54 protein-coding genes and 2 riboswitches (1 of these 56 cut by a window edge) are annotated in these 55,678 nt (G+C 71.5%); of the genes, 21 read left to right on the forward strand and 33 right to left on the reverse strand.

Features of this window, described 5'->3' with window-relative positions:
- Positions 1-136 precede the first annotated feature (136 nt).
- The 3 genes from ABZX90_RS37870 to ABZX90_RS37880 form a co-directional block, all read right to left on the reverse strand.
- Entirely contained in the window at positions 137-535 is a 399-nt protein-coding gene (locus ABZX90_RS37870) for a DUF3040 domain-containing protein (protein ID WP_351131771.1), read from the reverse strand.
- Between the two features lie 275 nt (positions 536-810).
- Positions 811-1,581: a methyltransferase gene (locus tag ABZX90_RS37875; protein WP_351131770.1), complete on the reverse strand. Its 771-nt coding sequence runs from the start codon at positions 1,579-1,581 to the stop codon at positions 811-813.
- 290 nt (positions 1,582-1,871) lie between these two features.
- Complete coding sequence (locus tag ABZX90_RS37880) at positions 1,872-2,438, reverse strand: SAV_6107 family HEPN domain-containing protein (RefSeq protein WP_351131768.1); 567 nt, start codon at positions 2,436-2,438, stop codon at positions 1,872-1,874.
- Positions 2,439-2,600: 162 nt separating this feature from the next.
- Here ABZX90_RS37880 and ABZX90_RS37885 point away from each other — a divergent pair, with 162 nt between their 5' ends.
- The 5 genes from ABZX90_RS37885 (at position 2,601) to ABZX90_RS37905 (ending at position 8,920) form a co-directional block, all read left to right on the forward strand.
- The gene (locus ABZX90_RS37885; RefSeq protein WP_355212788.1) at positions 2,601-3,503 is read left to right on the forward strand and encodes an ATP-binding cassette domain-containing protein; all 903 of its coding nucleotides are present in this window, start codon (positions 2,601-2,603) and stop codon (positions 3,501-3,503) included.
- Positions 3,490-5,574: a YhgE/Pip domain-containing protein gene (locus ABZX90_RS37890; protein WP_355212790.1), complete on the forward strand. Its 2,085-nt coding sequence runs from the start codon at positions 3,490-3,492 to the stop codon at positions 5,572-5,574. Before ABZX90_RS37885 ends, ABZX90_RS37890 begins: the two co-directional genes overlap by 14 nt.
- 35 nt (positions 5,575-5,609) lie before the next feature.
- Positions 5,610-6,239 (forward strand): TetR/AcrR family transcriptional regulator, encoded by a 630-nt coding sequence (locus ABZX90_RS37895; protein WP_355212792.1) that lies wholly within the window; start codon positions 5,610-5,612, stop codon positions 6,237-6,239.
- Between the two features lie 408 nt (positions 6,240-6,647).
- The gene (locus tag ABZX90_RS37900; protein ID WP_355212794.1) at positions 6,648-7,286 is read left to right on the forward strand and encodes a DUF4126 domain-containing protein; all 639 of its coding nucleotides are present in this window, start codon (positions 6,648-6,650) and stop codon (positions 7,284-7,286) included.
- Positions 7,287-7,396: 110 nt separating this feature from the next.
- Complete coding sequence (locus ABZX90_RS37905) at positions 7,397-8,920, forward strand: NAD(P)/FAD-dependent oxidoreductase (RefSeq protein WP_355212796.1); 1,524 nt, start codon at positions 7,397-7,399, stop codon at positions 8,918-8,920.
- An 82-nt stretch (positions 8,921-9,002) separates the two neighbouring features.
- Here the strand turns inward: ABZX90_RS37905 and ABZX90_RS37910 are convergent, their stop codons facing one another.
- From ABZX90_RS37910 to ABZX90_RS37935, 6 genes are all read right to left on the reverse strand, one after another.
- Positions 9,003-10,004, reverse strand: coding sequence for a hypothetical protein (locus ABZX90_RS37910; RefSeq protein ID WP_351131760.1), 1,002 nt, complete (start codon positions 10,002-10,004; stop codon positions 9,003-9,005).
- Between the two features lie 56 nt (positions 10,005-10,060).
- Positions 10,061-10,984, reverse strand: a complete 924-nt coding sequence (gene metF, locus ABZX90_RS37915) for a methylenetetrahydrofolate reductase [NAD(P)H] (RefSeq protein ID WP_351131759.1) — start codon at positions 10,982-10,984, stop codon at positions 10,061-10,063.
- Between the two features lie 159 nt (positions 10,985-11,143).
- Positions 11,144-11,803, reverse strand: coding sequence for a thiamine phosphate synthase (gene thiE / locus ABZX90_RS37920; protein WP_355212799.1), 660 nt, complete (start codon positions 11,801-11,803; stop codon positions 11,144-11,146).
- Between the two features lie 91 nt (positions 11,804-11,894).
- Entirely contained in the window at positions 11,895-12,266 is a 372-nt protein-coding gene (locus ABZX90_RS37925; protein ID WP_261706908.1) for an Rv2175c family DNA-binding protein, read from the reverse strand.
- A 64-nt stretch (positions 12,267-12,330) separates the two neighbouring features.
- Positions 12,331-13,569, reverse strand: coding sequence for an FAD-dependent oxidoreductase (locus ABZX90_RS37930; protein ID WP_351131756.1), 1,239 nt, complete (start codon positions 13,567-13,569; stop codon positions 12,331-12,333).
- A gap of 32 nt (positions 13,570-13,601) precedes the next feature.
- The gene (locus ABZX90_RS37935; RefSeq protein WP_351131754.1) at positions 13,602-13,979 is read right to left on the reverse strand and encodes a hypothetical protein; all 378 of its coding nucleotides are present in this window, start codon (positions 13,977-13,979) and stop codon (positions 13,602-13,604) included.
- 52 nt (positions 13,980-14,031) lie between these two features.
- Positions 14,032-14,145, forward strand: a riboswitch (TPP riboswitch).
- Between ABZX90_RS37935 and thiO the strand changes: the two genes are divergently transcribed.
- The 6 genes from thiO (at position 14,143) to ABZX90_RS37965 (ending at position 20,273) form a co-directional block, all read left to right on the forward strand.
- Positions 14,143-15,309: a glycine oxidase ThiO gene (thiO, locus tag ABZX90_RS37940; protein WP_351131752.1), complete on the forward strand. Its 1,167-nt coding sequence runs from the start codon at positions 14,143-14,145 to the stop codon at positions 15,307-15,309. It overlaps the preceding riboswitch by 3 nt.
- Positions 15,306-15,506: a sulfur carrier protein ThiS gene (gene thiS / locus ABZX90_RS37945; RefSeq protein ID WP_351131751.1), complete on the forward strand. Its 201-nt coding sequence runs from the start codon at positions 15,306-15,308 to the stop codon at positions 15,504-15,506. Before thiO ends, thiS begins: the two co-directional genes overlap by 4 nt.
- Positions 15,507-15,509: 3 nt before the next feature.
- Positions 15,510-16,304 carry a thiazole synthase gene (locus ABZX90_RS37950; protein WP_351131749.1) on the forward strand — a complete coding sequence of 265 codons (795 nt, stop codon included), beginning with the start codon at positions 15,510-15,512 and terminating at the stop codon, positions 16,302-16,304.
- A gap of 365 nt (positions 16,305-16,669) precedes the next feature.
- Positions 16,670-18,613, forward strand: a complete 1,944-nt coding sequence (gene pknB / locus ABZX90_RS37955; RefSeq protein ID WP_355212803.1) for a Stk1 family PASTA domain-containing Ser/Thr kinase — start codon at positions 16,670-16,672, stop codon at positions 18,611-18,613.
- A gap of 131 nt (positions 18,614-18,744) precedes the next feature.
- Complete coding sequence (locus ABZX90_RS37960) at positions 18,745-19,620, forward strand: deoxyribonuclease IV (RefSeq protein ID WP_355212805.1); 876 nt, start codon at positions 18,745-18,747, stop codon at positions 19,618-19,620.
- Between the two features lie 230 nt (positions 19,621-19,850).
- Positions 19,851-20,273 carry a DUF4396 domain-containing protein gene (locus ABZX90_RS37965; protein WP_355212844.1) on the forward strand — a complete coding sequence of 141 codons (423 nt, stop codon included), beginning with the start codon at positions 19,851-19,853 and terminating at the stop codon, positions 20,271-20,273.
- Positions 20,274-20,298: 25 nt separating this feature from the next.
- Here ABZX90_RS37965 and ABZX90_RS37970 read toward each other — a convergent pair whose 3' ends face one another.
- Positions 20,299-20,931 carry a sulfite oxidase-like oxidoreductase gene (locus ABZX90_RS37970; RefSeq protein ID WP_351131746.1) on the reverse strand — a complete coding sequence of 211 codons (633 nt, stop codon included), beginning with the start codon at positions 20,929-20,931 and terminating at the stop codon, positions 20,299-20,301.
- A 155-nt stretch (positions 20,932-21,086) separates the two neighbouring features.
- Here ABZX90_RS37970 and bfr point away from each other — a divergent pair, with 155 nt between their 5' ends.
- Positions 21,087-21,566 (forward strand): bacterioferritin, encoded by a 480-nt coding sequence (bfr, locus tag ABZX90_RS37975; protein ID WP_328555995.1) that lies wholly within the window; start codon positions 21,087-21,089, stop codon positions 21,564-21,566.
- Here bfr and ABZX90_RS37980 read toward each other — a convergent pair.
- From ABZX90_RS37980 to ABZX90_RS37990, 3 genes are all read right to left on the reverse strand, one after another.
- Entirely contained in the window at positions 21,563-21,850 is a 288-nt protein-coding gene (locus tag ABZX90_RS37980) for a (2Fe-2S)-binding protein (RefSeq protein WP_351131743.1), read from the reverse strand. The genes bfr and ABZX90_RS37980 overlap by 4 nt on opposite strands.
- A gap of 160 nt (positions 21,851-22,010) precedes the next feature.
- Positions 22,011-23,363, reverse strand: a complete 1,353-nt coding sequence (locus ABZX90_RS37985; protein WP_351131742.1) for a class II 3-deoxy-7-phosphoheptulonate synthase — start codon at positions 23,361-23,363, stop codon at positions 22,011-22,013.
- Positions 23,364-23,493: 130 nt separating this feature from the next.
- The gene (locus tag ABZX90_RS37990) at positions 23,494-24,711 is read right to left on the reverse strand and encodes a glycoside hydrolase domain-containing protein (protein WP_355212808.1); all 1,218 of its coding nucleotides are present in this window, start codon (positions 24,709-24,711) and stop codon (positions 23,494-23,496) included.
- A 133-nt stretch (positions 24,712-24,844) separates the two neighbouring features.
- Here ABZX90_RS37990 and ABZX90_RS37995 point away from each other — a divergent pair, with 133 nt between their 5' ends.
- Positions 24,845-24,901: a trp operon leader peptide gene (locus tag ABZX90_RS37995; RefSeq protein ID WP_101392327.1), complete on the forward strand. Its 57-nt coding sequence runs from the start codon at positions 24,845-24,847 to the stop codon at positions 24,899-24,901.
- A 109-nt stretch (positions 24,902-25,010) separates the two neighbouring features.
- Positions 25,011-26,912: an anthranilate synthase family protein gene (locus ABZX90_RS38000; protein WP_355212810.1), complete on the forward strand. Its 1,902-nt coding sequence runs from the start codon at positions 25,011-25,013 to the stop codon at positions 26,910-26,912.
- Here ABZX90_RS38000 and ABZX90_RS38005 read toward each other — a convergent pair.
- The 5 genes from ABZX90_RS38005 to ABZX90_RS38025 all read right to left on the reverse strand — a co-directional run bounded on the left by ABZX90_RS38005 (position 26,864) and on the right by ABZX90_RS38025 (position 31,918).
- The gene (locus tag ABZX90_RS38005; protein WP_351131737.1) at positions 26,864-27,859 is read right to left on the reverse strand and encodes a 2-hydroxyacid dehydrogenase; all 996 of its coding nucleotides are present in this window, start codon (positions 27,857-27,859) and stop codon (positions 26,864-26,866) included. The genes ABZX90_RS38000 and ABZX90_RS38005 overlap by 49 nt on opposite strands.
- Positions 27,860-27,929: 70 nt before the next feature.
- Positions 27,930-28,958, reverse strand: a complete 1,029-nt coding sequence (locus ABZX90_RS38010) for a 6-phosphofructokinase (protein WP_351131777.1) — start codon at positions 28,956-28,958, stop codon at positions 27,930-27,932.
- Positions 28,959-29,100: 142 nt separating this feature from the next.
- Positions 29,101-29,805: a response regulator transcription factor gene (locus ABZX90_RS38015; RefSeq protein WP_351131735.1), complete on the reverse strand. Its 705-nt coding sequence runs from the start codon at positions 29,803-29,805 to the stop codon at positions 29,101-29,103.
- Between the two features lie 19 nt (positions 29,806-29,824).
- A complete protein-coding gene (locus ABZX90_RS38020; protein WP_355212812.1) occupies positions 29,825-31,048 on the reverse strand; it encodes a DUF5931 domain-containing protein in 1,224 nt (407 codons plus the stop codon).
- 39 nt (positions 31,049-31,087) lie between these two features.
- A complete protein-coding gene (locus tag ABZX90_RS38025) occupies positions 31,088-31,918 on the reverse strand; it encodes a lysophospholipid acyltransferase family protein (protein WP_355212814.1) in 831 nt (276 codons plus the stop codon).
- 158 nt (positions 31,919-32,076) lie between these two features.
- Here ABZX90_RS38025 and ABZX90_RS38030 point away from each other — a divergent pair, with 158 nt between their 5' ends.
- Together ABZX90_RS38030 and ABZX90_RS38035 are read left to right on the forward strand one after the other, a co-directional pair.
- Positions 32,077-32,886, forward strand: a complete 810-nt coding sequence (locus ABZX90_RS38030) for an alpha/beta fold hydrolase (protein ID WP_351131731.1) — start codon at positions 32,077-32,079, stop codon at positions 32,884-32,886.
- Between the two features lie 169 nt (positions 32,887-33,055).
- Positions 33,056-33,679, forward strand: coding sequence for a hypothetical protein (locus ABZX90_RS38035; protein WP_355212847.1), 624 nt, complete (start codon positions 33,056-33,058; stop codon positions 33,677-33,679).
- A gap of 46 nt (positions 33,680-33,725) precedes the next feature.
- Here the strand turns inward: ABZX90_RS38035 and ABZX90_RS38040 are convergent, their stop codons facing one another.
- From ABZX90_RS38040 to ABZX90_RS38065, 6 genes are all read right to left on the reverse strand, one after another.
- Positions 33,726-34,490: an endonuclease/exonuclease/phosphatase family protein gene (locus ABZX90_RS38040; protein WP_355212816.1), complete on the reverse strand. Its 765-nt coding sequence runs from the start codon at positions 34,488-34,490 to the stop codon at positions 33,726-33,728.
- 198 nt (positions 34,491-34,688) lie between these two features.
- The gene (locus ABZX90_RS38045) at positions 34,689-35,642 is read right to left on the reverse strand and encodes an ROK family glucokinase (protein ID WP_351131727.1); all 954 of its coding nucleotides are present in this window, start codon (positions 35,640-35,642) and stop codon (positions 34,689-34,691) included.
- Between the two features lie 54 nt (positions 35,643-35,696).
- Positions 35,697-36,182, reverse strand: a complete 486-nt coding sequence (locus ABZX90_RS38050; protein ID WP_351131725.1) for a DUF5304 domain-containing protein — start codon at positions 36,180-36,182, stop codon at positions 35,697-35,699.
- A 92-nt stretch (positions 36,183-36,274) separates the two neighbouring features.
- On the reverse strand, positions 36,275-37,444 hold the full coding sequence (locus ABZX90_RS38055; RefSeq protein ID WP_351131724.1) for an ArsA-related P-loop ATPase: 1,170 nt from the start codon (positions 37,442-37,444) through the stop codon (positions 36,275-36,277).
- Between the two features lie 247 nt (positions 37,445-37,691).
- The gene (locus tag ABZX90_RS38060; RefSeq protein ID WP_351131723.1) at positions 37,692-38,132 is read right to left on the reverse strand and encodes an SRPBCC family protein; all 441 of its coding nucleotides are present in this window, start codon (positions 38,130-38,132) and stop codon (positions 37,692-37,694) included.
- Positions 38,133-38,256: 124 nt separating this feature from the next.
- Entirely contained in the window at positions 38,257-39,012 is a 756-nt protein-coding gene (locus tag ABZX90_RS38065) for a metallophosphoesterase (protein ID WP_351131774.1), read from the reverse strand.
- A gap of 338 nt (positions 39,013-39,350) precedes the next feature.
- Here ABZX90_RS38065 and ABZX90_RS38070 point away from each other — a divergent pair, with 338 nt between their 5' ends.
- Positions 39,351-41,147, forward strand: a complete 1,797-nt coding sequence (locus ABZX90_RS38070; RefSeq protein ID WP_351131721.1) for an AMP-dependent synthetase/ligase — start codon at positions 39,351-39,353, stop codon at positions 41,145-41,147.
- Positions 41,148-41,469: 322 nt separating this feature from the next.
- Here the strand turns inward: ABZX90_RS38070 and ABZX90_RS38075 are convergent, their stop codons facing one another.
- Complete coding sequence (locus ABZX90_RS38075; protein ID WP_355212820.1) at positions 41,470-42,612, reverse strand: glycosyltransferase family 4 protein; 1,143 nt, start codon at positions 42,610-42,612, stop codon at positions 41,470-41,472.
- Positions 42,613-42,754: 142 nt separating this feature from the next.
- Between ABZX90_RS38075 and ABZX90_RS38080 the strand changes: the two genes are divergently transcribed.
- A complete protein-coding gene (locus tag ABZX90_RS38080) occupies positions 42,755-43,996 on the forward strand; it encodes a glycosyltransferase family 87 protein (protein ID WP_351131718.1) in 1,242 nt (413 codons plus the stop codon).
- Here the strand turns inward: ABZX90_RS38080 and ABZX90_RS38085 are convergent.
- A complete protein-coding gene (locus ABZX90_RS38085) occupies positions 43,957-45,276 on the reverse strand; it encodes an MATE family efflux transporter (protein WP_351131717.1) in 1,320 nt (439 codons plus the stop codon). The genes ABZX90_RS38080 and ABZX90_RS38085 overlap by 40 nt on opposite strands.
- A gap of 174 nt (positions 45,277-45,450) precedes the next feature.
- On the opposite strand from ABZX90_RS38085, the gene ABZX90_RS38090 reads away from it, so the two are divergent.
- Positions 45,451-45,975 carry a PadR family transcriptional regulator gene (locus ABZX90_RS38090; RefSeq protein ID WP_355212822.1) on the forward strand — a complete coding sequence of 175 codons (525 nt, stop codon included), beginning with the start codon at positions 45,451-45,453 and terminating at the stop codon, positions 45,973-45,975.
- Between the two features lie 13 nt (positions 45,976-45,988).
- Here ABZX90_RS38090 and ABZX90_RS38095 read toward each other — a convergent pair whose 3' ends face one another.
- The 5 genes from ABZX90_RS38095 to ABZX90_RS38115 form a co-directional block, all read right to left on the reverse strand.
- On the reverse strand, positions 45,989-47,212 hold the full coding sequence (locus ABZX90_RS38095) for a hypothetical protein (RefSeq protein WP_355212824.1): 1,224 nt from the start codon (positions 47,210-47,212) through the stop codon (positions 45,989-45,991).
- A gap of 64 nt (positions 47,213-47,276) precedes the next feature.
- Complete coding sequence (locus ABZX90_RS38100) at positions 47,277-48,299, reverse strand: NlpC/P60 family protein (protein ID WP_355212826.1); 1,023 nt, start codon at positions 48,297-48,299, stop codon at positions 47,277-47,279.
- 239 nt (positions 48,300-48,538) lie between these two features.
- The gene (locus ABZX90_RS38105) at positions 48,539-49,573 is read right to left on the reverse strand and encodes an NlpC/P60 family protein (RefSeq protein ID WP_355212828.1); all 1,035 of its coding nucleotides are present in this window, start codon (positions 49,571-49,573) and stop codon (positions 48,539-48,541) included.
- A 469-nt stretch (positions 49,574-50,042) separates the two neighbouring features.
- On the reverse strand, positions 50,043-51,392 hold the full coding sequence (locus ABZX90_RS38110) for an NYN domain-containing protein (RefSeq protein ID WP_351131708.1): 1,350 nt from the start codon (positions 51,390-51,392) through the stop codon (positions 50,043-50,045).
- A gap of 34 nt (positions 51,393-51,426) precedes the next feature.
- The gene (locus tag ABZX90_RS38115) at positions 51,427-51,666 is read right to left on the reverse strand and encodes a hypothetical protein (protein WP_261706939.1); all 240 of its coding nucleotides are present in this window, start codon (positions 51,664-51,666) and stop codon (positions 51,427-51,429) included.
- 153 nt (positions 51,667-51,819) lie between these two features.
- Here ABZX90_RS38115 and ABZX90_RS38120 point away from each other — a divergent pair, with 153 nt between their 5' ends.
- Positions 51,820-52,575 (forward strand): rhomboid family intramembrane serine protease, encoded by a 756-nt coding sequence (locus ABZX90_RS38120; protein ID WP_351131706.1) that lies wholly within the window; start codon positions 51,820-51,822, stop codon positions 52,573-52,575.
- Between the two features lie 42 nt (positions 52,576-52,617).
- Positions 52,618-52,899 (forward strand): Lrp/AsnC ligand binding domain-containing protein, encoded by a 282-nt coding sequence (locus ABZX90_RS38125; protein ID WP_351131704.1) that lies wholly within the window; start codon positions 52,618-52,620, stop codon positions 52,897-52,899.
- A 39-nt stretch (positions 52,900-52,938) separates the two neighbouring features.
- On the opposite strand, the gene ABZX90_RS38130 is transcribed toward ABZX90_RS38125, so the two are convergent.
- Together ABZX90_RS38130 and trpD are read right to left on the reverse strand one after the other, a co-directional pair.
- Complete coding sequence (locus ABZX90_RS38130) at positions 52,939-54,297, reverse strand: aminotransferase class V-fold PLP-dependent enzyme (RefSeq protein ID WP_355212831.1); 1,359 nt, start codon at positions 54,295-54,297, stop codon at positions 52,939-52,941.
- Between the two features lie 189 nt (positions 54,298-54,486).
- Positions 54,487-54,603: riboswitch (SAM riboswitch) on the reverse strand.
- A gap of 85 nt (positions 54,604-54,688) precedes the next feature.
- On the reverse strand, positions 54,689-55,678 hold the 3' portion of the coding sequence (gene trpD / locus ABZX90_RS38135; RefSeq protein WP_355212833.1) for an anthranilate phosphoribosyltransferase. The gene runs 75 nt beyond the window's last position; only the last 990 of its 1,065 coding nucleotides appear in the window; its start codon lies off the right edge, out of view — the gene reads right to left on this strand; the stop codon is at positions 54,689-54,691.

Below are 55,678 nucleotides of genomic sequence, written 5' to 3' on the forward strand. Positions count from 1 at the left end.
ACGCCCGCACGCCGTACGGAGGTGCCCCCACGCCGACACCCAACCGCCTGCCTGCTGCCCGCCTGCCTGCCTGCCTGCCGTACGACGATCTCCGCGCCCCCTCACGCGTATGTCTGTGGCTGCGACGCCGCAGGGCTCAGTTGCCGCCCTGTTCGTCGCGGCGACGTTGCCAGCGCTGTTCGATGCGGTCCATTACGGAGCGGCGTTGCCGGCCCTGACGGCGAGCGGCCGGTGAGCCCGAGGCGGCCGGCTGTTCACCCGGCTTGGGAGCTTTGCGCCAACCGGTGACGGCGAGCACCGCACAGCCCAGCATGACCAGGAAGCCCACCACGCTCAGCCAGATCTGAACTGCGACCATTCCAGCCATGAGGAGCGCGATACCCACCAGGAAGCCCGCGACCGCCTGGTAAACCCGTCGTCGGGTGTACGTACGCAGCCCGCTTCCCTCAAGCGCTGTCGCGAACTTGGGATCTTCGGCGTACAGCGCTCGCTCCATCTGCTCGAGCATTCGCTGCTCGTGCTCCGAGAGCGGCACGGAGTCCTCCTCATCGTGCAGTCGCCGGGGCGACCGGGGGTCCCCTTCAGGATAGGCAGGGAATCGCCCCCGTGAAACCCGCCCCTCTACGCCAATTCGCCAACCGGAAGCCGTCATGGCGACCCGATGTACTGAGGCGTGCATTCCCCAGCGAACGGTCCGTCATGCCGGACGGTCTCCCCCGATCATACGGCGCCGAGCACTCGATCGGGTGGTCTGTGGCGTACTCCATCTGCTGCCGAGCCCCTGATCAGCGGCGCACCACGGGAGGCCGCTCAGCCCTCACCGGCCCCGCGGGCCTCACCGAGCACATGGAGCTGTGTGGCCACCGAGTGGAACGCGGCGAGTTCGGCGGCCGCCGCCTCCAGCTTCAGCAGGGCTTCCAGGGCGCCCGGCTCGGTGTCCACCAGGACCCCCGGCACCAGATCCGCGAAGACCCGTACGCCGTGCACGGCACCGACGTGCAGGCCGGCGCCCGCGACCAGGGAGGTGAGCTGCTCGGCGGTGAACCGGTGCGGAACAGGATCACCCTCGCCCCAGCGTCCGTCCGGGTCATCGAGTGCGTGCCGGGCCTCCTTGAAGTGCCCGGCGAGGGCGCGGGCCAGCACGGCTCCGCCGAGGCCGGCGGCGAGGAGGCTGAGCACGCCCTCGGGCCGCAGCGCGTCCACCACGTTGCGGACCCCCTCGGCCGGGTCGTCGACGTACTCCAGGACGCCATGGCAGAGCACGGCGTCGTAGCCGCCGCGCTCGACCACGTCGAAGAGGCCGTGCGCGTCGCCCTGGACACCCTGCACACGGTCGGCGACCCCGGCCTCGGCGGCGCGGCGCTCCAGCGCGAACAGCGCGTTCGGGCTGGGGTCGACGACGGTGACACGGTGGCCGAGCCGGGCGACGGGCACGGCGAAGTTACCGCTGCCGCCACCCGTGTCCAGTACGTCGAGCGACTCCCGCCCGGCGACCTTGACCCGGCGGTCCAGGGCGTCCTTGAGGACCTCCCAGACCACGGCGGTACGGAGAGAAGCGCGGGGGCGCATCGGGTCCGACACGGCAGTTGACTCCTCGGCGCGGCACCGCCTCTTCGTACGGCGGAGCGATCTTCGGGCCTCCCGGCGGGAGGCTGCAGGCGACTCCACCCTATTGCCTCCGCCGCCGTGGACGACCCTCCGTCTCACGTGTGCCGGATCGCACGATGAACGGCCGCCGGACGGGCGCCGGGCCGTCGGCGCCCCACGCTCCGCCCGAGGTCCTCGCACCGGGCGAACCGCGGTCCTCGCACGGTCCGCCCGTGGCCCTCAAGTCGGCCCGTCCGTCACCCCGCTCCTCACCCCCGCGCCGGTCAACCGGCGTCCGGAACCTCCCTGTCCACCCGGTCACCGTCCCGGTCACGGTCCCCGTCCTGACGGGGCTGGGGCAGCACGGGTTGCAGCAGCAGCATCCGCTCGACGAGACGCAGGAACATGGCGACGTCGCGTATCAGGTCGTCGGCGTCGCGCGTGGTGGCCGCTCCCTGGATGCCCGCCTCCGCGCGGGCACGGCGGGTGGCCCCGGAGGCGAACAGCGCGCTCCACTCGGTCAGTTCGGGCGCGATCTCCGGGAGCACTTCCCAGGCGCTGCGGATCCGCGCCCTGCGTCGGGGCGTGGGCTCCGGGCGGCCTCGCGCGGCGAGGACGGCGGCGGCGGTGCGCAGCGCGGCCAAGTGGGCCGTCGCGTAGCGGTCGTTGGACGTTTCCAGGGCCGTCGCCTCGTCGAGTCCGGCGCGGGCCTGGGAGAGCAGGTCGAGGGCGGCGGGTGGCGCCGTGGCCCGGCGGAGCACGGGATGCACATCGCCCGCCGGGCCGTTCAGTGAGGGGGCAGGGCCGGGGGCGCGGCGCCGACGGGCGGCGGCTGCGGAAGAGCTGGCCATGACGAACCTCCTGTCGTCGTGTGACGGCACTGTGGCCGTATGTGCCCATCGTGCGGTATGCCACTGACAATCCGTTCTGACCTGGGCTTTTGCTTCGATCGAAAGTTCGGGATAGTTTTTGCACTGACCAGTCAGTTCAAAAGTAGTTCCATGTTTCAGGGGATGGGGGAAGCTGTGGACGGTCCGAACGGACTGGGCGTCACGGCCGAGGACTTCGGCCTCAGGGGGCCCCGCGGCTGGGCGTTCCGGGGGGTTCGTCTCGACGCGGAGCCGGGATCGCTCGTCGCGATCGAGGGGCCGTCCGGGTCCGGCCGCACGTGCCTGCTGCTCGCACTCACGGGCCGGATGAAGGCCACCGAGGGGACGGCGGCCGTGGGTTCGTCGAGACTGCCGAAGCAGATGGCCGCGGTGCGCCGGACGAGCGCGCTCGCACATGTTCCCGGGGTCACGGACCTCGACCCCGCCCTGACCGTCGGGGAGCACCTGCGGGAGCGCGCTCTGTTGCAGCGGCGGTTCGGCGGTTCGCTGCGGGGCCTGCTGCGGCCGCGCGCCGAGCGGGTGAGCGAGACCGCGCTGCGGATCGACGCCGCGCTGGCCGCCGCCGGACTCGACCCGGCGACGCTGCCCAAGGAGTCGAGGACCGCCGTACGCGATCTGGAGCGGCTCGAAGCGCTGCGGCTGTCCCTCGCGCTGGCCCTGATCGGGCGCCCGCGGCTGCTCGGTGTCGATGACACGGACCTCAAGCTCTCGGACGCCGAACGGTCCGAGGTCTGGGCCCTGCTGACGTCGCTGGCCGAGTCGGGCACCACGGTGCTGGCGGTGTGCAGCGAGGCCCCCGAGGGCGCCGTCGTCGTGTCCACCGCACCGGGCGGCACGTCGAGGACCGCCGACACCACTACCGCCGCTGCCACCGCCGACACCACCACTGCCGCTGCCACCGCCGAGGCCGACACCTCGGCTGCCATCACCCCGACTGCCGACGCCGGCGCCGCAGCCGACAGCGACAGCGACAGCGACAGCGACAGCGGGACCAACGACAAGGAGACGGCCGATGCGCTCGCCTGAATTGGCCGTTCTTGAACTCCGCCGCTTCGGCCGGGGCAAGCTTCCGCGTGCCGCGCTGGCCGCGCTCCTGCTGCTGCCCCTGCTGTACGGCGCCCTCTACCTGTGGTCGTTCTGGGACCCGTACGACCGTCTCGACCGCATCCCTGTGGCGCTGGTGAACGACGACAGGGGGGCGACGGCCGGCGGCAAGAAGGTCACGGTCGGCGACAACATCACCGAGGGGCTGCGCGACAGCGACACCTTCGAGTGGCACGAGGTGAGCTCCGCCGAGGCCCGCCGGGGTGTGGAGGACGGCACGTACTACCTGTCGCTGACCATGCCGGGCGACTTCAGCAAGCGGATCGCGTCCAGTTCCGGGGCGTCGCCCGAGACGAGCGCGCTCCAGGTGCGGACCAACGACGCGAACAACTACATCGTCGGGCAGATCTCCCGCACGGTGTTCAGCGAGGTGCGGACGGCCGCGTCCACGAAGGCCTCGCGTTCGTTCCTCGACAAGATCTTCATCTCGTTCTCGGACATCCACGGGGCGACCGTGCAGGCCGCCGAGGGCGCCGACAAACTCAACGGCGGCATCGGCCAGGCGAAGAAGGGCTCCAAGGACCTCGCGGACGGCCTCAAGGAGGCCAAGAAGGGCAGCGGAACGCTCTCCGGGGGCCTGAGGAAACTCAACACGGGCGCGGATGACCTGGAGGACGGATCGCGCCGGGTCGCGGACGGCACCCGGGCGCTGGCCGACAAGGTCAACGGGGTCGCGGACAAGGTCGGCCCCTTCCTGAAGGACAACGAGAAGTCGATCGGTGACACGGCCCGGCTGGTCGCCGACTCGGCCGCTGGGATCCGCCACAACCTCGACACCCTGGTGGAGACGGCCCCGGCCGCGGCCAAGGGCGCGCGCACCGCGTCCGACGCGCTGGACACCGTCCACCGCGCGCGGTGCGAGACGCTCCCGATCCCTGACGCGGCGTGTCCCGAGCTGAAGAAGGCCAAGGAGGCGGCGGCGGACGTCGTCAAGGTCGCCGACGACGTGAACACGCTGATCGACGACCAGGACGGCGACCTCGACAAGCTGGACAAGAACCTGGCGACGCTGGAGAAGCAGGCACAGGCCCTCGCCGACCGCTCGCCGCATCTCTCCGAGGACCTCGACGACTCCGTCTCCAAGATCAACGAGTTGAACGAGGGCGCCTCCGCGGTCGCCAAGGGGGCGAAGCGGCTGCACTCCGGTCTCGGCACCGCCAAGTCCGGCGCGTCGGACCTCGACACGGGCGTCGGACAGTTGAAGACGGGCGCGAGCGACCTCGACGGCGGCCTGTACAAGCTCGTCGGCGGCTCCGGGAAGCTGGCCGGCGGACTCCACGACGGCGCCGACCAGATCCCCGACTACGACAAGCCCGACCGCGACCAGCGCACCCAGGTCATGGCCGACCCGGTGCAACTGGCCTCCAGGGACCTGCACAAGGCGCCCAACTACGGCACGGGATTCGCCCCGTACTTCATCCCGCTGTCCCTCTGGGTCGGCTCGATGGTGGCGTACATGCTGATCCAGCCGCTGAACCGACGCGCGCTCGCGGCGGGCGCCTCGGCCTGGCGCATCGCGCTGGCGGGCTGGCTGCCGGTCGCCGCCGTCGGCGTGCTCCAGACGGCGGCACTGATGGCGGTGCTCCACTGGGCGATCGGCCTCCAGATGGTGCGGGCGGCCGGAACCGTGGGCTTCCTGTTCCTGGTGACGGCCTGCTTCGCGGCGATCGTGCAGTGGCTGAACGCGCGCTTCGGAGCGGCGGGCCGGATCCTCGTCCTGGCCTTCCTGATGCTCCAGCTCACCTCGGCGGGCGGCACCTACCCCGTCCAGACCAGTCCGGGCTTCTTCAACGCGATCCACCCGTTCCTGCCGATGAGCTACGTCGTCGAGGCCCTCCGGAGGCTCATCTCCGGCGGCGGCCTCGACCCGGTCCGGACGGCGTGCGTCGTACTGACGGCCTTCACCGTGGGCGCCCTCGCGCTCACCGCCCTGTCGGCGCGCCGCAAGCAGGTGTGGACCTTCGACCGGCTGCACCCGGAGCTGAGCCTGTGACAACGCGCGCGGGCGCTCCTGTGACAATCGGGGCCATGGACAGCAGCAGCACCACGGCGGGCGGCGGCACCCGCCGCGAGGCGACCCGGCAGAAGCTCTACGAGGCGGCCGTCACCCTGATCGCCGAACAGGGCTTCTCCGCCACCACAGTGGACGAGATCGCCGAGCGGGCCGGGGTCGCGAAAGGCACGGTCTACTACAACTTCGCGAGCAAGTCGGTCCTCTTCGAGGAACTGCTGCGGCACGGCGTGGGCCTCCTCACCGCCTCGCTGCGGGAGGCGGCGGAGAAGACCGCCCGCGACGGTGGCAGCAAGGTCGACGCGCTGGACGCGATGATCCGGGCCGGGCTCTTCTTCATCAACCGCTATCCGGCCTTCACCCAGCTCTACGTGGCGGAGCTCTGGCGTACCAACCGGGCCTGGCAGTCCACCCTGATGGTGGTGCGGCAGCAGGCGGTGGCGGTCGTCGAGGACGTTCTGCGCGACGCGGTGGCGGGCGGCGAGCTCAGCGACGAGATCGACATCCCGCTGACGGCGGCGGCGCTGGTCGGGATGGTCCTGGTGGCCGCCCTGGACTGGCAGGCCTTCCAGCCGGAGCGCTCCCTGGACGACGTCCACGCGGCGCTGTCCCGGCTCCTCCAGGGGCGTGTGAGCGGCCACGGCTGAGCCGCGCGTCCTCGGAGCGCGTCGCGCCCCGAGGACGCGCTCCGCATACGAAAGCGCCGGTTCGGACGGCCGCGTCCCCCGCGGGCCGTTCGAACCGGCGCTTCGTCGTGCTCCCCCGTGCGTTCCCCCCGTACCCCCGTTGGGCCCCCGTTCGGTCGTCCCCCGGGTTCCCCCGTGTCTCACTCCCGCCGAGCGGGTCGGCGGAAGGAGCGGCCAAGGGCGCGAGTTCCGTTCCGCCGCCCCGTGTCGGCGGTACCGGAGCCGCGCCCCTTTCCGTGTCTCCACTCTCCCGTTCGCGCAGGTCGGGCCCATCCGTGCGCCTACTCATCTCACCCTGTAGGTACGGATACTCAGGCATACGCACTCATGCCCAGGACGCCCTCTTGCCGACTGGTTACGATCGCGTCCGTGTCCGTACTCCCCCTGGTCTTCACCAGCGGCTGGGCCAGCGGTATCAACGCGTACGCGGTGGTGCTGCTCCTCGGCGTCTTCGGAGCGACCGGGCTGAGCGACGACGTCCCGGAGTCCCTGCAACGCCCTGAGATCCTGGTCACAGTCGGCGTTCTCTTCCTCTGCGAGGCGGTCGCCGACAAGATCCCGTACGTGGATTCGGTGTGGGACTCCGTGCACACCGTGATCCGGCCGGTGGCGGGTGCGTGGGTCGGGGCGCTGCTCGCCGGACAGAGCGGCTCGGTCTCGGATCTGACGGCGGGCCTGATCGGCGGTTCGACGGCGCTGGCGAGCCACACGGTCAAGGCCGGGACGCGGATGGCGATCAACACCTCGCCGGAACCGTTCAGCAACTTCGTGATGAGCACCGCCGAGGATCTCGGGGTCGCCGGCCTCCTCACCTTCGCCATGTTCCATCCCGAGGCCGCGGCGATGATCGCCGGTGTCCTGCTGTTCACCGGGCTCGCGGTGCTCTACTTCCTCGTCTCACGGATCAGACGGTTCCTGGTCCGCCGCGCGCAGCGCCGGGGGGAGAGACGGATGGCCGCACGGGTGGAGCAGCCGCCCGTGCGGGAGTCGCGGGCGAACCACGACTGACCGCCGGGGCGGACCGGGCGCCGGCCGGCCTCGGTGCCGGGGGCGGGCCAGGACCGTCCCGCCCGGCCTCCGGGGCGGGACTGTCGGTGGCGGCCGATAAAGTCGCCGGCATGGGACGGATTGCGGTGATCGGCGCCGGGATGGGCGCGATGGCGGCCGCCGCCCGGCTGGCCGTCGCGGGCCACCGGGTGGTGGTGTACGAGCGGACGGAGACGTACGGCGGTGCGGTGCGCCGCTTCGAGCGCGACGGCTTCGCCTTCGACACGGGCCCGGGGCTGCTGCCGCTGCCCGCCGTCTACCGCGACCTGTTCGTCAAGACGGGGAAGCAGCCCCTGGAGGAGTGCGTCGAGCTGGTGCAGGTCGACCCGTCGACCGACCATGTCTTCGCCGACGGCACGCGGGTGTCCCTGCCGAACGCCTCGCGCGCGGGCGTGCTCACCGCGCTGGACGAAGCGCTCGGCGCGGACGCGGGCGCGCGGTGGGGCGACTTCCTGGTGCGGGCCCGCGAGGCGTGGGACCGCTCCCGCAGACCGCTCCTGGAAGAGCCGCTGTGGCCCAACTGGCCGGTGCTGGCGGAGCGCGAGCCCTACCCGTCGGTGACGCACAAGAAGCTGCTGCGCACCCGCCGGGCCGGCACCCTCGCCGAGATCGGCGCCTGGGAGCTGCGCGACGCACGCCTGACGGCCCTCTTGGAGAGCCACGCCCTGGTGTACGGGCTCGACCCGCGCGACACCCCGGCGAGCGCCGCCGTGCTGCCGTACATGGAGCACGCCTTCGGCACCTGGTACGTGCGCGGCGGCATCCGGGAGCTGGCGCGCGCGGTGTACGAGCGATGTGTGGCCCGCAGGGTCGAGTTCCGTTTCGCCACCTCCGTCGAGCGGATCGTCGAGAAGGACGGCCGGGTCGTCGGCGTGGAGTTCTCCGAGGCCGGCTCCCAGCCTTCCGGTCCCGGGGGAACCACGTTCGCGGAGGCGGACTTCGTGGTCGCGGGCGTGGCGCCCGGAGTCCTTCAGAGTCTCGTCCCCGGGGCGGTGATCCGGGGCGATGACGAGGTCCCGCCGCAGCCCGGGGCGTCCAGCCGGCTGACGGTGCTGCTCGCACTGCGTGGCAGGCGGCCCGACGGGGTGGCCCATCGGACGGTGATCCACACGGCCGACCGCGAGGGCGAGTTGGACCGGCTCTTCGGCGAGCGCCGCGGGCTGCCCGTGGCGCCCAGCGTCGTGGTGTCACGACCCGACGACCCCGCGCTCGTACCGGACGCGGAGCATGAGGCGGTCACTCTGACGGTCACGGTGCCGTCGGGCGCGCAGGTGTCCGAGGCGGACGTTGAGCGGGTCCTCGACGCCGCCGGGCGTGCCCTGCCCGGTCTCCGCGACCGGCTCCTGTGGCACGAGGTCCGTACGCCGGCCGACATCGCGGAGGCGACCGGTGTCGAGGGGGGAGCGGTCCCCGCCCCGGCGCTCGCCGCGGCGGACGGGCGGCTGCTGCACCCGTCGAACGGCACGCGTATGCCCGGGCTCTTCGCGGCCGGGGGCTGGGCGCACCCGGGCGGCGGCCTGCCGCACGCGGGCATGTCGGGCGCGCTGGTGGCCGGGCTGATCGTGGAAGGGCAGGGCTTCCAGGGCTCGCAGTGAACGGACCGGGCGGGCAGGAGCGGCAGGGCCTGGGACCGGGCGGGCAGCGGTGCGGGGAGTCCCTCAGCCGCTGTCCGGCCGGTCAGTAGCGGTACTGCTCGTCGAACCCGGCGTTGTTGTTGCCGTTGCCCTGGTACGGGTACTGCTGCTGCTCGGGCGGGAGTTCGCCGCCGTACTGCTCGTCGGTGCGCTGCTGCGGCACCCAGACGCCGCCGGCCGGGGTCTCGCCGCCGTACGTGCCGGTGCCGTACTGGTCCTGGCCGTAGTTCTGCTGTTGCTGCGTGTACTGCTGCTGGTCGCCACCGTTGTAGGTGGTGTCGTACGAGGCGCCCGTGTACGTCTGCTGGCCGATGTACGGGTCGGAGTAGGCGGCGTACTGCTGCTGGCTGTTGTCGTAGCCGTACTGCTGCTGGTCGTAGCCCGTGTAGCCGTCGTACGCGTAGGCCTGCTGGTCCTGGGAGGCCGTCGCGTACGCCTGCTGGTCCTGGGACTGGGCCGCGCCCGCGTAGGACTGGTCGTTGGCGGCGGCGTAGGCGGCGGCGTTGTAGACGCCGTAGGAGCCGGTGTCCTCGGGCAGGGGCTGCGGTTCGTACACCGCGGTGGACGCGGCGGCGGGCTCGGCCGATTCCGGGGGCATGAAGCGGTCGGACTGCGCGGGTGTAAAGACGTCGTCATCGGCGGCGTACTGGTCGTCGCGCCGGTAGGCCGCCTCATCGCCCGCTTCGAGGTCGGAGCCCTCGAGCGACGGGTCGTCGTTCTCCGGGTTCTCGGAGTTCTCGGGGTTCTCCGGCTCCCCGCGGCGGCGCTTGCTGGGCTTGGCCGGCGCGGAGCGGCCGTTGATGGCCCAGCCCTGCGCGAAGCCCTGGCGGAACGACAGCGTCACATAGGTCTGGCCGACCGTGAAGGCGGCCGCGCCCAGGCCGATGACCACGACCGAGTGCATCAGGACGCCGAGAACCACACCGAGGAAGCCGACGAAGGCGAGCAGCCGGAACCGCAGGCGCGCCTTGTACTGCAGCAGCACCTCGCCGAGCAGCCACAGCGCGACGATGCCGAAGGCAAGATAGAGGACCGTCAAGCCCATGTACGCCCCTCTCCCAGTGGCCGCTACGCAGTGTGTCGTACGCGGGTGCGACCGGTCTAGGCCTGCTGCGGGTGGTGCAGGCCCAGATTCTCGTAGATTTCCAGCGTCGCCGTTGAGTTGTTCAGCGTGATGAAGTGCAGTCCGGGGACTCCCTCGGCCAGCAGCCTCGCACAGAACTCCGTCGCGAACTCGATCCCAATGGAGCGTACAGCCGCCGGATCGTCTTTGACTGTGAGGATCCGCTCTTTCAGGACGTCCGGGAACGAAGCATTCGAGAGTTTGGGCAGCCGTTCCAACATCTTCACACTCGTCACCGGCATGACTTCGGGGATGACAGGCGTCGCGCAGCCCGCCCCGTCGACGCGGTCGCGCAGGCGCAGGTAGGACTCCGGCTGGAAGAACATCTGTGTGATCGCGTAGTCGGCGCCGGCGCGGCACTTGTCGACGAAGTGGGAGACGTCCAGGTCCCATGTGGTGGACCGCGGGTGCATCTCCGGGAAGGCGGCGACCCCGACGCAGAAATCTCCGGATTCCTTGATGAGGCGCACGAGTTCGGCCGCGTAGGTCAGACCCTTGGGGTGCGGGACCCACTCGCCCATGGGGTCGCCGGGCGGGTCGCCGCGCACGGCCAGCATGTTGCGGATGCCCGCGTCGGCGTACTGCCCGATGATGTTGCGCAGTTCCGCGATGGAGTGGTTGACCGCGGTGAGGTGCGCGACCGGGGTGAGGGTCGTGTCGAGGACGATCTGCTCGGTCTCCTTGACCGTGCCGGCCCGGGTGGAGCCGCCGGCCCCGTAGGTCACGGAGACGAAGTCGGGCGCGACGGCCTCGACCCTCCGCAGGGCGTTCCACAGGTTCCGCTCGCCCTTGGGGGTCTTCGGCGCCGAGAACTCGAACGAGTAGGTCTTTTTGCCGGTCGCGAGCATGTCTCGCACGGTGCGTGCGCGATCAGTCCTGGTGGAAGCAGATCCGAGGGCCATACTCGCAGGTTAGCCAGAGGGCGTCGGTCCCCCAACCGAACCGCTGAGATTTGTCCGATCTGTCGATTTCTTGTCCACCCCTCGGACACCCTCGGACACCTCGGACACCTCGGACAGCCTCGGCCGGATCGGCGCTCTCCGCGCGGGCTGCCGGCGCGGCTACGCCTCGCGCAGCCTCTTCGCGAACTCCGCCGCCGCCGCGCCCGGGTCGTCCGCCTCGGTGATCGCCCGTACGACGACGACCCGGCGGGCGCCCGCTTCGAGCACCTCGTCGAGGCGGCCGAGGTCGATGCCGCCGATCGCGAACCAGGGGCGGTCGGTGCCGAGAGCGGCCGTGCCGCGGACCAGGTCGAGGCCGGGTGCGTGACGGCCGGGTTTGGTGGGGGTGGGCCAGCAGGGGCCGGTGCAGAAGTAGTCCACGCCCTTCTGGACCGCGGCGGCCGCGGCCTCGGACCCGGCGTGCGTGGAGCGGCCGATGAGGACCTCGTCGCCGAGGATCGCGCGGGCCGCGGGAACCGGGAGGTCCCCCTGGCCCAGATGCAGGACGTCGGCGCGGACGGCGTGGGCCACGTCCGCCCGGTCGTTGACCGCGAGGAGCTTTCCGTGGCGGGCGCAGGCGTCCGCGAAGACCTGGAGGTGTTCCAGTTCCTCCCCCGCCTCCATGCCCTTGTCGCGCAGCTGCACGATGTCGACGCCGCCCGCCAGGACCGCGTCGAGGAACTCGGCGAGGTCGCCCTGACGCCTGCGGGCGTCCGTGCACAGGTAGACGCGGGCGTCGGCGAGCCGGCCGCGCGCGGTGGTGGCGGCGTTCTCGGGCATGCGTGGGTCCCCCCGTTGTCGGTGCGCGGGGAGCGCGGCGGCCGGGATGGTCCCGCCGCCGCGCTCCCCGTGCCGGACGGTCGCGTTCAGGTCAGACGGCGAGCGCCTGGGCGCGGCGCTTCACCTCCGTGCCGCGATTCTCGCTCAAAGCCTGCGCGGGGGTGCCGGGCAGGCTCGGGTCGGGGGTGAAGAGCCACTCGAGGGCCTCTTCGTCGGAGAAGCCGTCGTCCCTCAGGAGCGTCAAAGTGCCGGCCAGGCCCTTGACGACCTTCTGTTCGTCCGCGTCGATGAAATCGGCGGGGACGTGCAGCGCGCGGTTCTCACCACGGCGTACGGCGATCAGCTGGCCGTCCTTGACCAGCTGCCGGACGCGCGTCACCTCGACGCCGAACTGTTCGGCGATGTCGGGGAGGGTGAGCCAGGCGGGGACGAGAGCATCGATCTTTGCGTCAATCTCGGTCACGGGACAAGCCTGCCATCCCGGACCGACAGTCGGAAGCCAAGGGCGTCCGACCTGGGGTGACGGATCAGGCCGTGGCGCCCTTCAGGGGCCTCGACGGGTCCGCGAGCAGTTCCGGATCCATGCGTGCGCCCGCCTCGATGAGCCGACGGCCCTGGGCGAGATCCCTCGGGCGGCCCACCGCCAGGAGGGCGACCAGCCGTGTCTCGCGGAGCCAGCACACCGACCAGGCGGCGCTGGAGGAGTCCCCGCGCCACACCAGGGTGTCGGCGGGCGCGTGGTGGCCGACGTACTGCACGAAGCGGCCGAACTGCTCGGACCAGAAGTACGGCACGGGGTCGTAGGCGGCGGGCGCCTCTCCGACGATGTTCAGGGCGACCGTGCGCGGGCCCTGGAGGGCGTTGTCCCAGTGATGGACGAGGAGGCGGTCCTCGTAGCGTCCCGACGGGAAGGAGGCGCAGTCGCCGACCGCGTAGACGTCCGGCAGGGAGGTGCGCAGGTGGTTGTCGGCGACGATCTCGCGGTGGGCGCCGAGCTCGATGCCGGAGCCGGCGATCCAGCCGGTCGCGGGCCGCGCCCCGATCCCGACCACGACGGCGTCCGCGGGCACCCGCGAGCCGTCGTCCAGGATCACCGCGCCGGGCTCGATGCGCTCCACGCGCGCGTTGGTGCGCAGCGAGGCGCCGCTGTCCGCGTACCAGGCGGCCATCGGCGCGGCCACCTCGGCGGGCAGCGCGCCGGCGAGGGGCCGGTCGGCGGCCTCGACGACCGTCACCGCGCAGCCCGCCTCGCGCGCCGCCGTGGCGAACTCGGCGCCGATCCAGCCCGCGCCGACGACCACGATGTCGTGTTGCCGGGCGAGGACGGGACGCAGCCGGTCGGCGTCGTCCAGGGTGCGCAGCAGGTGCACCCCCGGCACGCCTTCCGCGCCGGGCAGCTGGATGGGTTCCGCGCCGGTGGCGACGACCAGGACGTCGTACGGGACGGGCCCGGCGGCCGTGTCCAGTTCGTGGTCCCCGGGGCGTACGCCGAGTGCCTCGCGGCCCAGCCGCAGGTCGATGTCCAGGGCCTCGAAGTCGACGTCGAAGGCGGAGCCCTCGGCCTTGCCCAGCAGGACGGCCTTGGACAGCGGCGGCCGGTCGTACGGCTGATGCGGTTCCGCGCCGATCAGCGTGACGGTGCCCTTGAAGCCCTGCTCGCGCAGGGCGACCGCGGTCTGCACTCCGGCCATGCCCGCGCCCACCACGACGACCCGCCGTGCCGTGGGCTCCTGCGACTGAGACTGTGCCTGCGTCTGCTCGCTCACCTGATCACCTTAGACACCTGACAATTCGTCAGTCAGGGGGCGTGCTCAGTGACCTGTTCCACACGGTCTGTCACGCGCGGCTCTTCCACCACGCTCGTCCCCGTGCCTTGCCGCGACTCCCACGCCCAATTCTCCTCCAGTCGGACGCGGCCGTCGGGGAGTTCCACCACGAGGGACACGCAGTGGCCCGACGCGGTGGTCCCGTCGTGTTTGAGCTGCACGTACCGGAAGTCGAGGCGGTCGCCCTCACGGGTGCCCACCAGGTGTCCTCGGACGATGTCACCGCCCGCGTAGTCGGCCCAGACCAGGCCGTCCTCCTCGTGGTAGGCGAACCGCGTGCGGGTGCCCACCTGGCCCGGTGCCTGGTCGGCGACGGGGGCGAGGACAAGGCCGTCGAGCGATCGCGCCATGGGCGGAGGCTCCCTTACTGAGACGGGCGGGGGAGGGCTAGGGTGGCCAACGTAAAGCACTCGCGGGAGCCCGGACGCACCGGGCTGAGAGGGAGGCTGGGGCGGCCTCCGACCGTACGAACCTGATCCGGGTCATGCCGGCGAAGGGAGGGGCTGGACGCCTATGTCGCCTGCACGTTCGTCAGACGTCCTCGTCATCGGGGGCGGCATCATCGGTCTGGTGACAGCCTGGCGGGCCGCGCAACGCGGGTTCACCACCGCGCTCGTGGACCCCGAGCCGGGCGGCGGGGCCGCCCAGGTCGCGGCCGGGATGCTCGCCGCCGTCACCGAACTGCACTTCGGCGAGGAGACCCTGCTGGGCCTCAACCTCGCCTCCGCGCGCCGCTATCCGGACTTCGTCGCCGAGCTCACCGAGGCGACCGGCCAGGACCTCGGCTACCGCCGGTGCGGCACGCTGGCCGTCGCGCTGGACGCCGACGACCGCGCCCACCTGCGGGAACTGCACGCTCTGCAGAGCCGGTCGGGGCTGGAGTCGGAGTGGCTGAGCGGCCGTGAGTGCCGCCGTCTGGAGCCTATGCTCGCGCCCGGCGTACGCGGTGGTCTGCGGGTCGACGGCGACCACCAGATCGACCCGCGGCGCCTCGCACGGGCCCTGGTCACGGCGTGCGAGCGGGCCGGAGTGGTCGTGCACCGGACCTGGGCGCAGCGCCTGACCGTCGTGGGCGACCGGGCCGCGGGAGTCCTGACCACGGACGGCACCGAGCTCACCGCCGGCCGGGTGGTGCTCGCCGGGGGCAGCCTCAGCGGGCGTCTGGCGGGCGTCCCCGACGACGTCCTGCCGCCCGTGCGCCCGGTGAAGGGGCAGGTGCTGCGGCTGACCGTGCCGCAGCGGTACGCGCCCTTCCTGCACCGCACCGTCCGGGCCATGGTGCGCGGCAGCCACGTCTACCTGGTACCGCGCGAGAACGGCGAGCTGGTGGTGGGCGCGACCAGCGAGGAGCTGGGCTGGGACACCACCGTGACGGCGGGCGGCGTCTACGAGTTGCTGCGCGACGCCCACGAGCTGGTTCCCGGGATCACCGAGCTGCCGCTCACCGAGACCCGCGCGGGGCTGCGCCCCGGCTCGCCGGACAACGCGCCGCTGCTCGGCCCGACCGCGCTGGACGGACTGCTGCTGGCCACCGGGCACTTCCGCAACGGCGTGCTGCTGACGCCCGTCACCGGCGACGCGATGGCCCACGTCCTGACCACCGGCGAACTCCCCGCCGAAGCCCGCCCGTTCACCCCTCTGCGCTTCGGCGCCACCGCCCTCACGGAGCAGCCCGCATGAACATCGTCGTCAACGGGGAGCGGCAGCGGATCGCCGCGGGAACCGCTCTCGACGCGCTCGTCGCGACCCTCACCCCCGCACCGGCCGGGGTGGCCGCCGCCCTGAACGAAACAGTCGTCCCGCGCGCGCAGTGGCCGTCCACGTCCCTCGCCGAGGGCGACCGCGTCGAAGTCCTCACCGCCGTCCAAGGAGGCTGACCCATGGCCGACGATCCCTTCGTCCTCGGCGGTACGTCCTACGGGTCCCGGCTGATCATGGGGACGGGCGGCGCGCCCAGCCTCGACGTTCTGGAGCGCTCCCTGGCGGCCTCCGGAACGGAGCTGACGACGGTCGCGATGCGGCGCGTGGACGCGTCCGTGCACGGCTCGGTCCTGTCGGTGCTCGGCCGGCTCGGCATCCGCGTCCTGCCGAACACGGCCGGCTGCTACACCGCCGGTGAGGCCGTGCTGACCGCCCGTCTCGCGCGCGAGGCGCTGGGCACCGACCTGGTCAAGCTGGAGGTCATCGCCGACGAGCGCACCCTGCTGCCCGATCCGATCGAGCTGCTCGACGCGGCGGAGACGCTGGTCGACGACGGCTTCACCGTGCTGCCGTACACGAACGACGACCCGGTGCTGGCGCGGAAGCTGGAGGACGTCGGCTGCGCGGCGATCATGCCGCTCGGCTCGCCCATCGGGTCCGGGCTCGGAATCCGGAACCCGCACAACTTCCAGCTGATCGTCGAGAACGCGCGCGTGCCGGTGATCCTGGACGCGGGGGCGGGCACGGCCTCGGACGCCGCGCTCGCCATGGAGCTGGGGTGCGCGGGCGTGATGCTGGCCTCGGCGGTGACGCGGGCGCAGGAGCCGGTGCTGATGGCGGAGGCCATGCGGCACGCGGTGGAGGCGGGGCGCCTGGCGCGGCGGGCGGGGCGCATCCCCCGGCGGCACTTCGCCACAGCGTCCTCTCCCGTGGAGGGCATGGCGGTGCTGGACCCGGAGCGCCCGGCGTTCTGATCACCTGGGCGCGGGCCGTCGGTTTCCGGCCGGACGGGCCCGGCGGGTCTCCCCGGCGGTGCTCGCCGTCGGCGGGTGCCGCGGGTGCGAGTGTCCGGGCGTCTCCGGGTGCGACCCGTATGACGTGCGCCTCATGCCGTAGGACGGGCTTAGCGGTGAGGGTTGCCGCGGCTGGGCGGGGCGGCGCCGACGGCGGCGCAGGTTGTCGCGTTGTGGCCTTGCGGCGACGGACAGGGGTCTGATCGGACATCAGTGCGATGACCGTGCCCTCGTGCGTGCGGCGTGCGTCACAGGTCGGCTGCAGTCGGGCCCCGGTATCGGCCGAACGGGGCGGCGTGACAGTGGTGGCTCGTAGACTCACCTGCGTGGATACGACCCTTCAGGACCCGCTTGTCGGACACGTGCTCGACGGCCGCTATCGCGTCGACGCACGGATCGCGGTCGGCGGGATGGCCACGGTCTACCGGGCCCTGGACACCCGCCTCGACCGCGTTCTCGCGCTCAAGGTGATGCACCCGACGCTGGCCGCCGACGGTTCGTTCGTCGAGCGGTTCATCCGCGAGGCCAAGTCGGTGGCACGGCTGGCGCACCCCAATGTGGTGCAGGTCTTCGACCAGGGGGCGGACGGGTCGTACGTCTATCTGGCCATGGAGTACATCGCCGGATGCACCCTGCGTGACGTGCTGCGCGAGCGCGGCGCCCTGCAGCCCCGGGCCGCGCTCGACATCCTGGAGCCGGTGCTCGCCGCGCTCGGCGCCGCGCACCGCGCCGGGTTCGTGCACCGCGACATGAAGCCGGAGAACGTCCTGATAGGGGACGACGGCCGGGTCAAGGTGGCGGACTTCGGCCTCGTCCGCGCCGTGGACACGGTCACGAGCACGACGGGCGCCGTCCTCGGCACCGTGTCGTACCTCGCCCCCGAGCAGATCGAGCACGGCACCGCCGACACCCGTGTCGACGTCTACGCCTGCGGTGTCGTCCTGTACGAGATGCTCACCGGCGCCAAGCCGTACACCGGGGACTCCCCCGCGCAGGTTCTCTACCAGCACCTCCACGAGGACGTGCCGCCTCCGTCGGCCGCCGTGCCGGGTATGGCGTACCCGCTGGACGTGCTGGTCACCACGGCCACCGCCCGCAATCCCGAGGTGCGCCCGGCCGACGCGGTGGCGCTGCTCGGCCAGGTCCTCGAGGCACGGGCCGGTCTCACCGCGTACCAGCTCGACGCCGTGCCGCCGGGGGCCCTCGCCGTAGGCCACAGCAACGCCGACGACCGGACGAGCGTGATCCCGAACTCGCTGTCCGTCCCGCGTCCGCTGCCCGTGAACGAGGACGACGGCCACGACCTGAACCGGACCAGCCGGTTCGAGCAGGCCAGCCCCTTCGGTGCCGCGCCGACCGCGCCCGTCGGGCGCCCGGACACACGTCCGCGGCGCGCGATACTGATGGTCGTCGCCGCGATCGTGCTGGTGCTCGGACTCGGCGGCGGCGTCTGGTACATCAACTCCGGCCAGTTCACCGAGGTCCCGCCGGTCCTGGCGAAGACGGAGCAGCAGGCCACGGCCCGGCTCCAGGACGCCGGGCTCGACGTCAAGCAGGTCAAGCACGCCTTCAGCGACACCGTGAAGCGGGGCACGGTCATCAGCACCGACCCCGGGGTCGGTGAGCGGATCCGCGACAACGACTCGGTGACGCTGACCATCTCCGACGGCCCGAGGACGGTGAAGGTGCCCGATCTGAAGGGCTTCGCGCTGTTCAAGGCGAAGGACGTGCTGAAGGGCGACGGGCTCGCCGCGGGCATGGTCACCCGGGAGTTCAGCGACGACGTGACCAGGGGCTTCGTGATCCGTACCGATCCGGGCGCGGGCACATCACGGCACTCGGGTTCGGCGATCGCGATCGTCGTGAGCAAGGGCAGCCCGGTGGAGGTGCCCGACGTGACCGGCTCGTCCGTCGAGGACGCCACCGCGGAGCTGGAGGACGCGGGCCTGAAGGTGAAGATCGCCGCGCAGCAGGTCACCTCGGAGTTCGACAAGGGCCAGGTCGCCGAACAGACTCCGCGCTCGGGCCTCGAGGCCGCCACGGGCGACACGGTGACGCTGACGGTCTCCAAGGGCCCCGAGATGGTCGAGGTCCCGGACGTCGTGGGCGACAGCGTGGACGACGCGAAGCAGGCGCTCGAGGACTCCGGGTTCGAGGTCGACGTGGACCGCGGACTGCTCGGGCTCTTCGGCGACACGGTCAAGAAGCAGTCGGTGGACGGCGGCGACACGGCCCCCAAGGGCTCGACGATCACGATCGAGATCCGCTGACTCCAGGGGACGCGCGACCCCCGGGCCGTTGCCGTTCGACTCCCTCGTCCGGGAGCGGGCGGCAGCAGTCGCCCGGGGCCGCTCCCCCATGAGGTCCGCCCGCGGGGCGCCCGGCGGCGCGTGTCACCCTGATGGGTGTGACCAGCAAGCAGCTCCGCAACCCCGTCGGCGGCCATGTCCCCGTGGCCGGCGGCCTCAACTCCGTGGGCCTGGCCTACGCCCGTGACCTCGCGGCCGAGACCGTCCAGGTCTTCGTCGCCAACCCGCGCGGCTGGGCGACGCCCGCCGGGAACCCGAAGCAGGACGAGGACTTCCGCGCCGCCTGTGCCGCCGGGTCGATCCCCGCGTACGTCCATGCCCCGTATCTGATCAACTTCGGTTCGCACACCGAGGCGACGGTCGAGAAGTCGGTGGAGTCGCTGCGGCACTCGCTGCGGCGCGGGCGGGAGATCGGCGCCCTGGGTGTGGTCGTGCACACCGGGAGCGCCACCGGCGGCCGGGAGCGGTCCGTCGCCCTGAAGCAGGTGCGCGACCGCCTCCTGCCGCTGCTGGACGAACTGACCCACGACGACGACCCGTTCCTGCTCCTGGAGTCGACGGCCGGCCAGGGCGCCTCCCTCTGCTCCCGCACCTGGGACTTCGGACCGTACTTCGAGGCCCTCGACGCCCACCCCAAGCTGGGCGTCTGCCTCGACACCTGCCACATCTTCGCGGCGGGCCACGATCTGACCGGGCCGAACGGTATGCACCAGACCCTCGATCTGCTGGTCGACACCGTCGGTGCGGGGCGGCTCAAGCTGATCCACGCCAACGACTCCAAGGACGTGGTCGGCGCACACAAGGACCGTCACGAGAACATTGGCTCCGGCCACATCGGTGAGGACCCGTTCCGCGCCCTGATGACGCATCCCGCCACCGAAGGCGTACCCCTGATCATCGAGACACCCGGCGGGAAGGAGGGTCACGCGGCCGATGTGGAGCGGCTGAAGAAGCTCCGCGACGGCTGAGGCCGACAACACCCGGCACTTCGCGGACGCATTGGGGAATACCCCTGGGGGGTATACGGTTCCTGTCAGGTACAGGGACCGCCACCTGGCATTGGGGGCCACTCATGCAGCACGAGACGCACGCGAACCAAGCAAGGCTCAGTTCCTACGAGGGACAGGCCGCCGATGATGCGCACGGGCACCACGAGGCGCACGGACCCACGCACGCGCCGGCGGGGGCGACCTGGTCGATGGCGGTCCGGGCAACGCTGCACTGCCTCACCGGCTGCGCCATCGGCGAGGTGCTCGGCATGGTGATCGGCACGGCGCTCGGCTGGGGCAATGTGCCGACGACGGTCCTCGCGATCGTGCTGGCGTTCTTCTTCGGCTACTCACTCACGCTGCGCGGCGTCCTGAAGGCGGGAGTCGGCTTCCGGACGGCGTTCCGGGTGGCGCTGGCCGCGGACACCCTGTCGATCGCCGTGATGGAGCTGATCGACAACGGGGTGATCGTGCTGTGGCCGGACGCGATGGACGCGGGGCTGGCCGACGCGCTGTTCTGGTTCTCGCTGGCCGTCTCGCTGGTGATCGCCTTCATGGTCACGACGCCCGTCAACAAGTGGATGATCGGCCGCGGCAAGGGACACGCGGTCGTCCACGGGTACCACCACTGACGCGCCCGGACAGGGGCGCCAGGACTCAGAGCTCGGGGCCGTCCCCGGGCTCCTCCTGGTAGGAGTAGCGCTGCTCGCGCCAGGGGTCGCCGACGTTGTGGTAGCCGCGCTCCTCCCAGAAACCGCGGCGGTCGGCGGTCATGTACTCGACGCCGCGCACCCACTTGGGTCCCTTCCACGCGTACAGATGCGGGACGACCAGGCGCAGCGGGAAGCCGTGTTCCGCCGTCAGCAGTTCGCCGTCCTTGTGGGTGGCGAAGATGGTGCGCTCTGAGGCGAAGTCCGCGAGGCGCAGATTCGAGCTGAAGCCGTACTCGGCCCAGACCATCACATGGGTCACGGTGGGCGCGGGCGGGGCTATCTCCAGAATCGTACGAGCGGGGACGCCACCCCATTCGGCCCCGAGCATGCTGAACTTCGTGACGCAGTGCAGATCGGCGACGACGGAGGCGTACGGGAGGGCGGTGAACTCCTCATGGCTCCAGCACCGCTTCTCACCGTCGGCGGTGGCTCCGAAGACCCTGAACTCCCAGCGCTCGGGGCGGAACTTGGGTACGGGACCGTAGTGCGTGACCGGCCAGCCGCGCTGAAGTCGCTGTCCCGGCGGAAGCTCCGACTGTGCTGTTTCTCCAGATTCGCGCTCCACCGGCTGACCCATGACTCCATCCTGACAGACCCGGGACAGTGCCCATGACCAGCAGCTGCCGGAATCGGGCAACTCGTAGTAAGCATGCACTTACTGGACGCTCTCCGGTGCCGATGCGAAGATGCGGCGCAACCTGCCCAGTCCCCCGCTTGGAAGGAGCCTCTGCGATGCAGGGCGACCCCGAGGTCATCGAATTCCTCAACGAGCAGCTGACCGGTGAGCTGACCGCGATCAACCAGTACTTCCTGCACGCGAAGATGCAGGAGAACTTCGGCTGGACGAAGCTCGCGAAGTACACCCGGCACGAGTCGTTCGACGAGATGAAGCACGCCGAGGTACTGACCGACCGCATCCTCTTCCTGGACGGCCTGCCGAACTACCAGCGGCTCTTCCATGTCCGGGTGGGACAGACCGTGACCGAGATGTTCCAGGCCGACCGGCAGGTGGAGGTCGAGGCGATCGACCGCCTCAAGCGCGGGATCGAGGTGATGCGCACGAAGGGCGACATCACGTCCGCGAACATCTTCGAGTCGATCCTCGAGGACGAGGAACACCACATCGACTATCTGGACACCCAGCTGGAACTGGTCGAGAAGCTCGGTGAGGCGCTCTACATCGCGCAGCTCGTCGAGCAGCCGGAGAGCTAGGCGGCCTCGCGCCCGGCGGTCCCGTACCGCACGGTCTCGCGCTGGGCGCCCTCGACCTCTCCGAGGACCTCGGAGAGCACCGGCATCCCCTGGTCGGCCAGCTCACGGCGCGGACACGAGCCCCTGCCCAGCAGCGCCTGGATACTGCGCACGCACGAACCGCAGTCCGTGCCCGCCTTGGAGGCCGAGGCTATCTGCCGAGGAGTGCAGGCGCCGTCCTCCGCGTGCTTCTTCACCTGCTGTTCGGTGATCCCGAAGCAACTGCAGACGTACACGCGGTTCACCTCCCGCCGGAATCGATGAGTCGTGCCGTCCCGATGATCGGTGAGGCTAACCTAACCTTACCCGTCGCACAGGAACCAGAAAAGTGGCGTGGGGCGCGGATCGTATGTGATCCCCGCCCCACTTCATCTGCCGGTAACAGGCGCCGCGCCTGTTGATCTGCTACTGGTCGCGGTACATCTCCGCGACCAGGAACGCCAGGTCAAGGGACTGGCTGCGGTTCAGACGGGGGTCGCAGGCCGTCTCGTAGCGCTGGTGCAGGTCGTCGACGAAGATCTCGTCGCCGCCGCCCACGCACTCGGTGACATCGTCACCGGTGAGCTCGACATGGATGCCGCCCGGGTGCGTGCCGAGGCCCTTGTGGACCTCGAAGAAGCCCTTGACCTCGTCGAGCACGTCGTCGAAGCGGCGGGTCTTGTGACCCGAGGCCGCCTCGAAGGTGTTGCCGTGCATCGGGTCGGTCACCCAGGCCACGGTCGCACCGGAGGCGGTGACCTTCTCGACCAGCTCGGGCAGCTTGTCGCGGACCTTGTCGGCGCCCATGCGGACGATGAAGGTCAGGCGGCCCGGCTCGCGGTCGGGGTCGAGGCGCTCGATGTACTGGAGCGCCTCCTCGGCCGTCGTCGTGGGGCCCAGCTTGATCCCGACGGGGTTGCGGATCTTCGACGCGAACTCGATGTGGGCGCCGTCCAGCTGACGGGTGCGCTCACCGATCCACACCATGTGGCCCGAGACGTCGTACAGGTGACCCGTACGCGAGTCGACGCGGGTCAGCGCCGACTCGTAGTCGAGGAGCAGCGCCTCGTGGGAGGCGTAGAACTCGACGGTCTTGAACTCCTCCGGGTCGGTCCCGCAGGCCCGCATGAAGTTCATCGCGTTGTCGATCTCACGCGCGAGCTGTTCGTAGCGCTGGCCCGACGGGGACGACTTCACGAAGTCCTGGTTCCAGGCGTGCACCTGGCGCAGGTCGGCGTAACCGCCGGTGGCGAAGGCGCGCACCAGGTTGAGCGTGGAGGCGGACGCGTTGTACATCCGCTTCAGGCGCTCGGGGTCCGGGATACGGGACTTCTCGTCGAAGTCGAAGCCGTTGACCGAGTCGCCCCGGTACGTCGGCAGGGTCACGCCGTCGCGGGTCTCGGTGCCCTTGGAGCGGGGCTTGGAGTACTGGCCGGCGATCCGGCCGACCTTCACCACCGGCACCGAGGCGGCGTACGTGAGCACGGCGCCCATCTGGAGCAGGGTCTTGAGCTTGTTGCGGATGTGGTCGGCCGACACGGCGTCGAAGGCCTCGGCGCAGTCGCCGCCCTGGAGAAGGAACGCCTCTCCCTTGGCGACGGACGCCATCCGGGCGCGCAGCTGGTCGCACTCGCCCGCGAAGACGAGCGGCGGATACGACTCGAGGTCCGCGATCACATCGCGCAGAGCCTCGGCATCGGGGTACTCGGGCTGCTGCGCCGCGGGCAGGTCTCGCCAGGTGTTGCCAGCGCTCGCGCTGGACTTAGCGTTCACGGTCACCCCCACAACATTACGGGGTCGTGTCGGCCGTCCATCCACATGCTCATCAAGTGAGACGACGCCCGCTCGATCGACATCTCTCCGGGCGGCCGTACGACCGGTCGCCGCGGCCGCCCGGAGAGGGAATCCGCTAGTCCACGTCGAGCCGGTCACGGTCGATGGAGATCTTCACACCGCCGTGGGTCTCGGTCGTGTCGCCCACGTACTGGTGAATGCGCTGGTGCTTGGCCCACAGTGTCGAAGGGATCGAGGAGTCGGACGTGCTCGACAGACGGTTCCAGCGGGCGAAGTGGATCACGTCGGGCAGGGTGACGCGGCTCCGGTTGGCGATCAGGTCGGACACCAGGGACGAGGTGTTGCCGTACGCGCCGGAGCGGTAACCGAGTGCGTGCAGGCGCACGGTGTAGGCCTGGAGGTAGGCGAGCACCTGGTCGGTGACCTTGCCTCCGGGCTCGTAGTGCTCCATGTCGTTGTAGATCACCGTGCCCTTGCCGAAGCCCAGCGCGGCCGCCTGCTTGGCGGCGTCGTCGGCGGCCGCGGTGCCCTGCGGCACCGGGCTGGTGATCGCCGCGCAGCCGCCTCCGCAACTGCCGCCGTCGGCGGAGGGCTGCCGGCCGACGTACAGCGGGAAGAACCGCCAGCCGCGCGTGTACTGCGTACGCACCCAGCCGGCGGTCAGATGCTGCTGGGCACAGGCGCGGTTGAGGCCGCCGATGTAGACGCCGATGGCGCCGTAGACGGAGTCGTCGCGCCAGGCGTCCATCGCCGACTGGCTCGGGGCGGTGCAGGCGTCGAAGCCCTCGCCGCGGAAGGAGGTCGCGTTGGTGGGCAGCGGGGTCACAGCGGGCCGTTCCGCGGCCCTCTCGGGCCGTGCGGCGGCGACGGGCAGTCCGGCACTGCGCAGGACGTCCCGCATACGGGCGCGGTCGTATCCGTAGGCGGCGGTGACGGCGATGCGGTCGCCGTTGGCCCGGTAGATGCGGGCCGTCGGGTTCTCGGTGACGGCCCCGGCGGCGACGGCGGCGGGCTGGACCAGGAGCGCTTCGGTACGTCCGCTGGCTCTGGCCGGGCAGTTCTGGTCGCTGCCGGGTGTGCCGAGGTAGACGGCGTGCCGGTCGAAGCGGACACAGGTGTCGGGATGTTTCTTCAGGTCCACGATCCGCCACGAGGCGGGGACGGTGAAGACGTGGCCTCGGTAGGCGACCTGGGTCAGGTCCTCGGAGTCGCTCGGGCGCGGGGCCGAGCTCGCGAGGCCGAGCGGCCCGGCGGCGAGGGCGGCCGCCGCGAGGAGCACGGTCAGGGCGCGGGCGCCGGTCCGGCGGGTGTGGGGCGAACGGACTGCGTGCATGACTCTCGTTTCTCGGTGGGTTCCGACTGTCGGGCTGTCTGGCCATCCATGGCCGTTGACCGGACGGTCGGAACGCCATGCGGGAACGGTTCACGCTGTTGCCCGGACTTCGCCGTCGGGTAATGTGCGGCGCATGTTCGCGCATTCGAACCAGAACTGGTGGTGGACCGCTCATCCGGCGGCCCACTGACTGCGCGTACGTACGACTTCGCGAAGGCCGCCCGAGGGGCGGCCTTCGGTGTTTGCGGACCCGGGCCGTTCCTCTCCGAGATGCATGATCCGAGAGAAGGACCGCACCGATGAATCTGCTCGATCTGATGGACGATCCGCGTCCGTTCGCCCTGCTGCGCCGTCGCACTCCGGGGCGCGACCACGATGTGGTGGAGCTGCTGCTGGGGCCGGTGCGCGAGGTGGAGCGCCTCACCGACATCCCCGACGAGGGCCTCGCGCTGATCCCGTTCCGGCAGATCCGGGAGCGCGGTTTCGACGTCCGCGACGACGGCACCCCGCTCGCGGTGCTCGTCCCCGAGGAGCGTCACGAACTGCCGCTCGACCGGGCTCTGGAGCAGCTGCCGGCGCACGACGTGCGGGTCGAGGGCGGAGGCTTCGACGTCGGCGACGAGGAGTACTCCGGGATCGTCGAACGGGTGCTGCGCGAGGAGATCGGGCGCGGCGAGGGTGCGAACTTCGTGATCCGGCGGACGTACGAGGGACGGATCCCGGGGTTCGGACGGGCCGACGCCCTGGCGCTGTTCCGCCGGCTCCTGACCGGCGAGCGGGGCGCGTACTGGACGTTCGTCGTGCACACCGGGGAGCGGACGCTGGTCGGGGCGAGCCCGGAGGTGCATGTCCGGATGTCCGCCGGGACGGTCGTGATGAACCCGATCAGCGGGACGTACCGCTATCCGGCCGGGGGCCCGACGCCCGAGGACCTGCTCGCGTTCCTCGCCGACGGCAAGGAGATCGAGGAGCTCTCGATGGTCGTCGACGAGGAGCTCAAGATGATGTGCACGGTCGGGGACATGGGCGGGGTGGTGATCGGGCCGCGGCTCAAGGAGATGGCTCATCTCGCGCACACCGAGTACGAGTTGCGGGGCCGCTCCTCGCTGGACGTGCGGGAGGTGCTGCGGGAGACCATGTTCGCGGCGACCGTCACCGGCTCGCCCGTGCAGAACGCCTGCCGCGTCATCGAGCGCCATGAGGTCGGCGGGCGCGGCTACTACGCGGGCGCGCTGGCGCTGGTCGGGCGGCAGCCGGGGGACGGGCCGGACGGAGGGGCCGGGGCGCAGACCCTCGACTCCCCGATCCTCATCCGGACCGCCGACATCGACGCGGACGGGCGGCTGCGGGTGCCGGTCGGCGCCACCCTCGTACGGGGATCGGATCCGGCGGGCGAGGTCGCCGAGACGCATGCCAAGGCGGCGGGTGTGCTGACGGCGCTGGGGGTGCGACCCGGCCGGCCGCGCCCGGACGGCGTACGGCCGAAGCTGGGCGACGATCCGCGGGTGCGGGCGTCGTTGGACGGGCGGCGGGCCTCGCTGGCGCCGTTCTGGCTGCGGATGCAGGAGCGCTCCCGGGCACTGGCGGGGCACGCGCTGGTCGTGGACGCCGAGGACACCTTCACCGCGATGCTGGCGCATCTGCTGCGGTCGTCGGGGCTCGATGTGACGGTGCGCCGCCACGACGAGCCGGGGCTGCGGGAGGCGGTCCTCGGGCACGAGGGTCCGGTGGTGCTCGGTCCCGGTCCCGGCGACCCCTCCGATCCGGCGGACCCCAGGATGCGCTTCCTGCGGGCGCTCACCGCCGACGTGCTGCGGGGGCACCGGCACGGCGTCCTCGGTGTCTGCCTCGGGCACGAGCTGATCGCGGCCGAGCTGGGGCTGGAGATCGTCCGCAAGGACGTGCCGTACCAGGGCGCGCAGACCGGCATCGATCTGTTCGGGCGGGCGGAGACCGTCGGTTTCTACAACAGTTTCGTGGCGCGCTGCGACGAGGACGCGCTGGTGGAGCTGTCGGCGCACGGCATCGAGGTGAGCCGCGCCGCGAACGGTGAGGTGCACGCGCTGCGCGGTCCCGGGTTCGCCGGCGTGCAGTTCCACCCGGAGTCGGTGCTGACGCTCAACGGTGCCGCCGTCGTGCGGGAGTTGACCGGTCAGCTGCGGGGCACCAGCACGTTCTCCGAGCGACGGCCCTCGGTGTAGTCGAGGACGTTCTTGACCGTGGCGTCGACGATCTGGCCGACGGCGTCGCCGGTGTAGTACGCCTGGTGCGAGGTGACGAGGACGTTCGGGAAGGTGACGAGGCGGGCCAGGGTGTCGTCCTCGACGGTCTCGAGGGACTTGTCGAGGAAGAACAGCCCGGCCTCCGCCTCGTACACGTCGAGGCCGACGCCCGTGAAGCGGCCCTCGCGCAGCTGGGCGACGAGGGCCTGGCTGTCGATCAGGCCGCCGCGGCTGGAGTTCACCAGGATCGCGTCGTCCTTCATCGTGCGCAGGGCGTCGGCGTCGATGAGGTGCTGGGTCTGCGGCATCAGCGGGACGTGCAGGGTGACCAGGTCGGACTCGGCGAGGAGGCGTTCCTTGGAGACGTACTTCATGCCGAGTTCGACGCAGGCCGGGTTCTCCGCGATGTCCCAGCCGAGGAGCTCCATGCCGAAGCCGTGGGCGATCCGGGTGAAGGCCTCGCCGATCTTCCCGGTGCCGATGACGCCCGCGGTGCGGCCGTGCATGTCACGGCCCATCAGTCCGTCGAGGCGGAAGTCGAAGTCACGGGTGCGGTTGGCGGCGCGCACGATACGGCGGTTGACGGCCATGCCGAGGGTCCAGGCGAACTCGGCGACCGAGTAGGGCGAGTAGTACGAGACCCGGGAGACCGTCATGCCGAGGCGCTCGGCGACCTCCAGGTCGATGTTGTTGAAGCCGGTGGAGCGCTGGGCGACGAGCTGGGTGCCGCCGGCCGCCAGGGTCTGCAGAACACGGTGTCCCAGGCCGCAGTTGACGCTGGTGGAGATCGTCTCGTAGCCGGCCGCGATGGGTGCGGTGTCCTCGGTGAGGAAGACGCCGAGGCAGCGGACCTCGTGACGTCCCTCGAAGGCCTTCTCGATCAGGGGCTTCTCGTCGGACTGGACGCCGAACGCCAGGATCTCCACCGGTTTCTCCCGTTCTGGGGGTACGGGCCGAATATACGACCCGTACCCCCGAGCCGCAGAGGCGCCGCCGTCAGCCGAAGAAGACCCCGACCTCTTCGTACAGTTTCGGGTCGACCGTCTTCAGTTTGGCGGTGGCCTCCGAGATCGGAACGCGGACGATGTCCGTGCCGCGCAGGGCCACCATCTTGCCGAAGTCGCCGTCCCGGACGGCCTCGATGGCGTGCAGGCCGAAGCGGGTGGCGAGCCAGCGGTCGAAGGCGCTGGGCGTCCCGCCGCGCTGGACGTGCCCGAGCACCGTGGTGCGGGCCTCCTTGCCGGTGCGCCGCTCGATCTCCTTGGCCAGCCACTCGCCGACGCCGGACAGCCGGACATGCCCGAACGAGTCCAGCGTGCCGTCCTTGAGGACCATGTCCCCGTCCTTGGGCATGGCGCCCTCGGCGACGACCACGATCGGCGCGTACGACGCCTTGAAGCGCGAGGTCACCCAGGCGCAGACCTGGTCGACGTCGAAGCGCTGCTCGGGGATGAGGATGACGTTCGCGCCGCCGGCCAGGCCCGAGTGGATGGCGATCCAGCCCGCGTGGCGGCCCATCACCTCGCAGACGAGGACGCGCATGTGCGATTCGGCGGTGGTGTGCAGACGGTCGATGGCCTCGGTCGCGATGTTGACCGCCGTGTCGAAGCCGAAGGTGTAGTCGGTGGCGGAGAGGTCGTTGTCGATGGTCTTCGGCACGCCGATGACGTGGATTCCGTACTCGTCGCCGAGCCGCGCGGCGACGCCCAGGGTGTCCTCGCCGCCGATCGCGATGAGCGCCTCGACCTCCTGCTTGGCGAGGTTCTCCTTGATCCGGCGGATGCCGTTCTCCTGCTTGAGGGGGTTGGTGCGCGAGGATCCGAGGATGGTGCCGCCGCGCGGCAGGATGCCGCGCACGGCGGGGATGTCGAGCCGGACGGTGTCGCCTTCGAGCGGCCCCCGCCAGCCGTCCCGGTAACCGACGAAGTCATAGCCGTACTCCTGCACGCCCTTGCGGACGATGCCCCGGATGACGGCGTTGAGCCCGGGGCAGTCGCCGCCACCGGTCAGTACTCCGACCCGCATGGAAAGTCCCTTCGCCATGGTTGGCTGATGGACTCACGCTAGTAGTGATCCAGGTCACTTCGGCATGGTGCGGAAGGTCTGTTCCGGTGAATTGTCGGATAGTTGATCGGCACAGATCACCCGAAGGGCGGCATCGGGTGCGTCAGGCCTCGTCCAGTCCGCGCTCGATGGCGTAGCGGACCAGCTCGACACGGTTGTGCAGCTGGAGCTTTCCCAGGGTGTTCTGCACATGGTTCTGGACGGTGCGGTGGGAGATGACCAGGCGCTCGGCGATCTGCTTGTAGCTCAGGCCCTTGGCGACCAGGCGGAGCACCTCCGTCTCACGGTCGGTCAGCTGCGGGGCCCTCGGCTCGTCGGCGCCCGTGGCGGTGACCGGCTCCGAGGCCAGCCGGCGGTACTCGCCGAGGACCAGACCCGCGAGGCCCGGCGTGAACACCGGATCGCCGACGGCCGTCCGGCGCACCGCGTCCGTCAGCTCCTCCGCGGACGCCGACTTCAGGAGGTAGCCGGTCGCGCCGGACTTCACCGCCTCCAGCACGTCGGCGTGCTCGCCGCTGGCCGACAGGACCAGAACACGCAGGGCCTGGTCGGCGCCGACCAGTTCCTTGCAGACCTGGACACCGGGCTTGATGGGCAGGTTCAGATCGAGGACCAGGACATCGGGCGCAGCCGCCAGGGCACGGCGCACCGCCTGTTCGCCGTCGCCCGCGGTGGCGACCACGTCGAACCCGGCGGCCTCCAGGTCACGGGCCACGGCATCGCGCCACATGGGGTGGTCGTCCACCACCATGACCTTGATGGGAGCCCCGTCCTCTCGCCGCTCCACCGCCGCCGTCCCGCTCGTCATCGCCGTACCGTCGCCTTCGTCATCGCGTCGTCGCCTTCCCCCGTGAAACCTTCGGTACCTTCAGCTCGACCTCCGTGCCCTGCCCCGGGACCGAGATCAGCTCCGCCGTGCCACCCAGCTCGCGCAGCCTGCCGCGGATCGACAGCGCCACCCCGAGCCGCCCCTCGCCCTCGGCCTGGGCGAGCCGCCCCTCCGGGATGCCGGGGCCGTCGTCGCGCACCGTCACGATCACCGCGTCCGGCTCGTCCTCGACCAGGATCCAGGCACGGGCGTCCGCGCCCACGTGCTTGCGGACATTGTCCAGGGCGGCACCGACGGCCGCGGCCAGTTCCCGCGCGGCGGCCTGGGCGAGCGGCACCGGCGCACCGGGCTCGGAGAAGGTCACGCGCGCGGTGGCGTACGGGGCGAGCAGGGCGCGCAGGTCGACGTCGCCCGCGGGGTCCTCGTCGTCGGGTTCGTCGACGGCTCGTACGACCGCGCCCTGTGCGGCATCCTCCGACACCCGTGAGACGGGCACCAGACCGCCCGACACCAGCGTGCGCAGCGCGACCTCCTGCTCACCGGCCATCCGGCCCAGCTCGGCCGCCTCGCCGCCGAGCGCGCTGCCCCGCCGCTGCACCATGGCGAGGACCTGGAGCACACCGTCGTGGATGTCCCGGGCGAGGCGCTCGCGTTCGCGGGTGGCGGCCTCGATCTCCAGGGCACGGGCGAGGGTGCGCTCCGAGGCGCGGGCGACCTCGACGACGTAGCCGATGGCGATGGAGGCGACCCAGACGAGGATGACGTTGTGCACGGTGTCGCGGGTCGGGGCGCCGCGCTCGATGATGTTGGCCGCGGCGACGAGCGTGGAGGCGAAGGCAGCCCACCGCCAGCCGCCCTTGATCGCGAAGGCCAGGACGGCACCCGCCGTCCATATCGACGGCAGCGTGGGACCGCCCGACTCGATGCGCGCGCCCGAGTCGGCGACGCGGGTGAGCATGATGCCGGCCAGCGCGACGGTGAGGTCCGCCGCGAGGAACCGCCTGGTGCAGTTGGCCGCACCGGCGACTCTCGGGAGCGTGGACAGCGTCCAGACGAACAGGAACGCGAGGAACGCGACGGCCACCCAGGGCCGGGCGAACTTGTCGTACGCGGTGGCGAAGAGCCCGATCGCGTACAGCACCGTCAGGACGCGGTACCCGGCCAGCGCACGCCACAGCGGCTGCTCGACCGACATCCTCATGACTCTCTCGCGCTTGGCCATGCCCCCCACCCCACCCTGCCGACGTCCCTACGGACGCTCCTAGGAGCCGGACCGTTGCCTGTCGGTCGGTTCGGCTTCCCCGGCGGTCCCCTGCTCGGCGCTGTCCGCGGCCTCTTCCGCGGCCTGTTCCTTGGCAGCCTGCTTCTCGGCCTGGGCGAGCGCCGCCTTCGCCGCCTTCTCCGCGTCCTTCTCGGCCTTCGCCGCCTCCGCGATCTGCCGCTTGGCGGCCGTCGCGTACATGTCGACGTACTCCTGGCCGGAGAGCTTCATGATCTCGTACATGACCTCGTCGGTCACCGCGCGGAGCACGAACCGGTCGTGCTCCATCCCGCTGTAGCGGCTGAAGTCCAGCGGCTTGCCGATGCGGATGCCCGGGCGCATCAGCTTGGGCATCACCTTGCCCGGCGGCTGGATCTTCTCGGTGTCGATCATCGCGACGGGGATGACCGGCGCGCCGGTGGCGAGGGCCACGCGAGCGAGGCCACCGGGCTTGCCCCGGTAGAGACGGCCGTCGGGCGAGCGCGTGCCCTCCGGGTAGATGCCGAACAGCTCTCCGCGCTCGATGACGTCTATGCCGCTCTTGATGGCCGCCTCGCCCGCACCGCGGGCGCCGGAACGGTCCACCGGGAGCTGGCCGACACCCTTGAAGAAGGCGGCGGTCATCCGGCCCTTGATGCCGGGTGTCGTGAAGTACTCGGCCTTCGCGATGAAGGTCACCTTGCGGTCGAGGACCGCGGGCAGGAAGAACGAGTCCGAGAACGACAGGTGATTGCTCGCCAGAATGGCCGGGCCCTCGGCGGGGATGTTCTCGAGGCCTTCCACCCAGGGCCTGAAGGCGAGCTTCAGCGGCCCTCCGATGGAAAACTTCATTGCGCCGTAGATCACCCGAGTGCCTCCTGTGTCGTAGATCAGACCTTAACCCGGAGCACCGCCAAAGGACCCGACGACCCTGGTCGGTGTCAGTACGGTCGCGTACGGTGAAGCAGACCTGGAGTCGTTCCCGCCCTTCTCATGAACAGGAGACCGAGGTGCCGGTCCTTCCTGGAGCCGAGCCGTTCCGCCACGACGGCGGAGAGGTCGGAGTCCTTCTCTGCCACGGTTTCACCGGCTCCCCGCAGTCACTTCGTCCCTGGGCGGAGTATCTCGCCGAGCGCGGTCTCACCGTCGCGCTGCCCCTGCTGCCGGGACACGGCACCCGCTGGGAGGACATGCAGCTCACCGGCTGGCAGGACTGGTACGCGGAGGTCGACCGCGAGCTGCGTGCCCTGCGCGCGAGCTGCTCGCGGGTCTTCGTCCTCGGGCTCTCCATGGGCGGTGCGCTGGCCCTGCGGCTCGCGGCCAAGCACGGCGACGAGATCAGCGGCGTCGTGGTCGTCAACCCGCTGATCAAGGTGCACGGCCTCGCCGCGCACGCCCTGCCCGTGCTCCGTCACCTCGTTCCCTCGACGAAGGGCATCGCGAGCGACATCGCGAAGGAGGGCTCGGAGGAGGTCGGCTACGGCCGGGTGCCCCTGCACGCCGCACACTCGATGCGGAAGCTGTGCGGCGTCGTGGACGCGGATCTGCCGCAGGTCACCCAGCCGCTCCTGCTGCTGCACAGCCTCCAGGACCACGTGGTCTCCCCCGCCGACTCGGCGCGCGTCCTCAGCCGGGTGTCGTCCACGGACGTGACGGAGATCGTGCTGGAACAGAGCTACCACGTCGCGACGTTGGACCACGACGCGGACCGGATCTTCGAGGAGAGCTACTCCTTCGTCACCCGGCTCGCGCCCGGTGCCGGCAAGGAGGCCGACGCGGGTCAGGTGGGTCGGCAGGAAGGGACGGCAGCCGGTGGCTGAGCACGACGCGGACCGCGGCGATTCCGAGGAGAAGGGCGTGCCTGTGGGCGAGCCGCTCGACGGGACGCTCGGCGAGGGACTCGGGGAGTCCGCCGGCGAGCCGCTCGGAGAGTCGCTCGGAGAGTCGCTCGGTGATACCCACGGCGAGTCCCTCGGCGACGAGCAGAGCGTGCCCTTCGACGAGGACGCCGCCTGGCAGTCGATCGTCGAGGGATACGGCGAGGAACCGCCGGACCCGCCCGGCGCGAGGCCGTTCAGGTCGGTGGAGGACCTGGCGCTCCCGGAGCCCGGGACGGACGCCGGCCCCGAGACCGGCGGCAAGAGCGCCAAGGGGCCCCAGGGTGCCGAGGGCCCCGAGGACGGCACGGGCGAAGGGGGCGACGCCTCGGCTCCGAAGGCAGCGTCCGAGCCGGAGGCCGCCTCGGGCGACCAGCCCTCCGCCGCCAAGCCCCTCGGCAGTTCGATCGCCTTCGCGCCCGGCGTCGGCGGCCCCCGTGACTACCGGGCGCCCGAGCCGGCCGAGGACGACTTCGACGAGGACGACGAGGGCCACTTCGTACCGCCCGAGCCGCCTCCGCTGCCGGCCGCGGACACGACGGCCAAGTTCGCGTGGCTCGGCGTGCTCGGCGGCCCCGCCCTGCTGCTGCTGGCCGTTCTGCTCGGCTGGGACATGACCTGGTGGCTCACCACCCTCGGCATCGGCGGTTTCCTCGGCGGCTTCGCCACCCTGGTGGCGCGCATGAAGGGCGACGACGAGGACCTCGACGACCCGGGGCGCGGCGCAGTCGTCTGACCCGGAGTGCGGCGCGGTGGTCCGAGCCGGCGCCTCCGGACAGGTCCTAGGACGCGGGCACTTTGAGGGCGGCCAGTACGGGCAGGTGGTCCGTGGCCGCCCTCAGGTCTGTCCCGGTGACGCCGGGCAGGCCGAGCGGCACCCCGCAGCCGAGGACCTCGATGCCGGGCGTGGCGAAGATCGCGTCGATGCGCCGGTCGGGCCCCGTACGCGTCCAGGTGTGCTCCGCGCCCCAGGGGCGGGTCGCCCAGCCGTCCTGGAGCGTGCCCGCGAGGCGGCGGAACGTCGGGCCCGTCGGGCGTTCGTTGAGGTCACCGCCCGCGACGGCGTACGGGGTGCCGAGACCGGCGAGACGGTCGAGGAGCATGCCGCCCTGCTGGTAGCGCTCGTCCTTGTGGAGCGACAGATGGCAGCTCAGCACGCCGAGCCGGGCGCCCCCGAACCGGACGACCGCCGTGGCGAAGCCGCGTCGGTGCCGCCCCGGGGTGAGCGGGAGCAGCACGTCCTCGGTGCGCTCGACGGTGGCCCGCAGGGTGCACAGCAGGGCGGGGCCGGAGGCGGTCGCACCGCCGGACAGGATGACCTGGCCGGAGGCGGCCGCGAGACGCGCGAGCTTCTTGCGCCAGCGGAAGAAGCGCGGCGCCTCCTGGACCAGGACGAGGTCCGGTGCGCAGGCGTCGATCACCCGGGCGAGCGCGGCGGTGTCGTCCCGCATCGAGCGGATGTTGTAGCTGAGCACGCGGATGACGGCCGAACCGTCGGATTCGGTACGGGACGCGGGCAGCGGACTGGCGGAAGGGCTGGTCGGCATGGCGATCAACATACGCGCTGACGGCCCGCCGGAAGGGGCGAAAAGCCCACGCGACTCCGCCGCCTTCGGGCAGCCGCCCCGGGTACACCGACGCCGCCCCTTCCCCGGCAGGCACCAACGCGGCCGGCCCGGGACACGGCGGCGCCCGCCGTCCCGAGGGGTGCGGCGGGCGCTGCCGTGCGTCAGGGTGTGCGTGCGCTACATGATCGGGTCGGGCTCCCGGGCCAGGTCCGCCGCTCCGACGAGACCCGCCTTGTTGCCCAGCTGGGCGGCGATCACCTCGGCGACCGGGCGCCAGTTGCCGCCGACCAGCCAGCGCTTGTACGAGTTGCGGATCGGGTCGAGGACCAGCTCGCCCTCGTCCGAGAGGCCGCCGCCGACGATGAAGGCGGACGGGTCGAAGAGCGAGGCGAGGTCGGCCAGACCCGCACCGGCCCAGCGGGCCAGCTCGCGGTAGGAGTCCACCGCGACATGGTCGCCCTGGCGGGCGGCCATGGAGATGTGCTTGCCCTCGATGCCTTCGGGGGTGCCGTCACCGAGGCCCAGCAGGATCTCCGCGGCTTCCGGGGTGGCGTTGGCCCGCTGCTTGGCGTAGCGGACGAGGGCGCGGCCGGAGGCGTACTGCTCCCAGCAGCCCTGCGAGCCGCAGCCGCACAGCAGACCGTCCGGCACCATCCGGATGTGGCCGAACTCGGCGGCCACGCCGAAGTGGCCGCGGCGCAGCTTGTTGCCGATGATGATGCCGCCGCCGAGGCCCGTGCCCAGCGTGATGCAGATGACGTTGCGGTGGCCCTTGCCCGCGCCGAACTTGTACTCGCCCCAAGCCGCCGCGTTCGCGTCGTTCTCCACGACGACCGGCAGACCGACACGCTGCTCGACCTCGGCCTTGAGCGGCTCGTTGCGCCAGTCGATGTTCGGCGCGAAATACACCGTCGAGCGCTGGCGGTTCACGTATCCGGCGGCACCGATACCGACACCCACGATGTCGTGACCGGCGCGCGCGCCCTCCACGGCCGAGGCGATGGCGTCAATAATGGCCTGCGACGTGGTCGGGGTCGGCACCTTGTGCGTCGAGAGGATATTGCCTTCCTCGTCGACCACACCGGCCGCGATCTTCGTGCCGCCGATATCGACGCCGATGGTGAGTCCCATGAATCCCTCAGTTTCGGTCGAGCCCCGCTACGGCCAACCGTACCCGAGGGGCGATTAGTCCAAGTCGATGTGTTCGCCCGGACCGGATTCCTCGTCGCGAGGTCCGGTGCCCCGGGTGGTCCAGCGGCGCTCCTGGTTCTCGACGGCCGAACGGTAGGCGGCGAGCAGTTCGGAGCCCGCGGCCGCGAGGTGGTCGAAGACGTCGGGGTTGCGCTCCAGCACCGGTTCGACGGCGGCCTTGGCCTGCTGCACGACCTGGTTGACCATCTGCTGGGCGGTGCCGGAGGCGACCGCGCCGAACAACGGCGACTGGAGCCCCGAGAGCTTGTCGGCGACGGCGTCGACGAGTTTGCGCAGTTCCTCCGCGGCGGAGCCCGGCGGCGGGCCGTTCTGGGCGCGGCGGCGGGCCTTCTCCGCCGCGAGGTCCTCCGCGCAGGCCGTCGCCCAGGCGTCGGCGTCGGTGGCGCGAACCTCTTCGACGCGCACCTCGTCGGCCGTCTCCTCCTGAGCGGCGTCGGATGGGGGGCGCTCTTCGCTCATGGCGGACTCCTGCCTACGTTTTTCGTGCCTTCGACGTTACCCGAACGGGGGAACCCCGTTCGCCGGGTCCGGCGCCCCTTGTCGCGATGCGGTCACTTCTCGCGCGGCCACAGTCCGGGGTCGGGCGTGAAGCGGACTCGCAGCTCGCCCTCGCGCAGTGCCGCGCCCGCCACCGTGCAGCGGCGCAGTGCGGAGGGGAGCGGGACGATCCTGCGGAACTGGCCGACGGTGACGACGAGTTCGTCGCCGCGCCGGATGAGGTCGAGTTCGTCGCGTATCGCGCCGGGCAGCGGAATGTGCCACACGAGCACGCCGTCGTCGGCGAGGTGGTCGGTGACGGGCCACTCGACGGGGGTGGGTGTGGTGTTGACGCCGGGCACGGGGAGCGCGGCGAGGTCGTCGGTGCCGCGCGGGTCGTGGCCGCGGTGCGGGACCTCGTGCAGCTCGTAGGTCTCCTGCCACTCGTCCAGGGCCTTGCGCTGCTGGGCCGCGAGGGCCGCCAGCCAGGCGTCGTTGGTGGCGCCGGGCAGCACCCGGCTCGCGACCAGGCCGTCGACGGGCAGGCCGCGCAGGGCGAGGGCGGTGGCGGCGGTACGGACGGCGTCGGTGCCGGCCGGTCCGGGCTCGGCGACCAGTCGTACGGTCGTGGCGCGGTCCTCGACGACGGCCTGTACGGCGGCCAGCTCGACGTCCCAGCGCGCCGCGGTCTCGTACAGCCACTCGGCGGGCATGGGCACGCCCGCGAGCCGGCCGAGGACGGGCCGCAGGGCGCGGGCCGCCTGGCGTTCCGGCGGGAGCAGGCGGCGCAGATAGCGGCGGAGTTCCTCGGGCAGGGCGAGCAGGGCGAGGGCCTGGGGTGCCGGGGGAAGATCCACGACGAGCAGGCCGTACCGCTCCGACAGCGCGGCGTCGCGCAGGGCGCGCAGCAGGGCGAGTTCCTCGGCGCCGGGGAGGGGGGTGACTTCCTCGGCGTCCAGACGGGAGGCGCCGAGCAGGTCGAGGGCGGTGGTGGCGCGCCGCTGGAACGCGGTGAGGTCGTCGCGGAAGCGGGCGGCGGCGTCGGGGCGCCAGGCCGTGAGGCCGGGGGCGGCTTCGACGGGGTTCGGGCCGGTGGGGACGCCGAGGACGGCACCGAGGGTGTCGGTGCGGTCGGCGGTGAGCACCAGGGTGCGGGTGCCCTCGCGGGCCGCCTGCAGCGCGGTGGCCGCGGCGACGGTGGTACGGCCGGTGCCGCCTTGGCCGGTGATCAGGATGGTGCGCATGGAGGTGAACGCTACCGGTGCGGCGGCCTCGGCGGTTTTCGGGTTCCGGTCCGGTGGGTGGGTCGGGGCCGTGCAAGATCCAGCCCCTCCGGCGTTTGAGGAGCGGGGTCTGGGGCGGAGCCCCAGGGGTGGGAAGGGCAGGGGCGGAGGGGGTGAAAGAAGGTGGTGGCTCTGGCGGGGTGCCTTCTGGGGCTCGCCAGGGTGGGGCGTGGCCCGCCCGGGGGTGGGGGCGGGCGCCCGTGGGTGGCTAGGCCGTTTCCTCGACGCGCTTCTTCAGGCCCGCCAGCGCGCGGTCGATGATGACCTTCTCGGCCTTGCGCTTGATCATGCCGAGCATGGGGATCTTGACGTCGACGGTCAGCCGGTAGGTGACCTCGGTGGCGCCGTCGCCCGTGGGCTTGAGGACGTAGGTGCCGTCCAGGGAGCGGAGCATCTGGGACTTGACCAGGGTCCAGGAGACCTCGTGGTCGCCGGTCCAGGTGTAACCGAGGGTCTGGTCGTCCTTGATGGCGCCGGCGTCCATGACGAGGCGGACCTGTTCGGCGCGGCCCTGCTCGTCCGTCCCGAGGACCTCCGCCTCCTTCACCTCACCCGTCCAGTCCGGGTAGCGGGCGAAGTCGGCGATCACCGCCATGACGTCAGCCGGTGCCGCCTCGATCGTGATGCTCGAACTGGTGTGTTCCGCCATCGCGGTGGCTCCTCCAGATGAGGTCCGGTGAGGGAGGGTGGTGCGCACGTGTGTGCAGCGTGAAGGCTACCGCGCACGGCCGCGGGCGCTGTCACCCCACCTGGCGTTCACCACCGCCGTCGGCTCACCACTCCAGCACCCAGGGCCGGCCCGACCCCGCGAAGTGCCCCACATTCACGCATTCCGTCGCTCCGACGCGCATCCGGCGGACGAGGGGCTGGTGGACGTGGCCGAAGAGCGCGTAGCGGGGGCGCGTGCGCCGGATCGCGTCCAGCAGGGCGCGGGAGCCGCGCTCGAAGCGGCGCGCCACGGTGTCGTAGACCAGCTCCGGCACCTCCGGCGGAATGTGCGTGCACAGCACGTCGACCTCGCCGACCGCCTCGATCTTGGCCGCGTACTCCTCGTCGCTGATCTCGTACGGCGTCCGCATCGGTGTCCGCAGTCCCCCGCCGACGAACCCGAAGACGCGGCCGCCGATCTCGACCCGCTCCCCGTCGAGAACGGTGGTGCCCGGTCCGGCGTACTCCGGCCACAGGGTCGGCATGTCGACATTGCCGTAGGTCGCGTACGTCGGTGTCGGGAACGCGGCGAACATCTCGGCGTACTGCTTGCGTACGGCCTTCTCGATGGCGGCGGCCCGGTCGGCGCCGACGCCCGCCCACAGCCGGGCGCCGAACGCGCGCGCCTCCTCGAAGCGGCGGGCGGTGCGCAGCTCGACGATGCGGTCGGCGTTCTCCACGCCGAACAGGTCCGGGAAGATTCCGCGCGCGTGGTCGGCGTAGTCGAGGAAGAGGACCAGGTCACCGAGGCAGATCAGGGCGTCGGCGCCGTCACCCGCTCTGGCCAGGTCACGGGCGTTGCCGTGCACGTCACTGACCACGTGAACGCGCGTCCTCGGATGAGCGACCGGTGTGAATGCCATGACGATCAAGCGTAGGCGCGTGCGGCAAACGTGAACAGAGGCGGCCGGACCTGCGATTACTGGCACCCCCGGAAGGGCGTGGACTACTGTGCGCGAAGGAACGCCAACACGTGTGACGCATAGAACATCTCGCCGGGACCCCCTGTCGAAGAAGCCATACCGGCGGGTAACGTCCGGGCAGTCCAGTCGTACTCAGGATTTCAACAAGCGATCTCTTGAGTACCTGCCCGAGCCTTGGACCGCACCGTCGCATCACACAGAGTCGTGGCGTCGGCGCCCTATGAGGAGCAGCAGTCTTGCGCGAGTTCAGCCTTCCGGCTTTGTACGAGGTCCCTGCGGACGGAAATCTCACCGACATCGTCCGCAGAAACGCCGCGCAGCATCCCGACGTGGCCGTCATCGCCCGCAAGGTGGGCGGCACGTGGACGGACGTCAGCGCCACCACCTTCCTCGCCGAGGTGCGCGCCGCGGCCAAGGGTCTGATCGCCTCGGGCGTGCAGCCCGGTGAGCGGGTCGGCCTGATGTCCCGTACCCGTTACGAGTGGACGCTGCTCGACTTCGCGATCTGGAGCGCCGGCGCCGTCACCGTGCCGGTGTACGAGACCAGCTCCGCCGAGCAGGTGCAGTGGATCCTCGGTGACTCGGGCGCGACCGCCTGCATCGTGGAGCTGGGTACGCACGCGGCCACCGTGGAGTCGGTGCGCGACCGGCTGCCGGCCCTTGAGCACGTCTGGCAGATCGAGGCCGGCGGCGTCGAGGAGCTGGGGCGCCTCGGCAAGGACGTCAGCGACGCCGCCGTCGAGGAGCGCAGCTCGCTCGCCAAGGCGGACGACCCGGCGACCATCGTCTACACCTCCGGAACCACCGGCCGGCCCAAGGGCTGTGTCCTCACGCACCGCGCGTTCTTCGCGGAGTGCGGCAACATCGTGGAGCGGCTGCGCCCGTTGTTCCGCACGGGCGAGTGCTCCGTCCTGCTCTTCCTCCCGCTCGCGCACGTCTTCGGCCGGCTCGTGCAGGTCGCGCCGATGATGGCGCCGATCAAGCTGGGCTGTGTCCCGGACATCAAGAACCTCACCGACGAGCTGGCCGCGTTCCGGCCGACGCTGATCCTCGGTGTGCCGCGCGTCTTCGAGAAGGTCTACAACTCGGCGCGCGCCAAGGCCCAGGCCGACGGCAAGGGCAAGATCTTCGACAAGGCGGCGGACACGGCGATCGCGTACAGCCGCGCGCTGGACACCCCCGCGGGCCCGTCGCTCGGCCTGAAGATCAAGTACAAGACGTTCGACAAGCTCGTCTACAGCAAGCTGCGCGCGGTCCTCGGCGGGCGCGGCGAGTACGCCATCTCGGGCGGCGCGCCGCTGGGTGAGCGGCTCGGCCACTTCTTCCGCGGCATCGGCTTCACGGTCCTGGAGGGCTACGGCCTGACCGAGTCCTGCGCGGCCACCGCCTTCAACCCGTGGGACCGTACGAAGATCGGCACGGTCGGCCAGCCGCTGCCCGGCTCCGTGATCCGCATCGCGGACGACGGCGAGGTGCTGCTGCACGGCGAGCACCTGTTCCAGGGGTACTGGAACAACGAGGCCGCCACCGCCGAGGCCCTCGCCGACGGCTGGTTCCACACCGGTGACATCGGCACCCTCGACGAGGACGGCTACCTCCGCATCACCGGCCGCAAGAAGGAGATCATCGTCACCGCGGGCGGCAAGAACGTCGCCCCGGCCGTGATCGAGGACCGTATCCGCGCGCACGCGCTGGTCGCGGAGTGCATGGTGGTCGGCGACGGGCGCCCGTTCGTCGGCGCGCTGGTCACGATCGACGAGGAGTTCCTGGGCCGCTGGGCCCAGGAGCACGGGAAGCCGGCCGGTTCGACCGCGGTGTCGCTGCGCGAGGACGCGGACCTGATCGCCGCCGTCCAGGACGCGATCGACGACGGCAACGCGGCGGTGTCCAAGGCCGAGTCGGTACGCAAGTTCCGCATCCTCGCCCACCAGTTCACCGAGGAGTCGGGCCACCTCACGCCGTCCCTGAAGCTCAAGCGCAACGTGGTCGCGAAGGACTACGCGAACGAGATCGAGGCAATCTATCGGGGCTGACGCCCCAGCGGCCGGGTTCCACCCCGGCCGGGAACTACACGGCTCGGCCCCCTTCACTGGAGGGGGCCGAGCCGTTTCCGTCCCGGTCGAGGTGTTTCCAGGGGCCGCCGGAGGCCGCCGTAGGCGGTGCAGGTCGTTCCCGGGCGGGAGGTGCGTCGTGGTTGCTCGCGCAGTTCCCCGCGCCCCTACGGGCGCGCCGTCCCTGGCGGGCGCCCGTCAGGGCGGCCGTCTGGGGGCGCGGGGAACCGCGCGGCCAGCCCCTGGCCGCCCGCAGGCGCCGACGGGCCGCAAGCGGCACCCCCGTAGGCGCACCCGGTGAACGCTAGAGCAGCTCTCGCAGGCGTTCTGCGAGTAGGTCCCAGCGCCACTTCTCCTCGACCCAGGCCCGGCCCCGCTCGCCCATCCGGCGGCGCAGCTCGGAGTCGCCGAGCAGGGTGACGATCCGGTCGGCGGCCTCCTCGGCGGAGCCGCCGCGGACGACCCAGCCCGTCTCGCCGTCGAGCACGGCGTCGGGCGCGCCGCCCGAGTCGCCTGCCACCACCGGCAGGCCCGTCGCCGACGCCTCCAGGTACACGATGCCGAGCCCCTCGACGTCGAGCCCGCCCCTGCGGGTCCGGCACGGCATCGCGAAGACGTCCCCGGCCCCGTAGTGCGCGGGCAGCTCCGACCAGGGCACCGCCCCCGTGAACCGGACCGAGCCGGCGACGCCGGTGTCGTGCGCGAGCTTGCGCAGCTCCTTCTCGTACGGTCCGCCGCCGACGACCAGCAGCACGGCGTCCGGCTCCTTGGCCAGGATCCGCGGCATCGCGAGCACGAGGGTGTCCTGGCCCTTGCGCGGGACCAGGCGGGACACGCAGACGACCACCGGCCGGTCGGTGAGGCCGAGCCGGGCCCGGACCTCGTCGCCGCCCGAGCCGGGATGGAAGGTCCCCTCGTCGACGCCGGGCGGCAGCTGGACCATGCGCGCGGCCGCCTCGGGGGTCAGCGCGGCGGCGATCCGCGAGCGCGTGTACTCCCCCAGGTAGGTGATCGTGTCGGTGGACTCACCGATCCGGCGCAGCAGCGTGCGGGCCGCGGGCAGCTGCGCCCAGCCGGCCTCGTGCCCGTGCGTGGTCGCCACGATGCGTCGCGCTCCCGCCCTGCGCAGCGCCGGTGCCATCAGGCCGAGCGGGGCCGCTGCCCCGAACCACACCGACGTACAGCCGTGTTCGCGCAGCAGGCCGACCGCCCGCCGGGTCGCGCCCGGCGTCGGCAGCAGCATCGTCGTGGGGTCCCGTACGACGGTGAAGGGCTGCTCGGCGTCGAACGCGGCGGTCGCCTCGACGCCCTCGCGGCCGCGCTTCCACGTCGAGGCGTAGACGACGAGCTGTCCGGGGTCCAGGCGCAGCGCCATGTTGTGGAGAAAGGCCTGGATACCGCCGGGGCGGGGCGGGAAGTCGTTCGTCACGATCAGGGTCTTGTGCATCGTGTTCGACACTATCGAACCTATACTCACAGCTCGGCACAGCCGCGCTTGACGGCTCGCACACAGACCGGCGCGCCATCATGACCCCGCGAAAACACGGCGGCTACGCACACGGTTTCCGGACGAAAAGGGCCAGGTGGGCATGACGGGGGCACGGAGCACGAGGTTCCCGTTCGGCATGGTCGCCCTGCTGGGAACCTGGGGCCTGACCAGGCTGATGCTGCTGCTCTTCGTGGCCAAGGTGTACGTGTTCCCCGGTCCGGACGTCACCAGCGACGTGTCCGTGATCTACCACGGCTGGTACGAGGTCCTGCGGCACGGCGCCTTCCCGCAGAACGACGTCACCTGGCAGTACCCGCCGGCCGCCTCCCTCGCGGTCCTCTCCCCCGGCCTGCTGCCGTTCCTCGACTACCCGCACGCCTTCTTCGTGCTGGCCTTCGTCGCCGACCTGGTGGTGTTCGGGCTGCTCCTGTACGCGGGCTCACGCTCCGGCAGGACGCTGCGCGGCGCCTGGGTGTGGGTGATCGGGGTTCCGCTGCTCGGTCCGACGGTGTACGCCCGCTACGACGTGATGGTGACGGCCCTCGCGGTCGGCGCGCTGCTCGCCGGGGCCCGGCACCCTCGGGTGATGGGGGCGCTCGCGGGCTTCGGCGCCATGGTGAAGGTGTGGCCGGTGCTGCTGCTGCTCGCCGCCGTCCGACGCCGGGCCTGGGTCTCGGCCGCTGCGACGGCGGGCGCGACGGCGCTGGTGTTCTGGATGACGATGCCGGGCGCGTTCGCCTTCCTGACCTTCCAGCGCGACCGCGGCACCGAGGTGGAGTCGCTGGGCTCCCTCGTCTTCCACGTGGCCCGGCACCACGGCTGGAACGGGCGGGTGCTGCTCAACTACGGCTCGGTGGAGTTCGTCGGCCCCTACGTCGACGTGGTGAGCACGGCGGCCCTGGTGCTGACGGCGCTCGCCTTCGGCTGGCTGCTGCTGTGGCGGCTGTGCGTCAAGCGGTTCCTGACGCACTCGCTCGCCGACGCCGCGTTCGTCGCCGTCCTGATGTTCACGGCCACCAGCCGGGTCATCAGCCCGCAGTACCTGGTGTGGCTGGTCGGGCTCGCCGCGGTCTGTCTGTGCTTTCGCGCGAGCCGGATGGCGGTGCCCGCCTGTCTGGTGCTGGTCGCGTGCTTCGTGACGGTGCTGGAGTTCCCGATCTGGTTCGCGGACGTCGTGGGCAGCACCCCGCTCGGCATCACCCTCCTCGTCGTCCGCAACGGCCTGCTGGTGGTCGCCGCGCTGCTCGCCGCCCGGACGCTGTGGCGGGGCACGGTGTCCGAGCCGACCCCCGCGCTCCCCGCTCAGGCGGCCCGCACCAAGGAGACCCTGGCGTCCTCCTGACGCCCGGCCCGCCTGGTCCACAGCCACAGGGCGGTGCACTGCACCGTCATGGAGAGCGCGAGGGCGAGGCAGATCCCGGGCAGCCCGAGCCCGGACAGGGCGTAGGCGAGCGGGAGCTGGACCGCCGTCCCGGCCAGCGTCACCCGGAGCAGCACCGGCGCTCCCCCGCTGCCCTCGAAGACCCCGCCGAGGGCGATGAAGCAGGCCATCAACAGCAGGTAGGGGCCGACGCAGCGCAGGAACAGCACACCGTCGTGGGCGACCGCGGGGCCGGCGCCGAAGGCCCGCATGATCCAGGGAGCGAGGGCGCAGAGCAGCCCCGCGGCGAGCAGACCGACGGTCCCTGAGACGAGGACGGCCTGGCGTCCGATGGCGCCCCGTTCGTCGCGGCCCGCGCCCCGGGTGTGCGCGGTGTGGATCGAGGCGGCCTGCCGGACCGAGTAGAACGCCATCGTGGCGATGTACATGACCTTGTAGGCGATCGCGTACGCCGCCACCGCCGTCATCCCGAGCCGGGCCACGATCGCGACCAGCACCAGCGCGCCGCCCTGCCGCACGGTGAAGTCGGCGGACATGGGCAGACCGGTCGTGAGGGTGCGGCGCAGAGCGGCGCCGGTGGCCTCGGCGGGCGCGGCGGTGGCCGCCTCGGACAGCAGCGTGTTCCGGCGCAGGGCGCGCAGGCCGGCGACGAGCGCCACGCAGCGGCACAGCACGGTCGAGACGGCGGCGCCACGGACGCCGTACACGTGGATGAGGAGCGGGTCGAGGCCGAGGATCAGGCCGTTGGCCAGCAGGGCGAGGCGCATCGGGGTGCGGGTGTCGCCGGTGCCTTTCAGGATGCCGTCGACGAGGTTCTGCGCGAAGAAGACGGCGATGCCGGGCAGCGAGACGGCGAAGTACTGGACGGCGAGGGTGAGCGCGGGTCCGTCGCCGCCGAGCACGAGCCGGGCCAGCGGCTCGCGCAGCAGGTAGCCGCCGAGGGCGATCACCGGCGTGACCACGGCGCACAGTGCCCAGCCTCCGCGTACGGCCGCCCGGACGGCACCCGGGTCGCGGGCGCCCCGGGCGTGCGAGACCAGGACGGTGGTGCCGGAGGCGAAGACCAGGGCGACGCCGAGCAGCACGTTCTCGGTGTTGGTCGCGACGGCGACGGCGGCCACGGCGTCACCGCCGAGCCGGGAGACCCAGACGGTGTTGATGATTCCGGCGGCGACGGAGGCGAGCAGCGAGAGGTAGACGGGGTGGGCGAGCGCTATGAGCTGCCTGCGGTGGGCGTTCACGGGACTCCCTCGATACGAGCTACCTCGTTTAGAGGTAGCTCGATAAGAGGTACCATGTGCCTGTGGAGCCCGCAAGCACGAACGCGCCGGTGTCCGCGAGCGCAGAGCGGAAGATCGGGCGGTGGCGCGGCACACGTGCCGTACCCGATGACCCACGAGCGAGGAGCCGACCGGATGCTGGAACTGTCGATCCTGGGCTTTCTGTACGAGGAGCCCCTGCACGGCTACGAGTTGAAGGAGCGCATCAAGGCCCTCAGCGGCCATGTCCGCCCGGTCAGCGACGGCGCCCTCTACCCGGCGATCACCCGCCTGGTCGCCGCGGACCTGCTCGACCAGCACACCGAGCCCGGCAGCGGCGCGGCCCCCCGGCGCATCCTGTCGCTCACCGACAAGGGCCGTGAGGACCTCCTGGAGCGGCTCCGCCGTCCCAAGCAGGCCGAGATCACCGACCAGGTGCGCTTCAACACCCTGCTGGCGTTCCTGCGCCACCTGGCGGACCCCCGCGAGCAGGCCACGGTACTGCGCCGCCGCCAGGAGTTCCTCCGGACTCCGGCGAGCTTCTTCTACCGGGACGGCCGACCCGTGCGCGCGGAGGAGGCCGACGATCTGTTCCGGCAGGGCATGCTGCGGGTGGCGCGGGCGACGGGCAAGGCGGAGCGGGCATGGCTCGCGGAGGCCATCCAGCGGCTCGAGGAATGAACAGCCCGGCAGGTCAGCCGAGTTGGCCCCTGAGGTACTCCCGCCACAACCGGGTGAACTCCTCCGGTGTCGTGTGCAGCACGTCCCGCAGCGCCCCCTCCACCGCTCCCGCCCGCTTCCGGTGGTCGCCCACCGCGCGGTAGAAGTCGTTCAGGCGGACCTCGCCCCAGTGGTCGGCGATCAGCCGGCAGGCCATCCAGCCGCCCTCGTAGGCCTGTGCCAGCCGGCCCGAGTCCGCGGTGAACCCGAAGTCCCCGTCGTCGGGCAGCGCGGCCGGGACCTGCCCCTCGGCCACGGCCCGCTCCAGCTCCGGCGCCACCTGCCCGGGAGCCCGCCCACCGCCGCGGTAGCCGACCCAGTCGGCGTACCCCTCGGAGAGCCACAGCGGGGTGGCGGCCGTGGTGTGGGCGCGGGTGGCGACATGCGTGGCCTCGTGGGTGAGCACGACCTGCTTGCCGAAGTCCCCGAGGACGCCGTACGCGTCCGGATTGACGATGATCCGGTCCGCGGGCGCCTTCGCCGAACCTCCCCCGGCCTCCGGCCGGGGGGACCCCCATTTCGCTTCGCTCACTTCTCCGGTGGTGACCGCCGCGATGCCCCGGTACTCGGGCGCCGGGGCCCCGAGCAGCCCCGCCATCCCCTCCAGCGACTTGGGTACGAGGACGACGACATGCCGCGCCCAGTCCGTGCCCCACGCCTCCGACACGGCGGGCACGGCGTGGTCCGCGAGACCCGCGAAGGAACGCAGCCGCTCGGCGGACTGCCCGACCCCGAGGACGAGGCTGTGCTCACCCCGTACGGCTGTCACGGCCCCCTGTTCCCACAGTTGGTCACCGGTCTTGCCCGCGGGCTCGTCGGCGGCGACGCGCCAGGCTCCGCCCGCGCGGGTCAGACTCAGCGTGCGGTCGGTGGTGACGGGTGCCGCGTCGTAGCCCTCGATGCGGTAGCGCAGCTCGGCGTGGGCCGTGGCCCGGTCGCCGGAGCGGCGCAGATCGGTCAGACGGTAGGACCAGGCCGCCAGCGGCACATCGCGCAGGTTCGCGAAGTCGGTCCCCTCCCCGGTGGCCCGGAACGCCGCCGCGTCCCGGTCCAGGACCGCGCTCGCGCGACGGTCGAGGACCCGCTGCACATCGGCCGTCGCGGTGTCCGACGGCGCCCGGCCGCCGCAGCCGACGAGCACGGCGAGCAGCAGCACCAGGGAAAGTCCCGCTCGCGACGCACGCCTTCGACCAGCCACCTTCCCGATCGTACGGTGCCCGTGCCCGCCCGCCGACGGCGCGTGAGGCCGGTTCCGTGCCCTGTCAGACCCGTGTGACGGACGAGATCGGCATCATCCCGACCGGGTCGTAGCGCACCGGGGCGCCCGGGTAGGGCGCGTGGATCACCTGGCCGTTGCCCACGTACATGCCGACATGGCTGGCGTCGGACCGGTAGGTGACCAGGTCACCGGGTTGCGCCTGGGAGAGCGGCACCTGCCGTCCGGCGTACCGCTGGGCCTGCGAGGTGCGCGGCAGCCCGACCCCGGCGTGCGCGTACGACCACTGCATGAGCCCCGAGCAGTCGAAGCCGCTCGGTCCGTTGGCGCCCCACACGTAGGGACGGCCGAGCGCCGAACGGGCCGCGGCGACGGCGACGGCCGCGCGTGCCGAGGACGGGACGGCCCCACCGAGGCCGGGCAGGCCGGAGCGCATCGAGCGCGACGCCCGGTCGTAGGCGGCGCGGTCGGCGTACGGCAGCGAGTTGAGCAGCTGACGCGCCTTGGCCAGTTTGCCCTCGACGACCCGCTTGTTCAGGGCGACCGCCTTGCGGCTGCGCTCCAGCTCGGCGAGTTTCCCGTCGGCCTCCTCACGGTTCTGGGCGAGATCGCGCAGGGCGAGCTGGAGGTCCTTGAGTTCGCCGGCCTGGCGGGCGGTGATCCGGTCCACCGCGGCGGCCTTGTCGAGGTAGTCGTCCGGGTCGTCGGAGAAGAGCAGCGCGAGGGAGGGGTCGAGGCCGCCGGAGCGGTACTGGGCCCCGGCGAGCGAACCGAGCGCGTCCCTCATGGTGTTGATGCGCTCCTGCTGCCGGGCGATCTCGTCCTGGGCCGTGCCGACCTGCTCGCGCAGCGCGTCGGCCCGCTCACCGGCCTTGTTGAACGCCTCGGTGGCCTTCTCCGCCTGGGTGTAGAGGCGGTCCACCTCGGCCCGGGTGTCGTCCTGCGGTGCCGCCGAGGCGGGCAGGGTGCCGAGTGCGGCGGCCGCCGCGGACATCACGCAGGCGGCGATGCCGAAGGCGCCGGCGCCCCGGTCGAAGCCGGTCGGTGCAAGGCGGCGATGGAACCCCACGGGTAGCCGCTCTCCCTTCCGCTGACGGTCCCCCGCTGTTGGGGGAAACGCGCCAGACAGTAGCCGTGCGACTACGCACCGGCCAAAGACCCCCACGGGCACACAAAGTGACGCCCCGCCGGAGACGCAGGTCACCGACGGGGCGTGGGGTCAGCGGGAGTTGTCGCAATTCGCCCGTTTGGGCGGCGCGGCAAGGAGTCCGGGGGCGGCGGAGGTCGACTCCGTACCGCCCGCGGGAATCAGACCCGGACGCCGAACTGGAAAGGCATGTTGCCGATCGACTCGTAGCGGACGACCGTGCCGGTGCGCGGGGCGTGCAGCACCTGGCCGTTGCCCGCGTAGAGGCCGACGTGGTGCTGGTCGCCGTAGAAGATGACCAGGTCACCGACTTGCAGATCGCTCTGCGAGTAGATGCGGGTGCCGGCGTTGGCCTGGGCCTGCGAGGTGCGCGGTATGGAGACACCGGCCTGGGCGTACGCCCAGGAGGTGAGGCCGGAGCAGTCGAAGGAGCTGGGGCCGGTGGCGCCGTAGACGTACGGCGATCCGATCCGGGTCTGCGCGGCACTGAACGCGGCGCCGGCCCGGCCGGAGGCGGCCTTGGCGCCGCCGAGGTCGACACGCTCGCTGGCGCGGGTCGCCCGCTCCTGCTCCTTGGCCGCGAGCGCGGCCCTCTCCTGCGCCGTCAGCGAGTTCAGGAGCTTCTGCGCGGAGCCCAGCTTGCTCTGGACTTCCTTCTTCTTCTTGGCGAGCTCGGCCCGGGTGTCGGCGAGGTCCTTGAGCTTCTCGGAGGCCTCGGAACGCTGCTGGGCGAGCGAACGCTGCTTCTCCTGGACCTTCTTGAGCGACTCGACCTGCTGAGCGCTCAGCTGGTCCATGGCGGACGCCTTGTCCAGGAAGTCGTCCGGGTCCGAGGAGAGGAAGAGCGCCACGGAGGGGTCGATGCCACCGGTGCGGTACTGGGCGCTGGCCATCGAACCGAGTCCGTCGCGCAGCTCGTTGAGCTCTTCCTGGCCGCGGGCGACGTTGTCCTGCAGGGAGCTGATCTGCTTCTGCAGCTTCTCCTGCTTCTCCTTGGCGCCGTCGAGCTTCTCAGTGGCCTGCTCGGCCTCTTCGTAGAGCTTGTCGACCTTGGTCTTGACCTCGTCCTTGTTGGGCTTCTCGGACGGCGCGGCATTGGCGACGTTGGCACTGAGAGCAACGGCGGCAGCGGCGGCGGTGGTGAGCACGGTCACACGGGTGCGGCTCGGCTGCTTGGGTCGACGGTGGGACGCCACGAAGGCGAGCTCCTTCTTCCTCCAGCCGCCTGCCGAATACGCCGACGGGCGGTGCCCCTCCACCGTCACTCCTCATGAGTGATCACCCTAGTTGGAGGTTCGAGGCATGACCCTAGTGACCTTCTTGTGATCAGTTCAAATCCAAACCTGAAAATTCTTTGTCAGGAGCACATTCTTTGCACTCAACTCACCTGCAGTGATCCGCGCTTGACACTACGTCGCGTGAAGGTCAGGCCAATTCGGGCATCAAGCCCACAAGTTACGCATGGTGTGTAGAGACACTCATGCGACTTAGGCCGCGGATCGCCGTCCACGCGAAACCCGTGGTCCGGCGCGGGACATGACCCTCCCCGAAGCGCGCGAGAACACGCACGAAAGGGGGCGTACAGACGAAGACGCACGAAGCGAGACGTACGGAGGAAGACGGACGAAAGGGAACACCTGGAAGGGCGTGCGCGGCGGGAGTCGCTCAGCCGCGCGAGAAGCGCTTGAGGAGCACCACCGACGCCACCGGCCGGGCGCCCGCCTTGGCGATGCCGTCGGCCACCTCGCGGTCGGTCGAGACGACGATGACCGGCCGCCCGGGCGGCTCAGCCCGCACCAGCTGACGGATCAGCTCGTCCGCCGTGACACCGGGCTTGGAGAACAGCACCCGCACCCCGCGCGGCGGCGCGAGCAGCACGGGCGCGGCCAGCTCCGCCCCGTCGAAGACACAGGTGACCTCGGCCCCGGTCTGCGCGGCGAGCTGCGAGAGCTGTCCGAGGAGCCTCAGCCGCTGCTTCTCCAGCGGCATCTGGGGATAGCCGGTCTTGGTGACGTTGTAGCCGTCGACGACCAGATGCGCCTGGGGCAGCGCCAGCAGCTGGTCCAGGATCGCGGGGTCGTTCTCTGACAGCGCGCGGGCGGCGATGTCTTTGGGGGTCATCCGTCCCGGTTCGACCGCCTCCACGGTCTCCGCGGGCCGTACGGAGATGGGGGGCAACGCCAGCTCCCGGCGCAGACCCTGGGCCGCTTCCAGCACGGTGTCGAGCAGCAGCCGCACGCGCATGTCCTCGACGCTGCGCCCCTCGCGCGCCGCCTTGCGCGTGGCCTCCAGGGCGGCCTCGGCCTCGGAGAGGCGCGCCTTGAGCCGCCGGCTCTCGCTCTCGGCGGCGGACACCTGGACCTGGCTCTCCGCCTTCGCCCCGTCCGTCTCGGCCTGGAGCTTGCGCAGGGCCGCCTCGCCGCGCTTGACGTCGCTGAGGGCGCTGCGCAGTTTGCGGTGAAGCGATTCCGCTTCCTTCCTGGCCGCTTCCATCTCCGTGCGCAGCCGTTCGGTCTCGGCCCTCGTCTGCGCGCGGGCCTCCGCGAGTTCCTCGCGCAGCCGCTCCAGCTCGGCACGGTTCTCGTCGTCGGCGCGCTCGGCGTCCGCCCGCAGTGCCTCCTCGCCCGCGGCGGTCACCAGCTTCACCCAGCCCGCGGTACGCAGAACATAGGCCGCGGCCGCCACGTCCAGCGGATCCGCGGCCGGGGGCGGCGCGCCCGACTCGAGGGCTCCGACGATCTCCGCCTGGGCCTCTCTCAGCTTCTCGGCGATGCGCTGTCTGAACAGCGGGTCCGTCTCCAGCGCCGCGGCCATGGCGTTACCGGCGAACTTGGCTCGCCGGTTCGGCGCGAACCGGGCGTACTGCCTCAACTGAACAGGCAGTTCGGCCACCGTCAGCCCGCCGAAACCGTCCGAGACGATCTGCACGACGCGTCGGCGCACGCCGTCGGGCAGCGGACGGTCGAGCACCTCGGCGGTGCCGTCGTCCGGCTCCCCGCCTGTGGTCTCCACCATCCGTCACCCCAATATCCGTGCGGGGCCCGCTCCCTCAGGAGCCGGCGCCCGGCCTGTCCACGAGTTCCACCTGATCCACCGCGTTGCACCAGCGGCACCGCACCGACTCGATGGTCTCACTGACCACCTCGCGCTCCTCGACCTTCGGCTCACCGGCCAGGTCGAGGTGCACGTACTCGACGACCTTCGAGGAGCGGGTCACGTCGAAACGCGTGAGGTTGCCGCAGAGGGCACAGCGCCAGCGCGTCTTGGCGTCGGGCAGGGGAACTGTCATAGGGCAGTCGCTTTCCTTCTAGTGTCCGTCCAACGCCGGTCTCCCGGCGCATGTGGCTCGTAACCCTACGGCCTGGCGGGTACTCGACGCTCGGCTGTCCGCGGCGGCGAGGCGGCCTGTGTGCTTCGGTCCCGTTACGTCATGCTCTGCACCATGATCGGCAATTGGAGTACGGCGGTCGGCAGGGCGCTGCGGGGTCAGTCGGCGCCGGTGACGTACGGGCTGATCGTCCTGTGTTGTCTGATCTTCGTGATCGGTCCCGCCTCGGGCCTCGATCCCGCGTACGGCACCGGGGACGAACTGCTGGTCGCCCAGCGGGCGTACTTCCGCCGCTGGGGCGTGGTGCCGGCGGACCTGTTCGGCGGGGCCCCGCGCGAGGCGCTCACCCCGGCCACAGCCCTGTTCATCCACGGCAGCTGGCTCCACCTTCTCGGCAACATGCTCTTCTTCTACGTCTTCGGGGCGATGACCGAGGAACGCATGGGCCATGGGGAGTTCGCCCTCTTCTACATGGGCTGCGGATATCTGGCCCTGCTCGGCTACGCCGCCGCCAACGCCACCTCGCAGCAGTCCCTGGTCGGGGCCTCCGGGGCGATCTCCGCCGTGCTCGGCGCGTTCCTGTACCTGTTCCCCAAGGCCCGGGTGACCAGTCTCTTCCCGTTCCTGTTCTTCCTGCCGCTGCGGTTCCCGGCCTGGGTGGTGCTGCCGTTCTGGTTCGCCCTGCAGTGGCTGGCGGCGGGCCGCAGCGAATCGGGCCCCGGGGTCGCCTATCTGGCCCACCTCGTGGGCTTCTCCGCGGGTTTCGTCTACGCGTGGGTGCGGTTCGGCCGCCGTACGACCGCCGCGGCCTCCCTGGGGGCGGTGCCGGGGCCCCCGGCGGAACAGCCGGGCCAGGTGGACCGCGAGTAGGGTGAGATCCCCAATAGTGGCCCCCGAGGGAGAGAACAAGCCGTGATCACCGCGATCGTCCTCATCAAGACCAGCGTGGACCGGATCCCCGAGATCGCCGAGTCGATCGCGTCGCTGGAGAGCGTCAGCGAGGTCTTCTCCGTCACCGGCACCTACGACCTGATCGCCATGGTCCGGGTCAAGGCCCACGACGACCTCGCGGACGTCATCCCCGGCAGGATCAGCAAGATCCCGGGCGTCGAGGCGACGGACACGCATGTGGCGTTCCGTACATACTCCGAGCACGACCTGGAGGCGGCGTTCGCCATCGGTCTCGACTCCTGACCGACGGAACACCGCCTCCGGGCGGTACCGGCGCGGGGGTCAGACCGCCGGGACGCAGCGGCCGTCCTCGGTGCGGTACTGCCACCGGGCGCCGTCCCGGACGAGTTCGCGCACCGCGCGGACGAAGCGCTCGACGTGCTCGTCGGGGGTACCGGCCCCGAAGCTGACGCGGATGGCGTTGAGGGACTTCTCGCCGGGGGCCGCCTCGGGGGCGCCGCACTCCCCCTGGGTCCCCGGGTCGCTGCCGAGCAGCGTGCGGACCAGCGGGTGGGCGCAGAAGAGGCCGTCGCGGACCCCGATGCCGTACTCGGCGGAGAGCGCGGCGGCGAAGTGCGAGCTGTTCCAGCCCTCGACGACGAAGGAGATGACGCCCACCCGCGGGGCGTCGTCGCCGAAGAGGGAGAGGACCCGGACCTCCGGGACCTCGGCGAGACCCGCGCGGACGGTACGGATCAGGTGCTGTTCACGGGCGACGAGGTTGTCGAAGCCCTCGTCGGTGAGCGCCTTGCAGGCCGACGCGATCGAGTACGCGCCGATGACGTTCGGCGAGCCGGCCTCGTGCCGGGCGGCGCTGTCGTGCCACTCCACGTCCACGCCGCCGTCCGCGCGCCGGGCGACCTTGCGGCTGGCGCCGCCGCCCGCCAGGTACGGCTCGGCCTCGCGCAGCCAGTCGGAGCGGCCCGCGAGGACACCGGAGCCGAAGGGCGCGTACAGCTTGTGCCCGGAGAAGGCGACCCAGTCGACGTCGAGGTCCTGGACCGACACCGGGTGGTGCGGGGCGAGCTGAGCGGCGTCCAGGACGATCCGGGCGCCGTGGGCGTGCGCGGCGGCGGCCAGCTCACGCACCGGCCACAGCTCCCCGGTGACGTTCGAGGCACCGGTGACGCAGACCAGGGCCGGTCCGTGGTCACGGGCGGCGAGGGCGCCCTCCAGGACCGCGACGGCCTCGCCCGGGGTGCGCGGGGCGTTCAGGTACGTCACCCGGGCGTCGCGCCACGGCAGCAGCGAGGCGTGGTGCTCGGTCTCGAAGACGAAGACCTGGCAGTCGGCCGGGAGAGCGGCGGCGAGCAGGTTGAGCGAGTCGGTGGTGGAGCGGGTGAAGACGACCTGGTCGCCGGCGCGGCAGTCGAGGAACTCCTCGACGGTCCTGCGGGCGTTCTCGAAGAGGTCGGTGGACAGCTGCGAGAGGTAGCCGGCGCCCCGGTGGACGCTGCCGTAGTACGGCGCGTACGCGGCCACGTCGTCCCACACCCGCTGAAGGGCGGGCGCGCTGGCCGCGTAGTCGAGGGCGGCGTAGGTGACCTCGCCGCCGGTGACGAGCGGGACGGTGACATCCCGGCCCAGAACGGCCAAGGGGGCACAAACGGTCTGGTCGGCGGCAACGGTGGAGACAGACATGGCGAGCTCCTGTGAGAGGCAGGCGGGATCACCGCGCGAGCCGGCCGCCCGGAGGCAGGGCTCAGCGCAGGAAAGGGTGAAAAGGGTGTGCGGAGGTGGGGCTCGACGCCCTATCGCATTCGCTTGCTCACAGAAGGCTCCCTCGAACGACCAGGACCCCTGGTTGCATCCGCCCGGAAGGGCGGGAGGGGTCCGCGCTTGCCGTAGGCCTCGCTGCCTACGACCTGGTCTTCACCCGGGGCACCCCGCCACGGACGGAGGGTTGCCGGACAGCCGGCCGGGGCCTGATGGCTGTCACTCATGACCTGATACAGCATCTTGCCAGAGGATCATCCACGCGCAAGGCGCAGTCCGGATTCTGGACTGCGCCTTGCTCCGTGTCATGGGTGGATCAGGCGTTGCTGGCGGCCACCCAGCGGTCCAGGGTGCGCTTCGCGGCGCCGGAGTCGATCGCCTCGGCCGCCTTCTCCATTCCGTCGCGTAGCTGGTCCGCGAGGGGCGCGCCGGTCGGCGACAGGGCCACCAGGGCCGCCGCCGAGTTCAGCAGGACCGCCTCCCGTACGGGCCCCTTCTCGCCGTCCAGCAGGCGCCGGGCGACCTCCGCGTTGTACGAGGCGTCGGCGCCGCGCAGGGCCTCCACCGGGACGATGTCGAGCCCGACGTCACGCGGGTCGAAGCGCTCCTCGGTGACCTTGCCGTCGCGGACCACCCAGACATGGGAGCCCGCAGTGGTGGTCAGCTCGTCGAGGCCGTCGTCACCGCGGAAGACCAGCGAGGAGTTGCCGCGCTCGGCGAACACACCCGCCACGATCGGCGCCATGCGGGGGTCGGCGACTCCGACCGCCTGGGCCCTCACCCGCGCCGGGTTGGTCAGCGGGCCGAGCACGTTGAAGGTCGTCCGGATGCCCAACTGGCCGCGTGCCGCCGCCGCATGACGCAGCGCCGGGTGAAACTTCACCGCGAAGCAGAAGGTGATCCCGGCCTCTTCGGCCACCTCGGCGACCCGCTTCACCGTGAGCTGGAGATTGACGCCGAGCTTCTCCAGGACGTCCGAGGAGCCGGACGCGGAGGACGCGGCCCGGTTGCCGTGCTTGACGACCTTGGCGCCGGTGCCGGCCACGACGATCGAGGACATCGTGGAGATGTTGACGGTCTTCGCCCCGTCGCCGCCCGTGCCGACGATGTCGACGGTGTGTCCGGGCACTTCGATCACATTGGCGTGCTCGTACATCGCCCGGACGAGTCCGGAGATCTCCTGGACGGTCTCGCCCTTGGCCCGCAGGGCGACCATGAACCCGGCGATCTGCGCGTCGGTCGCCTCGCCGCGCATGATGCGGTCCATCGCCCAGGCCGTGTCGTCCGCGCTCTGGTCGCGGCCTTC

Origin of the sequence: Streptomyces sp. NPDC002935 (genome assembly GCF_040611295.1) — a bacterium.
In the GTDB taxonomy this organism is placed as follows: domain Bacteria; phylum Actinomycetota; class Actinomycetes; order Streptomycetales; family Streptomycetaceae; genus Streptomyces.

Bases quoted from the DNA above. Each gene is read 5' to 3' on its own strand.
- ABZX90_RS37880 (WP_351131768.1), bottom strand. From the start codon at position 2,438: ATGGCCAGCTCTTCCGCAGCCGCCGCCCGTCGGCGCCGCGCCCCCGGC.
- ABZX90_RS37885 (WP_355212788.1), top strand. From the start codon at position 2,601: ATGGGGGAAGCTGTGGACGGTCCGAACGGACTGGGCGTCACGGCCGAG.
- ABZX90_RS37890 (WP_355212790.1), top strand. From the start codon at position 3,490: ATGCGCTCGCCTGAATTGGCCGTTCTTGAACTCCGCCGCTTCGGCCGG.
- ABZX90_RS37895 (WP_355212792.1), top strand. From the start codon at position 5,610: ATGGACAGCAGCAGCACCACGGCGGGCGGCGGCACCCGCCGCGAGGCG.
- ABZX90_RS37905 (WP_355212796.1), top strand. From the start codon at position 7,397: ATGGGACGGATTGCGGTGATCGGCGCCGGGATGGGCGCGATGGCGGCC.
- ABZX90_RS37910 (WP_351131760.1), bottom strand. From the start codon at position 10,004: ATGGGCTTGACGGTCCTCTATCTTGCCTTCGGCATCGTCGCGCTGTGG.
- metF (WP_351131759.1), bottom strand. From the start codon at position 10,984: ATGGCCCTCGGATCTGCTTCCACCAGGACTGATCGCGCACGCACCGTG.
- thiE (WP_355212799.1), bottom strand. From the start codon at position 11,803: ATGCCCGAGAACGCCGCCACCACCGCGCGCGGCCGGCTCGCCGACGCC.
- ABZX90_RS37935 (WP_351131754.1), bottom strand. From the start codon at position 13,979: ATGGCGCGATCGCTCGACGGCCTTGTCCTCGCCCCCGTCGCCGACCAG.
- thiO (WP_351131752.1), top strand. From the start codon at position 14,143: ATGTCGCCTGCACGTTCGTCAGACGTCCTCGTCATCGGGGGCGGCATC.
- thiS (WP_351131751.1), top strand. From the start codon at position 15,306: ATGAACATCGTCGTCAACGGGGAGCGGCAGCGGATCGCCGCGGGAACC.
- ABZX90_RS37950 (WP_351131749.1), top strand. From the start codon at position 15,510: ATGGCCGACGATCCCTTCGTCCTCGGCGGTACGTCCTACGGGTCCCGG.
- ABZX90_RS37960 (WP_355212805.1), top strand. From the start codon at position 18,745: ATGGGTGTGACCAGCAAGCAGCTCCGCAACCCCGTCGGCGGCCATGTC.
- ABZX90_RS37965 (WP_355212844.1), top strand. From the start codon at position 19,851: ATGGCGGTCCGGGCAACGCTGCACTGCCTCACCGGCTGCGCCATCGGC.
- ABZX90_RS37970 (WP_351131746.1), bottom strand. From the start codon at position 20,931: ATGGGTCAGCCGGTGGAGCGCGAATCTGGAGAAACAGCACAGTCGGAG.
- bfr (WP_328555995.1), top strand. From the start codon at position 21,087: ATGCAGGGCGACCCCGAGGTCATCGAATTCCTCAACGAGCAGCTGACC.
- ABZX90_RS37990 (WP_355212808.1), bottom strand. From the start codon at position 24,711: ATGCACGCAGTCCGTTCGCCCCACACCCGCCGGACCGGCGCCCGCGCC.
- ABZX90_RS38000 (WP_355212810.1), top strand. From the start codon at position 25,011: ATGAATCTGCTCGATCTGATGGACGATCCGCGTCCGTTCGCCCTGCTG.
- ABZX90_RS38010 (WP_351131777.1), bottom strand. From the start codon at position 28,958: ATGCGGGTCGGAGTACTGACCGGTGGCGGCGACTGCCCCGGGCTCAAC.
- ABZX90_RS38015 (WP_351131735.1), bottom strand. From the start codon at position 29,805: ATGACGAGCGGGACGGCGGCGGTGGAGCGGCGAGAGGACGGGGCTCCC.
- ABZX90_RS38020 (WP_355212812.1), bottom strand. From the start codon at position 31,048: ATGGCCAAGCGCGAGAGAGTCATGAGGATGTCGGTCGAGCAGCCGCTG.
- ABZX90_RS38025 (WP_355212814.1), bottom strand. From the start codon at position 31,918: ATGAAGTTTTCCATCGGAGGGCCGCTGAAGCTCGCCTTCAGGCCCTGG.
- ABZX90_RS38040 (WP_355212816.1), bottom strand. From the start codon at position 34,490: ATGCCGACCAGCCCTTCCGCCAGTCCGCTGCCCGCGTCCCGTACCGAA.
- ABZX90_RS38045 (WP_351131727.1), bottom strand. From the start codon at position 35,642: ATGGGACTCACCATCGGCGTCGATATCGGCGGCACGAAGATCGCGGCC.
- ABZX90_RS38050 (WP_351131725.1), bottom strand. From the start codon at position 36,182: ATGAGCGAAGAGCGCCCCCCATCCGACGCCGCTCAGGAGGAGACGGCC.
- ABZX90_RS38055 (WP_351131724.1), bottom strand. From the start codon at position 37,444: ATGCGCACCATCCTGATCACCGGCCAAGGCGGCACCGGCCGTACCACC.
- ABZX90_RS38060 (WP_351131723.1), bottom strand. From the start codon at position 38,132: ATGGCGGAACACACCAGTTCGAGCATCACGATCGAGGCGGCACCGGCT.
- ABZX90_RS38075 (WP_355212820.1), bottom strand. From the start codon at position 42,612: ATGCACAAGACCCTGATCGTGACGAACGACTTCCCGCCCCGCCCCGGC.
- ABZX90_RS38080 (WP_351131718.1), top strand. From the start codon at position 42,755: ATGACGGGGGCACGGAGCACGAGGTTCCCGTTCGGCATGGTCGCCCTG.
- ABZX90_RS38090 (WP_355212822.1), top strand. From the start codon at position 45,451: ATGCTGGAACTGTCGATCCTGGGCTTTCTGTACGAGGAGCCCCTGCAC.
- ABZX90_RS38110 (WP_351131708.1), bottom strand. From the start codon at position 51,392: ATGGTGGAGACCACAGGCGGGGAGCCGGACGACGGCACCGCCGAGGTG.
- ABZX90_RS38115 (WP_261706939.1), bottom strand. From the start codon at position 51,666: ATGACAGTTCCCCTGCCCGACGCCAAGACGCGCTGGCGCTGTGCCCTC.
- ABZX90_RS38120 (WP_351131706.1), top strand. From the start codon at position 51,820: ATGATCGGCAATTGGAGTACGGCGGTCGGCAGGGCGCTGCGGGGTCAG.
- ABZX90_RS38130 (WP_355212831.1), bottom strand. From the start codon at position 54,297: ATGTCTGTCTCCACCGTTGCCGCCGACCAGACCGTTTGTGCCCCCTTG.